Origin of the sequence: Gordonia phosphorivorans (genome assembly GCF_042432625.1) — a bacterium.
GTDB lineage: Bacteria > Actinomycetota > Actinomycetes > Mycobacteriales > Mycobacteriaceae > Gordonia > Gordonia phosphorivorans.
This window is the reverse complement of the sequence record NZ_JBHLWV010000002.1, coordinates 55,775-112,197: the sequence shown is the minus strand read 5'-3', so window position 1 is coordinate 112,197 and position 56,423 is coordinate 55,775. Positions and strand designations below refer to the sequence as shown.

Annotated in this window: 51 protein-coding genes, 4 tRNA genes and 1 other RNA gene (2 of these 56 running past the window's edge); 37 read left to right on the top strand and 19 right to left on the bottom strand. The window is 69.7% G+C overall.

Annotation, left to right across the window (positions count from 1 at the left end):
• Positions 1-909 carry the 5' portion of an acetaldehyde dehydrogenase ExaC gene (gene exaC / locus ACFFJD_RS01060; protein ID WP_382359599.1) on the bottom strand. Its footprint begins 615 nt before the window's first position, so 909 of the gene's 1,524 nt are visible here — the first part of the coding sequence; it begins with the start codon at positions 907-909; its stop codon lies off the left edge, out of view.
• Positions 910-1,050: 141 nt separating this feature from the next.
• Positions 1,051-2,352 carry a transcriptional regulator gene (locus ACFFJD_RS01055; protein WP_382359596.1) on the bottom strand — a complete coding sequence of 434 codons (1,302 nt, stop codon included), beginning with the start codon at positions 2,350-2,352 and terminating at the stop codon, positions 1,051-1,053.
• 212 nt (positions 2,353-2,564) lie between these two features.
• On the opposite strand from ACFFJD_RS01055, the gene ACFFJD_RS01050 reads away from it, so the two are divergent.
• From ACFFJD_RS01050 to ACFFJD_RS01040, 3 genes are all read left to right on the top strand, one after another.
• Positions 2,565-3,287, top strand: coding sequence for a LysR family transcriptional regulator substrate-binding protein (locus ACFFJD_RS01050; RefSeq protein ID WP_382359640.1), 723 nt, complete (start codon positions 2,565-2,567; stop codon positions 3,285-3,287).
• A 63-nt stretch (positions 3,288-3,350) separates the two neighbouring features.
• The gene (locus ACFFJD_RS01045; protein ID WP_382359593.1) at positions 3,351-4,580 is read left to right on the top strand and encodes an acyltransferase family protein; all 1,230 of its coding nucleotides are present in this window, start codon (positions 3,351-3,353) and stop codon (positions 4,578-4,580) included.
• Positions 4,581-4,589: 9 nt separating this feature from the next.
• Positions 4,590-5,810 carry a hypothetical protein gene (locus tag ACFFJD_RS01040; protein ID WP_382359590.1) on the top strand — a complete coding sequence of 407 codons (1,221 nt, stop codon included), beginning with the start codon at positions 4,590-4,592 and terminating at the stop codon, positions 5,808-5,810.
• A gap of 12 nt (positions 5,811-5,822) precedes the next feature.
• Here the strand turns inward: ACFFJD_RS01040 and ACFFJD_RS01035 are convergent, their stop codons facing one another.
• Entirely contained in the window at positions 5,823-6,263 is a 441-nt protein-coding gene (locus tag ACFFJD_RS01035; protein WP_382359587.1) for an acyl-CoA thioesterase, read from the bottom strand.
• Between the two features lie 149 nt (positions 6,264-6,412).
• Here ACFFJD_RS01035 and ACFFJD_RS01030 point away from each other — a divergent pair, with 149 nt between their 5' ends.
• Positions 6,413-7,348, top strand: a complete 936-nt coding sequence (locus tag ACFFJD_RS01030) for an alpha/beta hydrolase (RefSeq protein ID WP_382359637.1) — start codon at positions 6,413-6,415, stop codon at positions 7,346-7,348.
• A 3-nt stretch (positions 7,349-7,351) separates the two neighbouring features.
• Here the strand turns inward: ACFFJD_RS01030 and hisC are convergent, their stop codons facing one another.
• The gene (hisC, locus tag ACFFJD_RS01025) at positions 7,352-8,410 is read right to left on the bottom strand and encodes a histidinol-phosphate transaminase (RefSeq protein ID WP_382359584.1); all 1,059 of its coding nucleotides are present in this window, start codon (positions 8,408-8,410) and stop codon (positions 7,352-7,354) included.
• 120 nt (positions 8,411-8,530) lie between these two features.
• Between hisC and ACFFJD_RS01020 the strand changes: the two genes are divergently transcribed.
• The 4 genes from ACFFJD_RS01020 to ACFFJD_RS01005 all read left to right on the top strand — a co-directional run bounded on the left by ACFFJD_RS01020 (position 8,531) and on the right by ACFFJD_RS01005 (position 10,177).
• Positions 8,531-8,619 (top strand) — tRNA-Ser (locus tag ACFFJD_RS01020).
• A 70-nt stretch (positions 8,620-8,689) separates the two neighbouring features.
• Positions 8,690-8,762: transfer RNA gene (locus ACFFJD_RS01015), tRNA-Arg, on the top strand.
• Positions 8,763-8,832: 70 nt separating this feature from the next.
• A complete protein-coding gene (locus ACFFJD_RS01010) occupies positions 8,833-9,558 on the top strand; it encodes a hypothetical protein (RefSeq protein WP_382359581.1) in 726 nt (241 codons plus the stop codon).
• A 19-nt stretch (positions 9,559-9,577) separates the two neighbouring features.
• Positions 9,578-10,177 carry a putative glycolipid-binding domain-containing protein gene (locus tag ACFFJD_RS01005; RefSeq protein ID WP_382359578.1) on the top strand — a complete coding sequence of 200 codons (600 nt, stop codon included), beginning with the start codon at positions 9,578-9,580 and terminating at the stop codon, positions 10,175-10,177.
• 12 nt (positions 10,178-10,189) lie between these two features.
• Here the strand turns inward: ACFFJD_RS01005 and ACFFJD_RS01000 are convergent, their stop codons facing one another.
• Entirely contained in the window at positions 10,190-11,140 is a 951-nt protein-coding gene (locus ACFFJD_RS01000; RefSeq protein WP_382359575.1) for a prephenate dehydrogenase, read from the bottom strand.
• Positions 11,141-11,209: 69 nt separating this feature from the next.
• On the opposite strand from ACFFJD_RS01000, the gene ACFFJD_RS00995 reads away from it, so the two are divergent.
• From ACFFJD_RS00995 to ACFFJD_RS00980, 4 genes are all read left to right on the top strand, one after another.
• Positions 11,210-11,731: a tRNA adenosine deaminase-associated protein gene (locus tag ACFFJD_RS00995; RefSeq protein WP_382359572.1), complete on the top strand. Its 522-nt coding sequence runs from the start codon at positions 11,210-11,212 to the stop codon at positions 11,729-11,731.
• Between the two features lie 7 nt (positions 11,732-11,738).
• On the top strand, positions 11,739-12,206 hold the full coding sequence (locus ACFFJD_RS00990) for a nucleoside deaminase (RefSeq protein ID WP_382359569.1): 468 nt from the start codon (positions 11,739-11,741) through the stop codon (positions 12,204-12,206).
• A gap of 59 nt (positions 12,207-12,265) precedes the next feature.
• On the top strand, positions 12,266-12,544 hold the full coding sequence (locus ACFFJD_RS00985) for a hypothetical protein (protein WP_382359566.1): 279 nt from the start codon (positions 12,266-12,268) through the stop codon (positions 12,542-12,544).
• A gap of 58 nt (positions 12,545-12,602) precedes the next feature.
• Positions 12,603-12,693: transfer RNA gene (locus ACFFJD_RS00980), tRNA-Ser, on the top strand.
• Between the two features lie 194 nt (positions 12,694-12,887).
• On the opposite strand, the gene ACFFJD_RS00975 is transcribed toward ACFFJD_RS00980, so the two are convergent.
• Positions 12,888-13,961, bottom strand: coding sequence for a D-alanine--D-alanine ligase family protein (locus ACFFJD_RS00975; protein WP_382359563.1), 1,074 nt, complete (start codon positions 13,959-13,961; stop codon positions 12,888-12,890).
• 38 nt (positions 13,962-13,999) lie between these two features.
• On the opposite strand from ACFFJD_RS00975, the gene ACFFJD_RS00970 reads away from it, so the two are divergent.
• The gene (locus tag ACFFJD_RS00970; protein ID WP_382359560.1) at positions 14,000-15,316 is read left to right on the top strand and encodes a UDP-N-acetylmuramoyl-tripeptide--D-alanyl-D-alanine ligase; all 1,317 of its coding nucleotides are present in this window, start codon (positions 14,000-14,002) and stop codon (positions 15,314-15,316) included.
• Positions 15,317-15,332: 16 nt separating this feature from the next.
• Here the strand turns inward: ACFFJD_RS00970 and ACFFJD_RS00965 are convergent, their stop codons facing one another.
• Positions 15,333-15,782 carry a hypothetical protein gene (locus ACFFJD_RS00965; RefSeq protein WP_382359557.1) on the bottom strand — a complete coding sequence of 150 codons (450 nt, stop codon included), beginning with the start codon at positions 15,780-15,782 and terminating at the stop codon, positions 15,333-15,335.
• Between the two features lie 29 nt (positions 15,783-15,811).
• Here ACFFJD_RS00965 and tgt point away from each other — a divergent pair, with 29 nt between their 5' ends.
• On the top strand, positions 15,812-17,053 hold the full coding sequence (gene tgt, locus ACFFJD_RS00960) for a tRNA guanosine(34) transglycosylase Tgt (RefSeq protein ID WP_382359554.1): 1,242 nt from the start codon (positions 15,812-15,814) through the stop codon (positions 17,051-17,053).
• Positions 17,054-17,062: 9 nt separating this feature from the next.
• On the opposite strand, the gene gluQRS is transcribed toward tgt, so the two are convergent.
• Entirely contained in the window at positions 17,063-17,959 is an 897-nt protein-coding gene (gluQRS, locus tag ACFFJD_RS00955) for a tRNA glutamyl-Q(34) synthetase GluQRS (RefSeq protein ID WP_382359551.1), read from the bottom strand.
• Between the two features lie 135 nt (positions 17,960-18,094).
• Here gluQRS and gnd point away from each other — a divergent pair, with 135 nt between their 5' ends.
• From gnd to ACFFJD_RS00940, 3 genes are read left to right on the top strand one after another with little or no spacing between them, the layout of a single operon-like run.
• The gene (gene gnd, locus ACFFJD_RS00950; RefSeq protein ID WP_382359548.1) at positions 18,095-19,549 is read left to right on the top strand and encodes an NADP-dependent phosphogluconate dehydrogenase; all 1,455 of its coding nucleotides are present in this window, start codon (positions 18,095-18,097) and stop codon (positions 19,547-19,549) included.
• Between the two features lie 56 nt (positions 19,550-19,605).
• Entirely contained in the window at positions 19,606-20,658 is a 1,053-nt protein-coding gene (locus ACFFJD_RS00945) for an ATP-dependent DNA ligase (RefSeq protein ID WP_382359545.1), read from the top strand.
• Positions 20,659-20,660: 2 nt separating this feature from the next.
• The gene (locus ACFFJD_RS00940; protein ID WP_382359542.1) at positions 20,661-21,719 is read left to right on the top strand and encodes a DNA polymerase domain-containing protein; all 1,059 of its coding nucleotides are present in this window, start codon (positions 20,661-20,663) and stop codon (positions 21,717-21,719) included.
• Positions 21,720-21,723: 4 nt separating this feature from the next.
• On the opposite strand, the gene ACFFJD_RS00935 is transcribed toward ACFFJD_RS00940, so the two are convergent.
• Positions 21,724-22,110 (bottom strand): VOC family protein, encoded by a 387-nt coding sequence (locus ACFFJD_RS00935; protein WP_382359539.1) that lies wholly within the window; start codon positions 22,108-22,110, stop codon positions 21,724-21,726.
• Positions 22,111-22,260: 150 nt separating this feature from the next.
• On the opposite strand from ACFFJD_RS00935, the gene ACFFJD_RS00930 reads away from it, so the two are divergent.
• The 4 genes from ACFFJD_RS00930 to poxB all read left to right on the top strand — a co-directional run bounded on the left by ACFFJD_RS00930 (position 22,261) and on the right by poxB (position 26,944).
• Positions 22,261-23,349, top strand: coding sequence for an HtaA domain-containing protein (locus ACFFJD_RS00930; protein ID WP_382359536.1), 1,089 nt, complete (start codon positions 22,261-22,263; stop codon positions 23,347-23,349).
• Between the two features lie 96 nt (positions 23,350-23,445).
• Positions 23,446-24,612: an AI-2E family transporter gene (locus ACFFJD_RS00925; RefSeq protein ID WP_382359533.1), complete on the top strand. Its 1,167-nt coding sequence runs from the start codon at positions 23,446-23,448 to the stop codon at positions 24,610-24,612.
• A 41-nt stretch (positions 24,613-24,653) separates the two neighbouring features.
• A complete protein-coding gene (locus ACFFJD_RS00920) occupies positions 24,654-25,097 on the top strand; it encodes a hypothetical protein (RefSeq protein ID WP_382359530.1) in 444 nt (147 codons plus the stop codon).
• Between the two features lie 113 nt (positions 25,098-25,210).
• Positions 25,211-26,944 (top strand): ubiquinone-dependent pyruvate dehydrogenase, encoded by a 1,734-nt coding sequence (gene poxB, locus ACFFJD_RS00915; protein WP_382359527.1) that lies wholly within the window; start codon positions 25,211-25,213, stop codon positions 26,942-26,944.
• A gap of 261 nt (positions 26,945-27,205) precedes the next feature.
• Here the strand turns inward: poxB and ACFFJD_RS00910 are convergent.
• Positions 27,206-27,294: transfer RNA gene (locus ACFFJD_RS00910), tRNA-Ser, on the bottom strand.
• Between the two features lie 61 nt (positions 27,295-27,355).
• Between ACFFJD_RS00910 and ffs the strand changes: the two genes are divergently transcribed.
• The 4 genes from ffs (at position 27,356) to ACFFJD_RS00890 (ending at position 32,692) form a co-directional block, all read left to right on the top strand.
• Positions 27,356-27,452, top strand: an RNA gene (gene ffs, locus ACFFJD_RS00905) — signal recognition particle sRNA small type.
• A gap of 43 nt (positions 27,453-27,495) precedes the next feature.
• The gene (locus ACFFJD_RS00900; RefSeq protein WP_382359524.1) at positions 27,496-28,779 is read left to right on the top strand and encodes an aspartate aminotransferase type Ic; all 1,284 of its coding nucleotides are present in this window, start codon (positions 27,496-27,498) and stop codon (positions 28,777-28,779) included.
• A 12-nt stretch (positions 28,780-28,791) separates the two neighbouring features.
• The gene (locus ACFFJD_RS00895; protein WP_382359521.1) at positions 28,792-30,069 is read left to right on the top strand and encodes a glycosyltransferase 87 family protein; all 1,278 of its coding nucleotides are present in this window, start codon (positions 28,792-28,794) and stop codon (positions 30,067-30,069) included.
• A gap of 10 nt (positions 30,070-30,079) precedes the next feature.
• Positions 30,080-32,692 carry a DNA polymerase III subunit gamma and tau gene (locus tag ACFFJD_RS00890; RefSeq protein WP_382359518.1) on the top strand — a complete coding sequence of 871 codons (2,613 nt, stop codon included), beginning with the start codon at positions 30,080-30,082 and terminating at the stop codon, positions 32,690-32,692.
• A 13-nt stretch (positions 32,693-32,705) separates the two neighbouring features.
• Here ACFFJD_RS00890 and ACFFJD_RS00885 read toward each other — a convergent pair whose 3' ends face one another.
• Entirely contained in the window at positions 32,706-33,974 is a 1,269-nt protein-coding gene (locus tag ACFFJD_RS00885; RefSeq protein WP_382359515.1) for a class I SAM-dependent methyltransferase, read from the bottom strand.
• A complete protein-coding gene (locus ACFFJD_RS00880; protein ID WP_382359512.1) occupies positions 33,971-35,404 on the bottom strand; it encodes an FAD-binding oxidoreductase in 1,434 nt (477 codons plus the stop codon). The genes ACFFJD_RS00885 and ACFFJD_RS00880 overlap by 4 nt, the downstream gene beginning before the upstream one ends.
• Before the next feature lie 105 nt (positions 35,405-35,509).
• Between ACFFJD_RS00880 and ACFFJD_RS00875 the strand changes: the two genes are divergently transcribed.
• The 10 genes from ACFFJD_RS00875 to ACFFJD_RS00830 all read left to right on the top strand — a co-directional run bounded on the left by ACFFJD_RS00875 (position 35,510) and on the right by ACFFJD_RS00830 (position 44,763).
• Entirely contained in the window at positions 35,510-35,947 is a 438-nt protein-coding gene (locus ACFFJD_RS00875; RefSeq protein ID WP_382359509.1) for an SRPBCC family protein, read from the top strand.
• Positions 35,948-35,984: 37 nt separating this feature from the next.
• Positions 35,985-36,890 (top strand): pseudouridine synthase, encoded by a 906-nt coding sequence (locus ACFFJD_RS00870; protein ID WP_382359506.1) that lies wholly within the window; start codon positions 35,985-35,987, stop codon positions 36,888-36,890.
• A gap of 139 nt (positions 36,891-37,029) precedes the next feature.
• A complete protein-coding gene (locus tag ACFFJD_RS00865; RefSeq protein WP_382359503.1) occupies positions 37,030-37,359 on the top strand; it encodes a hypothetical protein in 330 nt (109 codons plus the stop codon).
• Positions 37,360-37,381: 22 nt separating this feature from the next.
• Positions 37,382-37,732: a YbaB/EbfC family nucleoid-associated protein gene (locus ACFFJD_RS00860; RefSeq protein WP_382359500.1), complete on the top strand. Its 351-nt coding sequence runs from the start codon at positions 37,382-37,384 to the stop codon at positions 37,730-37,732.
• 59 nt (positions 37,733-37,791) lie between these two features.
• Positions 37,792-38,142, top strand: coding sequence for a YbaB/EbfC family nucleoid-associated protein (locus tag ACFFJD_RS00855; RefSeq protein ID WP_382359497.1), 351 nt, complete (start codon positions 37,792-37,794; stop codon positions 38,140-38,142).
• 23 nt (positions 38,143-38,165) lie between these two features.
• A complete protein-coding gene (gene recR / locus ACFFJD_RS00850) occupies positions 38,166-38,777 on the top strand; it encodes a recombination mediator RecR (RefSeq protein ID WP_382359494.1) in 612 nt (203 codons plus the stop codon).
• Between the two features lie 41 nt (positions 38,778-38,818).
• Positions 38,819-39,397, top strand: a complete 579-nt coding sequence (locus ACFFJD_RS00845) for a hypothetical protein (RefSeq protein ID WP_382359491.1) — start codon at positions 38,819-38,821, stop codon at positions 39,395-39,397.
• Positions 39,398-39,681: 284 nt separating this feature from the next.
• Positions 39,682-40,785, top strand: coding sequence for an LppP/LprE family lipoprotein (locus tag ACFFJD_RS00840; RefSeq protein ID WP_382359488.1), 1,104 nt, complete (start codon positions 39,682-39,684; stop codon positions 40,783-40,785).
• Between the two features lie 11 nt (positions 40,786-40,796).
• Positions 40,797-41,258 (top strand): hypothetical protein, encoded by a 462-nt coding sequence (locus ACFFJD_RS00835; RefSeq protein ID WP_382359485.1) that lies wholly within the window; start codon positions 40,797-40,799, stop codon positions 41,256-41,258.
• 91 nt (positions 41,259-41,349) lie between these two features.
• The gene (locus tag ACFFJD_RS00830; RefSeq protein WP_382359483.1) at positions 41,350-44,763 is read left to right on the top strand and encodes a DEAD/DEAH box helicase; all 3,414 of its coding nucleotides are present in this window, start codon (positions 41,350-41,352) and stop codon (positions 44,761-44,763) included.
• Between the two features lie 30 nt (positions 44,764-44,793).
• On the opposite strand, the gene ACFFJD_RS00825 is transcribed toward ACFFJD_RS00830, so the two are convergent.
• Positions 44,794-45,507, bottom strand: a complete 714-nt coding sequence (locus ACFFJD_RS00825) for a type 1 glutamine amidotransferase (RefSeq protein ID WP_382359480.1) — start codon at positions 45,505-45,507, stop codon at positions 44,794-44,796.
• Positions 45,504-46,799, bottom strand: a complete 1,296-nt coding sequence (locus ACFFJD_RS00820) for a MurT ligase domain-containing protein (RefSeq protein ID WP_382359477.1) — start codon at positions 46,797-46,799, stop codon at positions 45,504-45,506. Before ACFFJD_RS00820 ends, ACFFJD_RS00825 begins: the two co-directional genes overlap by 4 nt.
• A 75-nt stretch (positions 46,800-46,874) precedes the next feature.
• Here ACFFJD_RS00820 and ACFFJD_RS00815 point away from each other — a divergent pair, with 75 nt between their 5' ends.
• The gene (locus tag ACFFJD_RS00815) at positions 46,875-47,936 is read left to right on the top strand and encodes an alpha/beta hydrolase (protein ID WP_382359474.1); all 1,062 of its coding nucleotides are present in this window, start codon (positions 46,875-46,877) and stop codon (positions 47,934-47,936) included.
• A gap of 103 nt (positions 47,937-48,039) precedes the next feature.
• The gene (locus tag ACFFJD_RS00810; protein WP_382359471.1) at positions 48,040-49,938 is read left to right on the top strand and encodes a BCCT family transporter; all 1,899 of its coding nucleotides are present in this window, start codon (positions 48,040-48,042) and stop codon (positions 49,936-49,938) included.
• An 82-nt stretch (positions 49,939-50,020) separates the two neighbouring features.
• On the opposite strand, the gene acmB is transcribed toward ACFFJD_RS00810, so the two are convergent.
• The 5 genes from acmB to ACFFJD_RS00785 all read right to left on the bottom strand — a co-directional run.
• Positions 50,021-51,208 carry a methyl acetate hydrolase AcmB gene (acmB, locus tag ACFFJD_RS00805; protein ID WP_382359468.1) on the bottom strand — a complete coding sequence of 396 codons (1,188 nt, stop codon included), beginning with the start codon at positions 51,206-51,208 and terminating at the stop codon, positions 50,021-50,023.
• Between the two features lie 51 nt (positions 51,209-51,259).
• Positions 51,260-52,333 (bottom strand): helix-turn-helix transcriptional regulator, encoded by a 1,074-nt coding sequence (locus tag ACFFJD_RS00800; RefSeq protein WP_382359456.1) that lies wholly within the window; start codon positions 52,331-52,333, stop codon positions 51,260-51,262.
• A gap of 72 nt (positions 52,334-52,405) precedes the next feature.
• On the bottom strand, positions 52,406-54,259 hold the full coding sequence (leuA, locus tag ACFFJD_RS00795; RefSeq protein ID WP_382359453.1) for a 2-isopropylmalate synthase: 1,854 nt from the start codon (positions 54,257-54,259) through the stop codon (positions 52,406-52,408).
• A gap of 191 nt (positions 54,260-54,450) precedes the next feature.
• A complete protein-coding gene (locus ACFFJD_RS00790) occupies positions 54,451-55,014 on the bottom strand; it encodes a nitroreductase family protein (RefSeq protein ID WP_382359634.1) in 564 nt (187 codons plus the stop codon).
• Positions 55,015-55,066: 52 nt separating this feature from the next.
• Positions 55,067-56,423 carry the 3' portion of an MFS transporter gene (locus ACFFJD_RS00785; RefSeq protein ID WP_382359450.1) on the bottom strand. It continues 101 nt past the right edge of the window, so only the last 1,357 of its 1,458 coding nucleotides appear in the window; its start codon lies beyond the right edge, outside the window; its stop codon occupies positions 55,067-55,069.

The window sequence follows — 56,423 nt, the reverse complement described above, 5'->3', positions numbered from 1 at the left end:
GGTGCAGACCTCGCCCTGGTTGAGGGCGAACATCGAGAAGCCTTCGAGGGCGCGCTCGAGGAAGCCGTCGTCGGCGCTCATCACGTCGTCGAAGAACATGTTGGGGCTCTTGCCGCCCAGCTCCAGGGTCACCGGGATCAGGTTCTCCGAGGCGTACTGGGAGATGAGGCGGCCGGTGGTGGTCTCACCGGTGAAGGCGATCTTGCGGATGCGGTTGCTGGAGGCCAGCGGCTTACCGGCCTCGACGCCGAAGCCGTTGACCACGTTGATCACGCCGGCCGGGAGGACGTCGGTCAGCAGGCTCATCAGGTACAGGATCGATGCGGGCGTCTGCTCGGCCGGCTTGAGGACCACGCAGTTGCCTGCGGCCAGTGCCGGGGCCAGCTTCCAGACGGCCATCAGGATCGGGAAGTTCCACGGGATGATCTGGCCGACGACGCCCAGCGGCTCCTGGAAGTGGTAGGCGACGGTGTCGTTGTCGATCTCGGAGATACCGCCCTCCTGCGCACGGATCACGCCGGCGAAGTAGCGGAAGTGGTCGATGGCCAGCGGGATGTCGGCGGCGAGGGTCTCGCGGACCGCCTTGCCGTTCTCCCACGACTCGGCGACGGCGATGGCCTCCAGGTTCGCCTCCATGGTGTCGGCGATCTTGTTCAGGACCTGCGAGCGGGCGGCGACGGTGGTCTTGCCCCACGCGGGAGCGGCGGCGTGCGCGGCGTCCAGGGCCAGGTCGATGTCCTCGGCGGTGGAGCGGGCCACCTCGCAGAACACCTTGCCGTCGATCGGCGACGGATTCTCGAAGTACTGGCCCTTGACCGGCGGCACCCACGCTCCGCCGATGAAGTTGTCGTAGCGGGACTGGTAGCTCATCAGCGAGCCGTCGGTACCGGGCTTGGCGAAAATCGTCATCGCAAACTCCTTAATGAAGCGTCGGGTGGCTTGGCGGTCAAGTCACCTGCGGTTGGTGATCTGGGACACACAGTAGATGCTACGTGGTTGCAGTCACGTTGCAACCGTGTGACCGCGCGACTGCCTGCGACGATGCCCGGCTCAGTCGAGGCCGAGGCGCCGATCCAGCAGCCGCAACCGGCCCGCCGCCACGGCGCGCTCGGCGCCGCCCGCGGGCAGGGCGCCGACCAGGGCCTGCCAGGCGGCCGCGTCGTCGCGGCCGTGCGGCGACGACGTCCACGCGGTGAGAGCGGCCGGGTCGCCGCCGCTGAGGATGCGCGAGCGCAGATCCTCCCGCAGATCCTCGAAGACCTCGACGACGCCGGGCGCCGTCGACTCGGCCAGGAGACCGCCGCGACCCAGCGCCGACAGCGCGTCGACCAGGGCGCCGCGCTCCAGCAGGCGCCGCACGGTGCCGACGTCCGAGTCCGACTCGACGGTGAGCCGATACGGGCGGGCGGCGATGACGTCCCCGAGGTCCCGACGCAGCCGGGAGATCTCGGCGCGCACCGTCACCGCACCGAGGTCCTCGTCGGACAGCAGCATCGCCAGCTGCTCGGTGCCTAGGCCTTCGGGATGGGTGCTCAACAGCAGCAGGATCTCGGCGTGCCGGGGGGACAGGGGGATCCGCCGCCCGCGGGTCGGTGTCCAGGACGGCGCCGCGAGCACGGTCAGGTGGTTGGCGGCCGAGAGCGACGGCAGCGTCGGGGATGCGGGCCGCGCCAGGTCGACGGCGCCGGCCGACAACGCGGCGGGGCCGGTGCCGCGACCGTCGAAGCGGAGTTCACGCTCCACGGCGGCCACCACCGAGCGCACGGCGGCCAGCGCGAAGGGGGCGGCGGCCGCGGAGCCGCCGGTCACGTCGATCGCGCCGAGGATCTCCCCGGTCAGCGGGTCGCGGACGGGGGCGGCGGCGCAGTTCCAGTTCTGGACGGAGCTGGCGAAGTGTTCGGGGCCGAGGATCTGCACGCCGCGCCCCAACGACAGCGCCAGGCCGGGAGCGTTGGTGCCGACGGTGTCCTCGCTCCAGACCGAGCCTTCGACGAAGTTGATGGCCGCGGCCTGGTCTCGCGCCGCGGTGTCGCCTTCCACCCAGAGCAGACGCCCGTCCCGGTCGGTCAGGGCGACGACCACGCCCGAGTCGGCGATGTCGTCGAGCATCAACGACTGCACCAGTTCGCGGATCGCGGTGAGCCGGTGCGTTCGGCGGTACTCCTCGAAGTCGCTCGTGGTGAGCGCGGACGCCTGCGGTTCGGCGTCGGCGCCCACCGGGTCGATGCCGCGTTGCATCGAGCGAAGCCACGAATCGGCCACCACGGCGCGCACAGCTTCGGCGGGCGGCTGGCCGGAGGCGAGGAGCTGTTCGTAGGCGCGACGGATATGCGACATCGCGGCTTCTGCCATGTCACCTCCGTGTAGGACCGCGCCGGTCGGCGCGGGGTTTCGTCAGGACTCAACGGTGAGCTATACCTCGATTCTGCATTCGTCAGTGTGACGTCGGCAATAATCGTGGGGCGACCAGGCCGAACAGGGCCGGGCAGAGCGGGGAGGGCGGTACGCCGGTGACGGTAGAGGAGAACACCCCGGTCTTCCGGTTGGCGTACGTTCCGGGCGTGATGCCGGCCAAATGGGTGCGGATCTTCGGCGAGCGACGCCCCGGCGTCGAGGTGCAGTTGGTGGACTGCCCGGCCGCCGAGGTCGCCGACCGTCTGCGCGCGGGAGCGGCCGATGCGGCGCTGGCCCGTCCCGGTGACGGCGACGAGGGTCTGTCGGTGATCCGGTTGTACGACGAGGTGCCGGTCGTGGTGGTGCCGAAGGATCACGTGTTCACCGCCGTGGACGAGGTGGCGGTCGCCGACCTGGCCGGCGAGCAGTATCTGTTGCCGGCCGATGACGTGCTGGGCTGGTCGGGTAACCCCGGCACGGTGATCGACCACCGTCCGGACACCACCGCCGCCGCCGTCGAGCTGGTGGCCGCCGGGCTGGGTGTGCTGGTGGTGCCGATGTCGTTGGCCCGGCTGCACCATCGGCGGGACCTCACCTACCGGCCGCTGACCGACGGCCCGTCGACGCCGGTCGGGCTGCTGTGGGTGGAGGCGACGAGCGACGACCCGACGCCCGAGCTGGTGGAGGAATTCATCGGCGTCGTTCGCGGCCGACGCCCGGGCTCGTCGCGCGGTCAGAGCGAGCCGACGCCGAAACGGTCGGCGAAGGAGAAGGCCGCCGCCCGTCGGGCCTCGTTGGAAGCCGCGGGCAAAGTGCCCCCGCGCCCGGCGAAGAGCGGCAAATCGTCCGGTCGCCCGCCGGCTGCGAGAGGTCGACGCCGCACCGGGCGTTGACTGCCTTCCCCGGTTGAGCTTGTCGAAACCAGTCGGCGCAACTGGACACGTCATGATGGTGCGGTGACTTCTTCGCGCTCGGCGCCGCTGACGGGGATCCGCGCGCTGGCAGCGCTGGCGGTGTGCCTGACCCACGCGGCGTTCTGGACCGGGCGCTACACCGACGACCTCGAGGGTCGCTTCTTCGCGCGCTTCGAGATCGGCGTCGCGATCTTCTTCGTTCTCTCGGGATTCCTGCTGTTTCAGCCGTGGGTGCGGGCGCTCCGGCAAGCACAGCTGACCGGCGGTCGACGCCAGGCCAGCGGAGCGCAGCCGGCGGCAGAGTTGCCGTCGGTGGGCCGCTACGCCTGGCATCGGTTCCGACGGGTGGTGCCCGCGTACTGGATCACCGTGATCGCGGTCTACCTGATCTTCCTGGTGCGCTCCGATCCCGGGCAGACCGGGCAGGGCTGGGGCAGCTTCCTCCGCAACATGACGTTCACGCAGGTCTACGGTTTCGGTCACCTGCGGACCGGGCTGAGTCAGATGTGGAGCATGGCCGCCGAGATGGCCTTCTACGTGGTGCTGCCGCTGCTGGCCTGGCCGATCGCGGTGCTGGTGTGCAAACGGCGCTGGCGACCGGACCTGCTTCTGCTGTCCCTCGGTGTCCTGGCGCTGGTCTCGCCGGTGTGGACCGTGGTGGTTCACGGCATGCCCACAGCCGATCCGACCGCCCGGCTGTGGCCGCCCGCGTTCGCGAGCTGGTTCGTCGGCGGCATGGTCTTGGCGGTTCTCGTCGAAGTGCTCCGCCGCTGGAACTGGCAGGTGTCCGTACCGGTCGCCGTCGCGGCGTTCCTGGTGTCGGCGGGCTCGTTCGCGGGTGGGCCGACGATCATTCCCGACGACGCAGGCCAGACCATCATCAAGCACCTGCTCTATCTGGTGGTGGCGCTCGGGCTGATCGGACCGCTGGCCGTGGGGATGAGGTCCGGCGCCGCACCCGATCCGTGGCAGCGATTTCTCGGTGCCCGGCCGGTGGTGTGGTTCGGGGAGATCTCCTACGAGTTCTTCCTGGTCCACGTGATCGTGCTGGAATTCGCGATGGGCTGGCTCGGCTATCCGATCTTCACCGGGTCCACGGCGCTCGCTTTCCTGACCACCGTCGCGGTCGCGACACCGATCGCGTGGCTGCTGCACCTGCTGGTGGCCACACCCGAAGCGCGCGAACGGGCACGCTTCTGGAGAGCCGCAACCGGGAAGTTGGCGACTGATGGCGGATTTGTCGTGCCGGTGCCACGCCGGACTCGTCGGTAGGATGACTCCATGAGCTCAGCAAGCGTGCCCGTAACCATGGCCGATCTGCGGCGATGGGCGCAGGAAGCGCGGTTGCCGGGTGATCCGCCACCCCTGTCCGACGACGCTGCTCTGCTGATCGCTTCGGGTCATCTCTCGCCCGGTGGGCGGGCGTTGGTGGTGCGTCGGATGTCGGTGGGCCTGCCACTGCCGCGGTTGACCGGGCCGTACGTCGATCTTCGCCGTCTGCATCACGCGATTCTGCACCTGGAGAAGCAGCTCGACACCGGGATGATTCCGAACGTGGTGGCCACCGTCCTGCGCACCCGGCTCTCGGGCATGACGCGTAGGCGCGACGACGCCCGTCGCGTCGTGGTGGTCGGCAAGGGTGTCTTCGCCACCAGCACGCGGGCCATTCGGCGGGAACGACGCGAGAACCTGTACTTGGAGATCGACGAGCGGGAGAAGCTCTTCACCGGGCTGCTCTACACGCCGGTCGCCAACCTTCCGGTGGGCGGCGGGGTGCGCCGCGCGGGCAGCGCGGCGGTCGATCGGATCGCAGGCTTCGTCGGATCCCTCGCCGGGCGCGGCGCCGCGCAGAACGTCGAGGCGTGGATCAACGAAGCGCTCGGCACCGACGGTCAGCCGGTTCCCGCCGGCCGTGGCGGCGCCGATTTCAGTGACGGCTACGAGGCCCTCCAGTTCGTCGCCGGTCACTTCTACGACCGCATCCAGCAGAGCCCGGCCTGGCGGTCGGACTTCTTCGAACTGCAGCGTTCGGCCGTGAACCTGCACGCGGAACTGGCCGAGATCGCCGCCGACGTGGTGGCGCTGCGGACCCTGCGCGTCGACCTGGATCGGGCCCGCGCCAGCGGCGGCTTCGACCAGGGTTTCGCCGACCACCTCGATCAGCGCGAGGCGGCGCTGCGTCCGGTGTGGACCGAACTGCTCACCCGCGTGCACGCCCTGATCGAGATCGCGCAGACCGTCGAATCTGCGGCGGTGGAATTGCGGATCCTCGACGAGTACGACCGGGCGACGACCCTCGACGCTCGCATCGATCACCTCGTCGCCCGCTCCGGTGATCGAGAACTGTCGGTCGACAACACCCGACGACTCTCCGAGCAGGTGCGGGCCGGCGAAGAACAGCTGCGCATCTACCGCGACGTGCTGCAGGGCAACATCGCGCGGATCGCGCCGTATGCGCCGCCGATGGAACTGCCCGAGCGCTACGAGCCCGACCAGCGGTAGCGCCGGCCCCGCTCAGGCCGGGCCCCGGCCCCAGCTCTTGAGGTAGGCCTTCTCCTCGTCGGTGAGGCGGCGCAGGGTGTGCGCCTCGATGTCGACCACGGCCATCTGCGTGCTGGCCACACACGCGGGCTTCGAGTCCAGCGCCGCCTCGGCGCCGCGGATCTCGTAGCCGATGGTGAAGTCGACCGAGCGGTGCCCCTTGATCCACATGCCGATCGTCAGCGGGCTGTCGTGGTGCCGGAGCTGTGCCTGGTAGCGGATCTCCACGTGCACGATCATCGCGCTCTTGATCAGCGGCGCGTACTCCTCACCGGCGCTCAGCAGCCACTGGATTCTGGCCTCCTCCATCAGGGTGACCATCCGCGCGTGATTGATGTGGCCGAAGGCGTCGGCGTCCGACCAGCGCACGGGAACCTGGGCGAGAAAAGCGAACCGCTGGTCGGTATCAGACATGGCGGCAGTCTATGCCTGCTCGGTGACGCGATTCTCAGCGAGAGATCAGTCCCGGTTAACCCTCGTGATACTTGCAGGAGGTACCTTTGGCGACCATGCGCCTGCCTTCGTTCCGACTCGCCCTCGCCGCTTTGTCCACGGCCGCCCTGATGGCCCCGTTGGCAGTGGTCGCGCCGACGGAGGCCGCGCCGCTGGGTGCGCACGTCGTGGAGAAGAAGCAGCGCGGTCTGCATCGCACCGACCTGGAGATCAAGAGCGCGGCGATGAACGGTACCGTCCCGGTGACGGTGCTGTCGCCGTCCGGGTCCGCCCCGCGCGGCACCCTGTACATGCTCGACGGCGCCGACGCCGGGGACGAGGTCAGCGACTGGATCACCAAGGGCGGCGCGGCGGAGTTCTTCGCCGGCCGCAACGTGAACGTCGTGCTCCCGGCCGGTGGCGCCGGGTCGTTTTACACCAACTGGACGCGCACGGACAGCGCGCTCGGGAAGCCGCAGTGGGAGACGTTCCTCACCGAGGAACTGCCCAAGGTGATCGGCGAGCAGTTCGGCTCCAACGGCCGCAACGCGGTGATGGGCTTGTCGATGGGCGGTCAGTCCGCCTTCGCGTTGGCCACGCGCCACCCGGAGCTCTACCGCGGCGTGGCGTCGCTGAGCGGCTGCCCGCCGGTGTCCGAGCCCGCCAACGAGGCGTACGTGCGCACCACCGTCGCCAAGGGCGGCGGCAACGCCGACAACATGTGGGGCCGCACCGGTAACAAGAAGTGGAAGGCGCACGACCCGTCGCTGCGCCTGGAGGCATTGCGTGGCAAGGCGATCTACCTCAGCGCCGGATCCGGTGCCGTGGGTCCGATGGACATCACCATGAAGCGGGACCCGAAGGACGGCCCGGCCGACGCGCAGATCGCCGCCGGTTCGGCCCTCGAGGTGGGCGCCTACCGCTGCTCGCTGCAGTTCGCGGCGCAGCTGTCGTCCGCGGGGATCAACTTCACGCCGGGCTTCCGACTGATCGGCACCCACAACTGGGCCTACTGGAAGCGTGACCTGCCGGAGGCCTGGGCCGTGCTCGGCCCGGCCATCGCCTGACCTCTACGACTTCCAGGCCCGCGCGAACGCCAGGAAGGCGTCGTTCTCGGCGGGCACGGTGATCGTGACTCGGACGCCTTCCCCGGCGAACGGCCGTAGCACCAGACCGGACTCGGTGGCCGCCGCCGCGAACGCCGCGGCGTCCTCGCCCAGTGGCAGCCAGACGAAGTTGGCCTGCGAATCGCTCACCGGGTAGCCCAGCTCGCGGAGTGCCGCGCTGACGCGTGCGCGCTCCTCGGCGACGGCGTCGGTGCGCGCCAGCAGCTGCTCCTGCGCGCCCAGCGCGGCGATCGCGGCCGCCTGCGCGAGGCTGTTCACCGAGAACGGCACGTGCACCTTGCTGAGGGCGGCCACCACCTCCGGATCGGCGACGGCGTAGCCCACACGCAGGCCGGCCAACCCGTACGCCTTGGAGAAGGTGCGCAGCACCACGAGATTGGGAAACTCGCGGCGCAGAGCCAGGGCGTCGACGGCATGGGCGGCGTCGGGCCGGACGTACTCGATGTAGGCCTCGTCGAGGGCGACGATCAGATCGCTCGGCAGACGGCGCAGGAAGGCCCGCAGGGCCTCCGTCGTCACGACCGTGCCGGTCGGGTTGTTCGGGTTGCACACGAACACCAGGCGGGTGCGATCGGTGACCGCCGCGGCCATGGCGTCCAAGTCGAAGACGGCGTCGTCGGTCAACGGCACCTGCACCGGCGTCGCGCCGGCCACCCGGGTCGCCAGCGGGTAGGTCTCGAAGCTGCGCCACCCGAACAGCACCTCGTCGCCGGGGCCGCTGGTGATGGTGATCAGGTTCTGGCACAGCGTCACCGAGCCGTCGCCGGTCTGGATCTCCGCCGTCGTGACGCCCAGCTTCTGCGCCAGCGCCTCGGTGAGCGCCACCGCGCCGTTGTCCGGGTACCGGTTCACGCCCGCGGCGGCGGCGGTGATCGCCTCCAGCACAGCGGGTAGCGGCGGCTCGGTCACCTCGTTGCTGGCGAGCTTGAGTGCACCGGGGAAGGCCTTGCCCGGCACGTAGGCGGGCAGCGAGTCGAGATCGGGGCGAATGCGCAGCGTCACGACTACCAAATGTAGGCCCTTGATCGGCCGGAATCACGTCCGGTCCAGCCGATTTGCCTCTGCGTCGGCGGCGTGTGTAATCTTCTCCACGGCGAGCGAGTCCGCAAGGGCTTGAGACCAGGAGACGTGCCAGAGCGGCCGAATGGGACTCACTGCTAATGAGTTGTCTCTTGAAAAAGGGACCGGAGGTTCAAATCCTCTCGTCTCCGCTGACCGGGTTCGCCCGGACAACCGAATAGCGTTTGAACAAGTGGTTCTGTACACTCGTTCTGCGTACCAGCGCCCGTAGCTCAACGGATAGAGCATCTGACTACGGATCAGAAGGTTTGGGGTTCGAATCCCTACGGGCGCACTCGACAAGCGCCCCCGCCGATTTCGGTGGGGGCGCTTTCGTGTTTCCGGGGGACCGGCACAATGGACGCATGACCCGGCCACCTCACGCTCCGCGGCCCGCGCCGCCGTATCGGCCGCCGGTCGCGAGGGGGCAGACTTACCCGGCGCTCGGCTTCGCCGACGACGGCACGCCGCAGTACCAGTACCAACCGCCCACACCGGCCGCCGCGCTGTCGGTGACCCCGCCGACACAACCGCCCGCGGGGCCGCCGACGAGTCCTCCGGAGCCGCCGCGGGATCCGCTGCGGCGCATGCTCGGCGGCCTCGCTGCGGTGCTGATCCTGGTGCTCCTGGTGGCCGCGGCGCTCACGTTCTTCTCCGGCGGGGACGACGCCGACACCCGCTTCGCCGAACGCTCGGCGCCGCCGGCGACGCAGCCGCTCGACGACCCCTATCTCGACGACCTCGAGAATCCCCGATCCTCCGCCGACCCGAACGCGCCGCAGTCCCCGCGGTCCTCGGCGCCGCGGCCGTCGGCACCGGGCACCCGAGGCACCCCGCTGCCCACCGTGTACGAGGTGACCACGGAGTCGCTCACCACGGTGGTGTTCCTGGGGCAGGGTCGGATGCGGGTGGCGGAGGCGCCCGGCGGCCGCTGGACCGAGGAGACCGTGACCTACGGAGATGCGCGCCTGACCCTGCTGGTTCCGGAGGGGGAGGCCGCGTCGTGCCGGATCACCGTCGACGGTGTGGAAGTGGCGAGCCAGGAGGTCGAGCCGTCGACCACCGTCCGGCTACTCACGTGTGAGGGCTGACAGGGGTTACCGTAGAGCCGTGTCCCCTCGTGATTCGTCGAACGACGTCAAGGCCATGCACACCTGGCGCGCGGTGTACGCCGACAGCCTGGAGCAGGTCCGCATGAACATCAGTGGTGGCCGGATCCGCGCCTACGGCCGGATCATCAGTGCCGCGACCGACGACCACGAGGCGTTCTCGGTGTCGTACGAGCTCGTCACCAACGACAGCGGGGTGACGCGCCGGCTGTCGGTGCGCATGCTCAAGGCCAGCGGCGAGAGCGCCCTCGACATCAGTCGCGACATGGACGGTCGTTGGATGGTGCAGACGCCCGACAGCATCGTGCGCAGCGACTTCGCCGGTGCCGACACCGTGGACCTGTGGCATTCGCCGTTCCTCAAGTCCGTGGTGATCCGACGGCACGGACTGCTGGGTGGTCAGGCCTCCGTCGACGTCCCGGTGGTGGAGCTGAGCCTGCCGGAGTTCGGCGTCGATCTGATCGAGAAGTCGTACACCTTCGACGGCATCGGGCCCGCCGGCGGTGCGGTCACCATGACCTCGCCGCGCGGATCGTGGGACCTGACCGTCGACGAATTCGGACTGGTCACCACGTTCTCCGGCATCGCCGACCGGATCTGACCGGAACGGCGTTCAGGGCAGCCAGACGCGGCCCAGGTGGGCCTGCCGACGGAGTTCGGCGGCCCAGCCGGGAGCGCCGACCTCGACGCCGGTGATCGGTGCCTGCTCGGCGGCGACCTCCTCGTAGCGCCGTCGGGCGCGATGGCCGTCGGCCACCAAGACCTCGACGCTGCCGTGATCGCGCAGGGCATCGCGGGCGGCGATGAGCCGGTCGATGGTCTCGCTCAGTGTGTTCAGCAGCGCGGTGGCATTGCCCTCGAGCATGGCGCGCTGCAGCTCCGGTGCGGTCCCGGCCACGCGGGTGCCGTCGCGGAAGCTGCCCGCGGCCAGGCGCAACGCCAGCCCGCTCTCCCCGGCGCCGACCGCGGCGGTGGCCGCCGCCGTCAGGTGCGGGTTGTGCGAGATGGCGGCGACCGCGCGGTCATGCGCGTCGTCGGCGGCAGGCACCACCACGGCGCCCGCCCGGTGGGCCAGCGCCGCCACCGAGCGCCAATCGGCGGCCTCCACGTCGTCGGGAGTGGAGACCATCCACATCGCGCCGCGGAACAGGTCCGGGTCGGTGGCGGCCCACCCCGAGTGGGCGGTGCCGGCCATCGGGTGGCCGCCGACGTACCGGGCGCGCGGATGCCCGGCGGCCACCAGCGCGGCCACCTCGGTCTTCACGCTCACCACATCGGTCAGCAGGCACGACGGCGCGTGCTCGGCGACGGCGGCGATCATGGCGGCCAGGGCGGGCACGGGGGTGGCCAGCACGATGATCGCGTCGTCGTCGGCCGCCCGCCGGAGCACCGCGGTCAGGTCGCCCGCGGCGTCGTAGCCCGCGGCGGTGGCCTCGGCGACCGTCGCCGTCGAGCGGTTGTAGCCGTAGGCCCGATGGCCGTCGTCGGCGAGCCGCCGGAGCAGGGAACCGCCGATCAGTCCGAGACCGAGGATGCAGACCGGGCGCGCAAGGTTCGAAGGCACCTCCTCAGCGTGGCACATGCGGGCCGAACGGACTTGGGAGAGTGTGCAAAAGCGGCTACCGTGACCAGCATGGCTGCCGCTGGAACCAACGCTTCCGAGACCGAGTTCGACGGCTATGCGGTGGCGGTGGTCCGCGAGGACGCCGGTTGGAAGGTGAGCACGCTCGATTCCAGTGCTCTGGACAGCCTGGACGACGCCGAACGTCAACTGCGTGAACTGCGCGCCGCGGGTGCGGTCTTCGGCCTCCTGAACGTCGATGACGAGTTCTTCGTCGTGGTGCGTCCCGCGCCCAACGGCGCCGGGCTGCTGCTCTCGGATGCGACGGCCGCGATCGATTACGACGTCGCCGAGGACGTCCTGGACCGACTGCACGTGGACGTCCCCGACCTCGATCCCGACGAGCTCGACGACGTGGACCCGTGGGAAGAGGGCGATCTGGCGGTGCTCGCCGATCTGGGCCTGCCCGACGGGGTCATGAGCATCATCGTCGGCGACAGCGACCTGTACGCAGACGAGCAACTGGGCATGATCGCCGCCCGGCTCGGTTTCGGCGACGAACTGGCGCGACTGCTCGACACCCTCGGGAACTGATTCGGTGGTGCCCGAGTCGGCGCTGGCGCAGATCCGGACGGCCCTGGCGGCCGCCGCCGAGACACCCGTCGACGACGTGCCGATCGGTGCGGTGGTGTTCGGTCCGGACGGCCGCGAACTGGCCCGGGCGACGAACCGTCGGGAGGCAGACGGCGACCCCACCGCGCACGCCGAGGTCCTGGCCCTGCGTGCCGCCGCCCGGGTGCACGGCGACGGCTGGCGTCTGGAAGGCTGCACGATCGCGGTGACGGTGGAGCCCTGCGCGATGTGCGCGGGCGCGATCGGCCTGTCCCGGGTCTCGGCGGTGGTCTTCGGTGCCTGGGAACCCAAGACGGGCGCGGTGGGATCGCTCTGGGACCTGCTGCGGGACCAACGACTGCTGCACCGACCCCAGGTGCGCGGCGGGGTGCTGGCCGACGAGTGCGCGGCTCTGGTGACCGATTTCTTCGCGGCCCGGCGCGGCATCGCCGACTGAGGGATAAAATCGCTGCCGAGCAGCGCATTGTCGCGCCGGCCACCGACGAAGGGAATGCCATGTCCGATCCGATGGACAAGATCAACGAGATCATCGACGTCGCCCGCGAGAAGGTCACCGGGCTGGCCGACTCCGAGCAGGTCCACTCGATCATCGAGACCGCGAAGACCAAGCTGAACGAGTTGGCCTCCAACGAGCAGGTGCAGGGTGCGGTCAACACCGCCCAGGACAAGCTCAGCGAACTGCTCGCCAACGAGCAGGTACAGGGAGCGATCAACACCGCGACGGAGAAGGCGACCGAGCTCAAGGACCGGATCACCGGCTCCGATACGCCCTAAAACCGCCTCCTAGCAGGCGATTTCACCTCTTCGGCAGGGCTCAGGTACAGTTTTCCGCGGTGGCGTGTCCGAGCGGCCGAAGGTGCAGCACTCGAAATGCTGTGTACGGTGACCCCGTACCGTGGGTTCAAATCCCACCGCCACCGCCAAGGCCCCCATCTGCAGCGCAGATGGGGGCCTTCCCCATTCCCGGGTGTCTCGGGTACGCGCGGCGCCCGACGAAAAACCGCGTGTCGCGACCCGTGCCCAAGGTCGCCCGCGCTGCAGCGGGCCGACACGAAGGATGGGTCGCGACACGCGGTCGTCGACGCGGAGGCGGAGGTTCGGGCGGCGTCGGGCGGGCTCAGTGCTCGGTGGAGAACCGGGCCCGACGACGGTGCAGGGCGCGCGCGGACTCGACGAGACGGTCGATGAGGTCGGGGTAGGCCACCCCGGTGGCCTCCCACATCTTCGGGAACATCGACGCGGGCGTGAAACCGGGGATCGTGTTCACCTCGTTGAGCAGCCAGCCGCGGCCGGGCTCCTCGTAGAAGAAGTCCACCCGGGCCATGCCGGTGCAGCGCAGCGCCGTGAACGCGCGCGCAGCCAGCTCCCGGACCTGGGCGGCGGCCTCGTCGGACACCGCCGCCGGGATCACCAGCTCCGCGCTGCCGGTGACGTACTTGTCCTCGTAGTCGTAGAAGTCGCTGCCCGGGACCACCTCGCCGGGCACGGTGGTCTCCGGAACACCGTTGCCGAGTACCCCCACCTCGATCTCGCGACCGGCCACGGCCTCCTCGATCACCACGACGTCGTCGTAGCGCAGGGCTTCGGCGATGGCGGCGTCGAGCTCTGCGGCCGACGCGGCGCGCGAGACACCCACCGACGAGCCCATGTTGGCGGGCTTGACGAACAGCGGCAGGCCGAGTTCCTCGACGGCGCGTGCGGCGACGACGGCGGGATCGTCCACCCCGTCGCGGAGCGTGAGCCAGCGGCACTGCGGAATGTCCGCGTGCGCGGCGACCTCCTTGGCCATGCCCTTGTCCATGCACAGCGCCGACGACAGCACGCCGCAGCCGACGTAGGGCACCTTGAACAGCTCGAGCATGCCCTGGATGGTGCCGTCCTCGCCGTGCGGGCCGTGCAGCAACGGCAGCACGACGGTCTCCTGGTCGGCGGGACCGGTGAGCACCGCGACCGGGTCGACGAGGGGACCTTCGATCGGGAGGCTGTCGCCCAGATCGTCGCCGGCCTCCAGGGCCGCCGCGGCGAAATCGTTGCGGTGCCAAGTGCCGTCCTTGGCGATGCCGACCGGCACCAGCGAGTACTTGCTGCGATCTGCGGCGGCGAGGACGTGTGCCGCGGTGACCCGCGAGACGTCGTGTTCGGCGGAGACTCCGCCGTAGAGGACAACCAGCCGCAAGAGGGGAGTAGGCATGGGTGCCAGGATACGTGGCGGCGAGTAGCGTTTCCCGCGTGCACCTTCTCGCTAGTCAGATCGCCGCCGCCACCGGCGGCACCCTCCATGGACCCGATGTTCGCGTCGATTCGGCCAGCATCGATTCGCGCGCCGCGGCCCCCGGGCAGTTGTTCGTGCCCATCGTCGCCGCGCGCGACGGGCACGACTTCATCGCCGCCGCCGTGGCCGCGGGGGCGCCGGTCTACCTGACCGACCGCGCACCCGATCCCGCGATCGCTGCGACCGCCGTGCAGGTGGCCGACACCGCGGTGGCTCTCGCCGATCTCGGGCGGGAAGCACGACGGAATGTGCCCGACCGCGTCGTCGGCGTCACCGGCTCGGTGGGCAAGACCTCCACCAAGGACCTGCTCGCCGGTGTCCTGGAGACCACCTTCACCACCGCCGCGAGCGAGAAGTCGTTCAACAACGAGCTCGGTCTGCCGCTGACCCTGCTGGGCGCCCCCGACGACACCGAGGCCGTGGTCTTGGAGATGGGCGCGCGCGGGGTGGGCCACATTCAGCTGCTGTGCGAGATCGCCTCGCCGACCGTCGGGGTGTTGACCCGGGTGGAGGCCGTGCACCTGGAGATGTTCGGCTCCCTCGACGATGTGGCGCGGGCCAAGGGCGAGCTGGTGGAGTCGCTCGGATCCGACGGCCTGGCGGTCCTCAACGCCGACCACGAGGTGGTGGCGGCCATGGCCGCGCGCACGCAGGCGCGGGTGCTCACCTACGGTCTAGCGGCTGGCGCCGACGTCCGCGCGGAGAACGTGGTGCTCGACGATCAGCTGCGCGCCGGTTTCGATCTGTTGACCCCGTGGGGCACCGCCCGCGTCGAGCTGGGCGCGCGCGGCGAACACCAGGTGCCCAACGCACTGGCCGCGGCGGCCGCGGGAGGCGGGATGGGCGTGCCGGTGGAGGCCATCGCCGCCGGGCTGAGCACGGCCCGACTGTCCGGGTTGCGCATGGAACTGACCACCACGGCGGACGGTGTGGTGGTGATCAACGACGCCTACAACGCCAACCCGACGTCGATGACGGCCGCGCTGTCCTCGCTCGCGCTGCTGGACGCGCGCCGCCGCTTCGCCGTCTTGGGCACGATGGCCGAACTCGGCGACGGCGGACCGGCCGCGCATCGGGAGATCGCCGAGCAGGCGCGGGCACTGGGCATCACGGTAATCGCCGTCGACGAGCCGCACTACGGACAGGCGGCCACGCATGTGGCCGACGTCGCGGGCGCCGTGGCCGCGCTCGGGGACCTCGTCGAAGGCGATGCGGTGCTGGTCAAGGGCAGTCGTGTGGCCGCGCTGGAGCGCGTCGCGCAGGCCCTGATCTGACGCCGAGCCGGGCCGGCTACTGCACGGTGAAGGCGACGGCCTGATCGTCGCGACTGCAACGGGCCAGTTCGCCCGCGGCGGTCGACGGTCCGCAGTCCCACCCCGACACCGTCTGCGACTTGCCGGTGGCGATCAGCGGGCTGTACTCCTTGGCGATCGACATGGCGGTCTCGCAGGAGACGTCGCCACCGGCGATGCGGACGTGCAGCGCGCCGTCGGGTCCGCCGACGCGGCCGCACTCGGAGGCGTCGGCGGCGGTGCTGCTGGTGCTGCGCGAGGAAGCGGGAGCCTTGCTCGGGCCGCCGACCACGGGAACGCTGCGGTCGGCGGGTGGCGTGGCCACCCCGGATCCGGCCGTCGGCGCCTGCTGCTGTTCGCCGCACGCGGTCAGGGTGAAGCCGAGGACGCCGGCGATCAGCGCGGTCGCGGCCAGCGTCGTCGTGCGAGACAGGTTCGTCGCGTTCATGCCTGTCACGCTATGGGAGAATCGGCCGAGTGACCACCAGTGAATTCGTCCGGCGTGCCACTCTCGACGGAACCGCCGGGCGCACCGGCACCCTGATCACCCCGCACGGAGAGATCGCGACCCCGGCCTTCATCCCGGTGGGAACCAAGGCGACGGTCAAGACGGTGTTGCCGGAATCGGTGGCGGCGCTCGGGGCGCAGGCGGTGCTGGCCAACGCCTACCACCTGTATCTGCAGCCGGGGCCGGAGATCGTCGATCAGGCCGGTGGGCTGGGCGCCTTCATGAATTGGCCGGGCCCCACCTACACCGACAGCGGCGGCTTCCAGGTGATGAGCCTGGGGGTGGGTTTCAAGAAGGTCATCTCGATGGACGTCGAGGGGAAGCAGGACGACACCGCGATCGCCGAGGGCAAGGAACGCCTCGCGAACGTCGACGACGACGGCGTCACCTTCAAATCGCATCTGGACGGGTCCCGGCATCGGTTCACGCCGGAGGTGTCGATGCGGATTCAGCATCAGCTGGGCGCCGACATCATCTTCGCCTTCGACGAGCTCACCACCCTGATGAACACCCGGGGCTACCAGGAGGAGTCGCTGGAGCGGACCCGCCAGTGGGCCATCCGATGCTTGGCCGAGCACAACCGGCTGTCGACCGAACGCTCTCACCGTCCGCAGCAGTCGCTGTGGGGTGTGGTGCAGGGCGCGCAGTACGAGGACCTGCGGCGCAAGGCCACCCGCGATCTCGTCGAGCTGAGCCGGATCGACCGGGACAACGGCGGCAAGGGCTTCGGCGGCTACGGCATCGGCGGCGCGCTGGAGAAGGCCAACCTCGGCACCATCGTCGGCTGGGTGACCGACGAACTGCCCGAGGAGGCGCCCCGGCACCTACTGGGGATCAGCGAACCCGACGACATCTTCACCGCCATCGAGAACGGCGCGGACACCTTCGACTGCGTCTCGCCGACCCGGGTGGCCCGCAACGGCGCCATCTACTCGTTCGACGGCCGGTACAACGTCACCAATGCGCGCTACCGCAACGACTTCTCGCCGCTCGACGCCGAACTGGACAACTACTCCACCCAGTACACCCGCGCCTACCTGCACCACCTGTTCAAGGCGAAGGAGGGCCTCGGCCCCACCCTGGCGACCCTGCACAATCTGTCGTTCACCGTCACCCTCGTCGACCGGGCGCGCAAGGCGATCGAAGAAGGAAACTACTTCGAGTACCGCGACGCCTTCCTCGCCCGCTATTACGCGGGCAGCACGCGCTGAGCGACGGCCTCAGCGCGGGCCGACGAAGGTCCACGGGGTCCGCGGCAGCGCGGCGGGATCGAAGCGCCGCAGCAGTTCCGACGCGGTCACCGGCTCGTCCGGCTCGGCCAGCCCGAGCGAGACGGCCATCATGCCCAGCACCTGCGGCGCGGTGTAGCCGTGCTCGGCGAGCTGGGCGAGCGTGATCGCACCGTCGCGCTTGGAGAGGCGAATTCCCTTGTCGTTCAACACCATCGGCACGTGGGCGTACTCGGGCACCGGGTGGCCGAGCCGCTGAGCCAGGTACGCCTGGCGGGGCGCGGAGGAGAGCAGGTCGTCGCCGCGGACCACCTGGTCGATGTCGAAGGCCGCGTCGTCGACCACCACGGCCAGGTTGTAGGCGGGTGTCCCGTCGCCGCGCAGCAGCACGAAGTCGTCGACGTCTCCGCGGTACTCGCCGTGCAGCACGTCGTGCACGGTGAAGGTGCGAGTGCGGGCGCGCAGACGAATCGCGGCGGGACGGTGGCGGCGCCGCTCCGCGCGTTCGGCGTGGGTGAGGTCCCGGCAGGTCCCCGGATAGGCGCCGGGTGGGGCGTGCGGGGCCGACGGCGCGTCCTGGATCTCCCGTCGCGTGCAGAAGCACTCGAAGGTCTCGCCCGCGGCGGCCAGTTCCTCGACCACCGCCGCATACACCGACAGCCGCTCCGACTGGGTCACCACCGGCGGTGACCAATCCAGGCCGAGGGCGGCGAGGTCGGCCAACTGTCGTTGCGCCGCACCGGCTTTGACGCGGTCCAGGTCTTCCATCCGGATCAGGAAGTCGCGGCCGCCGGCGCGGGCGAAGAGCCACGCCAGCAGTGCGGTGCGCAGGTTGCCGACGTGCAGATCTCCCGAGGGGGACGGCGCGAAACGGCCTGCGACGGTCATGGCGATCGAGCCTACCGGCCCCGCGCGCGCCGACGAACGCGGTTGCCCGCGCGGCCGGTCCCCTAGGATCGAGACATCGATGTCCGAGGGCCCGGGGGATTTCCGCAGGCCCGGCGATACCTCTCAGGAGATGGCATGACGACGTCCACCACCGGACAATCCCAGCAAGCACGCGGCGCCGCCGCCCCGATCGGTGTGGTCGGCACCGGCGTGATGGGCGCCAGCCTGGCGCGGAACCTGGCGCGCAACGTCGACGGTTCGGTGGCGATGTTCGACCTGGACCAGGCGAAGATCGACGCCGTCATCGCGGCGCACCCGGGGGAGGACCTGGTCGGCTACTCCGATCTGCCCGACTTCGTCGCCGGATTGACCTCGCCCCGAGTGATTCTGCTGATGGTGCCCGCGGGCGCCCCCGTCGACGCGGTGGTGGCCTCGCTGACGCCGCTGCTCGACGACGGCGACATCATCATCGACGGCGGCAACTCGCACTACCCGGACACCGAACGACGCGTCGCCGGCTGCGCGGCCGACGGCATCCGGTTCATCGGCATGGGTGTGTCCGGCGGGGAACAGGGCGCGCTGCTCGGACCGGCGATGATGGCCGGCGGCGACCCGAGCGTCTGGGCCGACATCAGCGGACTCCTCGAGCCGATCGCGGCTCGCGCCGACGACGGTCAGCCCTGCGTGGCGCTGGTCGGTTCCGGCGCATCCGGGCACTTCACCAAGATGGTGCACAACGGCATCGAGTACGCCGACCTGCAGTTGATCGCCGAAGCCTTCGCGGTGCTGCGCGCCGGCGGCCGCTCCGGGCGCGAGGTGGGCGAGATCTTCGCGGCGTGGAACGCCGGCGAGGGCCGCTCGTACCTGCTGGAGAGCGCGGCCACCGTGCTGGCGCAGGACGATCCGCAGACCGGCGGTGAACTGATCGAGCGGGTGTCCGACCACGCCAAGGGCAAGGGCACCGGTGCGTGGACGGTGATCGCCGCCGCCGAGCAGGGGGTGTCGGTCAGCGTGATCGCCGAGGCGCTGTTCGCGCGGTCGACGTCGTCGGCCACCGCCGAACGCGCCGTGTGGCAGGGCGACGCACCGCTGGTCGGCACCGTCGACCTGCCGGTGGACGTAGTGGAACACGGCTACCTCGCGGCGCGTTCGATCGCGTACCAGCAGGGCCTGGCGCTGCTGGCGGTGGCCTCCGAAGAGTTCGGGTGGAACGTGGAGCTCTCGCAGGTGGTGCGGATCTGGCGCGCCGGCTGCATCATCCGCGCCCGCTTCCTCGACGCGCTCTCGAAGGCCTACGCCGACAACCCGGAAGCCACGTCGTTCCTGGCGCTGGAGCCCTTCCGCACCGAACTGCTGGAGCGTCTGCCCAGCCTGCGCGCCGTGGCGACCGCAGCGATGGGCGCCTGCGTGCCGGTGCCCGCGCTGTCCGCGGCCCTCAACCACCAGGCGATGCTGATGACCGGTTCGCTGCCGACCGCGCTGGTGCAGTTGCTGCGCGACTTCTTCGGTTCGCACACCTACGAGCGCACCGACGCGCCCGGGCACTTCCACATCGTGTGGGAGGGCGACCGCAGCGAGCTTCGCAGCTGACGGCGGCCTCGCCGACAACGGTGCGCGCGGCCCGTCGGCGGCGGTAGCGTGACATCGTGGACCTTCCGGTGAACCCGCCCGTCGCCCCCATGCTGGCCAAGGCGGTCGCCGCGGTGCCCGCCCAGCCGGCCGACGGACCCGAGTGGTCGTACGAACCGAAGTGGGACGGCTTCCGCGGCTTGATCTTTCGCGACGGCGACGAGGTGGTGATCGCCTCGCGCGGTGGCAAGGACCTGGCGCGCTACTTCCCGGAGGTGGTCGAGGCGGCCCGCGCCGGGCTGCCCGACCGGGTCGTGGTCGACGGTGAGGTCTGCGTCCCCCGACGAGTCGACGGGGTGGTCCGGCTGGACTGGGATTCGCTCAGCCAGCGGATCCATCCGGCGGCCTCGCGGGTGGCGAAACTGGCCGAGGAGACTCCGGCGATCTTCATCGGTTTCGATGCCCTCGCCCTCGGCGACCGGGACCTGACCGGCGAGCCGTTCCGGACCCGTCGCGACGGCCTGCTCGACGCGATCTCCCGGGGCGGGCCGGGATCGTCGTTGCAGGTCAGTCGGGTCACCGACGATCCGCAGCAGGCGCAGGACTGGTTCACCGCCTTCGAGGGCGCCGGACTCGACGGCGTCGTCGCCAAACGCCTGTCCGGGCACTACCTGCCGGGCAAGCGCGACATGCTGAAGATCAAACACAAGCGCACCGCCGACTGCGTGGTCCTCGGGTATCGGGTGCACAAGAGCGGTACGGGGCTGGGTTCCATGCTGCTGGGCCTCTACGACGACGACGGCGACGTCCGCATGGTCGGCGGATCGAGTGCCTTCTCCGACGCCAAACGCCTTGAGCTGCAACAGCAATTCGAGCCCATGCGCCTGGACCCGGACGCGGTGGCGCCGGGCGAGGTGAACCGGTGGCGCTCGTCGGAGTCGGGGGAGTGGATTCCGATTCGGCCGGAGCTGGTGGTGGAGGTGGCCTACGACCAGATGGAGAAGGAGCGCTTCCGGCACACGGTCAAGTTCCTGCGGTGGCGCCCCGATCGGGACCCGGCCTCGTGCACCTACGACCAGCTCGAGGTGCCGCTCACCTACGACCTGTACGACGTTCTCGAAGGAGCGTGACCATGGCCAAGCCGCACCCGGAGATGCTCGACGTCGACGGCGTCGAGGTGAAGCTCACCAACCCCGACAAGATCTACTTCCCGCAGCTGGGCGCGGACGGCGGCCGCAAACGCGACCTCGTCGAGTACTACCGCACCGTGGCCACCGGCGGGCCGCTGATGACGGCGCTGCGGGACCGGCCCACCTACCTGCAGCGCTTCCCCGACGGGGTGGAGGGCGACCAGATCTATCAGAAGCACCTGACGAAATATCACCCCGATCACGTGCAGTCCACGCGCGTGGTCTTCCCGTCGCGCCGGACCGGTCAGGCGTTCTGCCCGCACCTCCCGGCAGACGCCGTGTGGGCGGCCAACCTGGGCACGGTCACCTTTCACACCTGGCCCACCGTCGCACCCGACAACGACCACCCCGATCAGCTGCGCCTGGATCTGGATCCGTTCGGGGACACCACCTTCGACGATGCGCGCCGCGTCGCCTTGGAACTGCTGCGACCGCTGCTGGACGAGTTGGGGATGACCGGCTATCCGAAGACCTCGGGCAGCCGCGGCGTGCACGTGTACGTGCCGATTCAGCCGCACTGGGACTTCATCGCGACCCGTCGGGCGGTGATCGCGCTCGCGCGGGAGCTGGAGCGTCGTGCCCCGGACCGCGTGACCAGCTCCTGGTGGAAGGAGGAGCGCGGTGACCGGATCTTCATCGACTTCAACCAGAATGCACGCGACCGCAGCATGGCCGCGCCCTATTCGGTGCGTCAGAGCCCCAATGCGCGCGTGTCCACGCCGCTGACCTGGGACGAACTGGTCGACGCCGAACCCGACCACTTCACCATCGCCACCGTGCCCGAGTTGCTGGCGCGGCGCGGCGATCCGTGGGCCGACCTGACCGCCGACCGCGTCGGGATCCAGACGCTGCTGGAGATGGTGGCGCGCGACGACGCCGACGGCCTCGGCGACATGCCGTACCCGCCGAGCTACCCGAAAATGCCGGGCGAACCCCCGCGGGTGCAGCCCAGCAAGAAGGTCGCCGAGCACTGGGACGACGAGGGCAATCGGATCGAGTGAATCCTCAGCCGGCGTAGGTGCCGAAACTCCACACGTTGCCCTCGGGATCGACGACGGAGAATCCTCGTGATCCGTAGTCCTCGTCCTTGAGCTCGCGGACCAGGCGCGCGCCGAGGGCGACGGCGGCGGCGTACACCGCATCCGGGTCGGACACCACCACGTAGGTGTTGCCGCTGCCCGGCACCGACGGAAAGTCGGGGGCGGCGGAGTGGACCATCACGCGGCCGCCGTCGGGCCAGCGCATCTCCGAATGCCGAATCCGGCGGTCGCCGTCTCCCTCCACCACGATGCCCGGTTCGAAGCCGAGCCGAGCGAGCCATGCGCGGGCGGCGAGCGGGTCGTCGTAGGTGAGGCCGGGCCAGATGTTGTGGTCGGTAACCGAGGTGTTCATGTCTCCAGTCTGCTCCGGCGAGAGTGCCCGGTATTGAAGAATCGGCATGAACTCCGGCCGGTCCCGGTCGGTGCGGGTGATCGACGTCCCAGGCATCTTCGGGACTTAGGTCCTTGTCGATCGGCGGAGAAGGTCGGTTAGGCTCAGCTAATGAAGTTCGTTCGTTCTGCGCTCATCATTCTGCTCGCGATGTGCACCGCGCTCGCGACGCTCGTGTGGGCTTCGCCCGCTCAGGCCGCACCGAAGGGCGCGTCCATCAGCGTCTATCTCGCCGACGGCGTCACCCCGGTGGGGCAGACGCAGTTGCACCCCGGCGACACCGTGGTGGTCAAGGGCCGCGGCTACGATCCGAACGCCAACGCCCAGGGCGGACTCCCGGTTCCGGTGCCCCCGGGCGTGCCGCACGGCACCTTCGTCACCTTCGGGGCTTTCGACCAGAACTGGCGTCCGTCCAAGGGCGCGCCGGAGTCCGCGCGGACCACCGATCGGACGCAGACCAAGTGGGCCATCTCCGAGGACGCGCTCAACCGCGTCCCCAACGTGCCGTTCGACATGCGACGCACGGTGCGGGTGGGTTCGGTGCCGCTGCACCGGGACGGCACCTTCACCGCCGAGGTCACGCTCACCACCCCCAAGGATGCGCCGGCCGACGGCCGCTGGGGTATCTACACCTTCGGCGCCGCCGACGCGGTGAACGCCGGGCAGGAGCGTTTCGTTCCGATCAACTACTCCACCGAACCGGGCCCCAACACGCCCAAGCCCGCGGTGAAGAACCTGGTGTGGGGCTACTCGCCGAGCTTCTACTCCACCGTCGTGAAGTCGACGCAGGGCGCTGTCGGCGGGAGCAACGGTGCGGCCGCGGGCAAGGACGGCAAGCTGTCGTACGAGCTGGTGTCGAACACGGTGCGCGACGGCAAGGGTGAGCTGCGGTACCGCGGTACCGTCGTGGCGCACACCAAGTTCCACCTGTACGAGGTCGCCCTCGTCGACCCGATCATCCGGGTCGACGGCACCAAGGCCGTGCTCAGCATGAAGACCTCGACCACCGACCAGAACGGTGTCGACGTGCTGCGTCGCGTCGACCTCGCCGACCTGACCCTGACTCGGGCCCAGCTCGCTCGCCTCGCGCAGAGCCAGGACGTCGTCGGTGTTCCGGCCGCTTTCCGCAGCGGGATCACCCCGATTTCGCTGGCGCTGCTGTCGCAGGGCGCCGCGTCGCCGGTCAGCATCCTGTTCTGACCCCGCGTCGCGTCGATCCGTGCCGCCCCGACACCCGCCCGTGGTGTCGGGGCGGACTCGTCAGTGCAGGTAGATAAGCTCGGCAGGGTGACCAACATGTCCGATTCCCCGAAGTCGCCGCTGGGTATCCGCGAGGCCGACGATGCCAAGGTGACGCCGGGGGTGCGGGTCGCTGCCGCCTGGACGTGGCGCCTGTTGCTCATCGGTGCCGGCATCGTGGTGCTCGGCTGGCTGTTCAAGCGCTACGAGGACGTCACGTTTCCGATCGCGCTGGCCCTGCTGTTCGCGGCGATGCTGCGGCCGCTGGTCGAGTGGTCGGTGCGCAAGGGCGTGAACCGGGTGGTGGCCGTGGTGGGCTGGGTGATCGTGGCGGTGCTGGCGGTCCTCGCGCTGCTGGGGTTCGTGGTGCAGCAGGGCATCTCGGGCGGGCCCGCGCTGGTTTCCGAGTTCACCAGCACGGTCGACGACGTGCGCAACTGGCTGCTCGACAGTCCGCTGCACTTCGATGATGCGCGGCTCAGCCAGCTCGCCAGCGAACTGGTGCACTGGGCGCAGTCGCACGAGAGCAGCCTGGCCAACAGTGCGGTGAGCACGCTCGAGTTCATGGCGCGCATCGGCACCGGCGTGCTGTTGACGATCTTCCTGCTCATCTTCTTCCTGTACGACGGCCCGCGGCTGTGGGGTTATGTCACGCGCCTGGTCCCGAAGGCCAATCGCGAGCATGTGCGCGGCGCGGGTGCGGCCGGTTTCGGCACGCTGGAGTCGTACGTCCGCGCCACCGTGATCGTGGCCGCCGTCGACGCTGCGATCATCGGCATCGGTCTGGCGATCCTGCGGGTACCGCTGGTGTTGCCGCTGGTCGCGGTCATCTTCCTGGGCGCGTTCATCCCGATCGTCGGTTCGTTCGTCGCCGGATTCCTGGCGGTCTTCGTCGCGCTCACCACGCAGGGCTGGGTCAACGCCCTCATCGTGCTGGGCATCTTGATCTTCGTGATGGCCTTCGAGGGGCACATCCTGCAGCCGTTCGTGCTCGGGCATTCGGTCCGCCTGCATCCGGTCGCGGTGATCCTGGCGATCGCCCTGGGCCTGATGTTGGCCGGGATCGTCGGCGGTCTGCTCGCCGTGCCGTTCGTGGCCTTCCTCGACACGGCACTGCAGTGGCGGCCGGGCCGGTCGCTCGACGACGAGCCGCGCCCCGACAGCCGCTTCACCGCCTGGGTGCGCCTTCTGGTGAGCCGCCGCCCGGGGCAGTCCCCGGCGTAGTGCGGGGGACTGGAATGTCGCGGAACGAGTCACGTACGAGCGTGTTGTTGGGGGCCGTAGCCGGGCTGCTCGTCATCGGAGTCGGCGCATTCGTGGTCTTGATCTCGGCATCTCACGACCAACAGGAGTCGGCCGTTCCCGCGGTGACGGAGATCGTGATCGACTCGGCGGCCCCGGCACCGCCACCGGTCGTCGTCGCGCCCGCCGAGGCTCCGCCGCCGGTGCCCGCTGGTTCCGTGGTGGTGCAGGGCGGCCAGTGTCTCCCGTCGGAAGTGCGCAGTTTCGGTACCGACGTCAACGGCCAGAGTCTCGTCTGCACATCGATGGGAGCGGTCGGCGGCTACGTCTGGGTGGGACACGCCCCGAACTCGGGTGAGGTCCACAACATCGGGGAACCCTGCGATCCCGCCGTCGACGGCGTCGCCCAGGACCCGGCCGGCTACGCGATCATGTGCGGCGGCGAAACCTGGACGGACGGTCCCTAGTCCCGAACGGCCGGCCACACCCGAGCGGGCTGCCGGATACACCCGTGCCAGGCGTCGGTCGCCCACTACCGTGGCAGAGGGAGTTGACCCGCGGCTCCTCGGAAAGGAAGGTCATGAGTTATACGGTTGCTGACCTGATCGTCGAGACCATCGCCGCCGCCGGGGTCGAGCGGATCTACGGTATTCCCGGCGACTCGCTCAACGGCTTCACCGATTCGCTGCGAAAGTCCGGCTCCCTGGCCTGGACCCATGTGCGGCACGAGGAAGCCGCGGCATTCGCGGCTTCCGGCGAGGCGGCCATCACCGGCCGGCTGGCGGTGTGCGCGGGCAGTTGCGGCCCCGGAAATCTGCACCTCATCAACGGGCTGTACGACGCCCACCGCTCGCGCGTTCCGGTCCTGGCGATCGCTGCGCAGATCCCCGCGGGCAACGTCGGCACCACGTACTTCCAGGAGACGCATCCGGAGCAGATCTTCGGGGAGTGCAGCGCCTACTGCGAGACCGTCACCACCGTCGAGCAGCTGCCGCACCTCATCGACATCGCCATCCGCACCGCGGTGGAGCAGCGCGACGTCTCGGCGCTGGTGATCCCCGGCGAGCTGTTCCTGCAGCAGATCGACCGTCCTGAGCGGGTGTCCCGGATTCACGCCGTCGAGACCGTCACCTACCCCGGCGTGGAGCCGCTGCGACTGGCCGGCATCCGCCTCAACGAGTCCCAGCGGGTCACGATCCTGGCCGGTGCGGGCGTCGAGGGCGCCCACGATGAGCTGATCGCGCTGGCCGCCGCGCTCAAGGCGCCGATCGTGCACGCGCTCCGCGGCAAGGAGCACGTCGAATACGACAACCCGTACGACGTCGGCATGACCGGGCTCCTCGGCTTCTCGTCGGGCTACCGGGCCATCGAACACTGCGACACCCTGCTGATGATCGGCACGGACTTCCCGTACTCGCAGTTCCTGCCGTCCAAGGCGTTCGTCATCCAGCTCGACATCCGCGGCAGCCAGATCGGTCGCCGGTGCCGCGTCGACCTGCCGATGGTCGGCTCGGCGATCGACACCCTCCCGCGCCTGACCGCACTGATCGCCGACGGTCGCGACGACAAGCACCTGCAGACCGCGCGTGAGCACTACGCCAAGACCCGCAAGGGGCTCGACGAGCTGGCGACCCCCGCCGGGTCCGGTCAGCCGATCCATCCGGAGTATCTGGCCGCGCTGCTGTCGGAGAAGGCCGACGACGATGCCGTCTTCGTGCCCGATGTGGGCTCGCCGGTGGTGTGGGCGGCCCGCTACCTGAAGATGAACGGTCGCCGCAGGCTGATCGGCTCCTTCAACCACGGGTCCATGGCCAACGCGCTCACCCAGAGCATCGGCATCGCCGCCGCGGCACCGCAGCGGCAGGTCGTCGCGCTGGCCGGTGACGGCGGCTTGGCGATGATGCTCGGCGAGCTGCTGACGCTGGTGCAGAACCGTCTGCCGGTGAAGGTGGTGGTCTTCGACAACAGTTCCCTGAACTTCGTCGAACTCGAGATGAAGGCCGCCGGCATCGTCAACTTCGGCACCGACCTCACCAACCCGGACTTCGCGGCGCTGGCCGAGTCCGTCGGGATCTGGGGTCGGCGTGTCACCGAGTCCGCCGACCTGCCGTCGGCGATCGACGACTTCCTGGCCCACGAGGGACCGGCGCTGCTCGACGTGACCACCGCGCGCCAGGAGCTGTCGATCCCGCCCACCATCTCGGCGGCGCAGGCCAAGGGGTTCGCGCTGTACGCCCTGCGGACCGTGCTGTCCGGCCGCGGCGACGAGCTCGTCGACCTCGCCGAGACCAACCTGCGTAAGCGCCTGATCTAACCCCCCGCATCCCCGCCCCCCATACCCGCCCAACCCCCCCTACCTGGGATTTCGCGTGTCGCGACCCATCCTTCGTGTCGACGGGCTGCAGCCTCGGCGACACGAGGTACGAGTCGCGACACGGCGGGCAGGGTCGGGAGGGCGGGAAGGGGTCGGGCGAGGATAGGGGAGCCGTCGCTTCGCTTCTCCCGAATCCGCTCTGTTTTCGGCCAGATATGGCTGTGGCCCCACCTTCGTTCCTCAGGTGGGGGCCACAGCCAATGGCGGAGGATAGGGGATTCGAACCCCTGAGGGCTATTAACCCAACCCGCGTTCCAGGCGAGCGCCATAGGCCACTAGGCGAATCCTCCAGCGGTGATGATCGTAACGGGTGGCCGGGTGTTAACTCAAAACAGGGCCCGCTACACTGGTCCACGGATCCCGCGCGGCGTGCATCCTGTGAACTCCCCCAGGGCCGGAAGGCAGCAAGGGTCAACGGGCTCTCTCGGGTGCGCGGGGTCCGCTTATCTTTGGACACATACTCTGCCTGGGTTTTTTGAAGGGTTCCGGCGTTGAATTTCCACTCGATGACGGCTGACCAGCTTCGCGATACCCAGGCCGACCTGCGCAAGCGCTACGACGCACTGTGCGACGCCGGCCTGTCGCTGAACCTGACGCGCGGCAAGCCCGCGCCGGATCAGCTGGACCTCTCCGAAGGGCTCCTCGCTCTGCCGGGTGTCGGCAATCACACCAGCCCCGACGGCACCGACTGCCGCAACTACGGTGGCGTCGCCGGACTGCCCGACCTGCGTGCGATCTTCGGCGAACTGCTCGGCACCGGACCCGACCGCATCGTCGCGCAGAACAACGCGAGCCTGCAGATCATGCACGACCTCACCGTCTTCGCCCTGCTGCGCGGCACCCCGGACTCGGAGCGGCCCTGGTCGCAGCACGACGGCCCGATCAAGTTCCTCTGCCCGGTGCCCGGCTACGACCGTCACTTCGCGATCACCGAGCAGTACGGCATCGAGATGATCAACGTCCCGATGAACCCGGACGGACCCGACGCGGCCGCTTGCGCCGAACTCGTCGCCGCCGACCCGTCGATCAAGGGCATGTGGGTGGTCCCCACCTACTCCAACCCGACCGGGTACTCGGTGAGCGAAGACGTGGCCCGCGGCCTGGTCGCGCTGCCGGCCGCCGCCCCCGACTTCCGGATCTACTGGGACAACGCCTACGCGGTGCACACCCTCCTCGACGAGGCGCCGACGCCGCTGCCGATCCTCGACCTGGCCGCCGAGGCAGGCAACCGCAATCGCGTGTACGTCTTCGGCTCCACCAGCAAGATCACCTTCGCCGGCGGCGGCGTGGCCTTCTTCGGTTCGTCCAAGGAGAACCTGGACTGGTACACCGGCCACGCGAACATCGCCACGATCGGTCCGGACAAGCTCAACCAGCTGCGTCACCTGCAGTTCTTCGGCGACGCCGACGGTGTCCGCGCCCAGATGGCCCGCCATCGCGCGCTGATCGCGCCCAAGTTCGAGCTGGTCCTGCAGATCCTGGAAGATCGTCTGGCCGAGTCCAAGATCGCCCACTGGACCGATCCCGAGGGCGGCTACTTCATCAGCCTGGACGTCATCGACGGCACCGCGGCGCGCACCGTCGCGCTCGCCAAGCAGGCCGGGATCGCGCTGACCGCGGCCGGTGCCACGTTCCCGTACAAGAACGACCCCGACGACCGGAACATTCGGCTCGCCCCGACCTTCCCGCCGATCGACGAATTGGCCACTGCGATGGACGGTGTGGCGACCTGCGCGCTGCTGGCGGCAACCGAGAAGCTGCTCGATCGTTTCTGATCGGGTGGCGGAGTGAAACTGGAACGCTCGACGCCGCTGCTCGTCGTCTTCGGTGTGCTCGCCGCGCTGGCGATGTGGGCGCAGCACGCGATCATCCCGCTCACTCAGCCGCACTGGGGCCTGTTCGACTACCAATTCGACCTCGACGTCTATCGGGCCGGGGCCCAGGCCGTCCTCGACGGCGACGACCTCTACCGGGTCAAACTGCTCGGCCAGATGGACTTCACCTACGCGCCCATCTCCATCCCCTTCTTCATCCCGATGGCGCTGCTGTCGACGGGCCTGGCACACGTGCTGTGGAGCGCCGGCGTGCTCGTGGCCCTCTACGGCGTCATCGTCCTCGGCTTTAGGAGCCTCGGTCATCGGGCGACGTGGCGACTGCACCTGATCGCGGTGTTCCTCGTCGTGATCTCCCTGCTGCTGGAACCGATCCGCACCACCATCTGGTTCGGGCAGATCAACGTCTTCCTGATGTTGGCGATCCTGTGGGATCTGTTGCGCGGGGAGGACTCCAGGCTGCGCGGGGCCGCGACCGGTCTGGCGGCGGGGATCAAACTCACGCCCCTGCTGTTCGCGGTGTACCTGTTGGCGATCCGGCAGTGGCGGGCCTCGGCCACGCTCGTCGGCGCGTTCGCGGCCACCATCGCCGTCGGTTTCGCGATCATGCCGCGGGCGTCGTGGGACTACTGGACCGACACGCTGTTCGACTCCGATCGGGTGGCCTCCCCGCAGACCGCAGGGAATCAGTCCATTCGCGGTGCCCTGGCCAATCTGGGGCACACCGACCATCCGAGCACACTCGCCTGGCTGGCGTTGTCGGCGGTGGTGGCGCTGCTCGGGCTCGGCGCGGCCGTGCTGGCCCACCGTCACGGCTCCGAGCTGCTGGCCCTGTCCCTGGTCGGCATGACCTCGTGCGCGGTCTCGCCCGTCTCGTGGGGACACCATTGGGTCTGGCTGCTGCCCCTGCTGATCGTGGCGATCCACCTGGTGTTGACCCTGCCGAGCGTGCTGGGGCGCGGCCTGGTGGGAGCGGCCATGATCGGCGGCTTCGCGATCTCGGTGGCCTGGCGGCACCATCTCGCGCACCCGATCTGGTACGTCAACCGCGCGGTCGACGAGGCCTACCTGACCGGCATGTTCTTCAAGGGCGTCGGGCACTGGTATCGGTTCTTCACCGTCCAGCCGTACAACGTGATCCTGGTGGTCACGGCGGTCGCCGTGATCGTGGTCTACGGCTTCGGGGTGGGCCGATCGACGCCGCCCGCAGACGCTGTCACCGGTCGCCGGTAGGGTTGCTCGCGTGGCTCTCTATCGCACCTACCGACCCGCGACATTCGCCGAGGTCGTCGGCCAGGAGCACGTCACCGACCCGTTGAGTCGTGCACTCGACAGCGGCCGGATCAACCACGCGTACCTGTTCTCCGGGCCCCGCGGCTGCGGCAAGACGTCGTCCGCGCGAATCCTGGCGCGCAGCCTCAACTGCGAGCAGGGCCCCACCTCCACGCCGTGCGGGACGTGCGGCTCCTGTGTGGCGCTCGGCCCGGGCGGTCCCGGCAATCTCGACGTCGTCGAGCTCGACGCGGCCAGTCACGGCGGCGTCGACGACACCCGCGAACTGCGCGACCGCGCCTTCTACGCGCCGGCGGAGTCGCGCTACCGCGTCTTCATCATCGACGAGGCCCACATGGTCTCGCCGGCCGGTTTCAACGCGCTGCTGAAGATCGTCGAAGAGCCGCCCGAGCACCTCATCTTCATCTTCGCGACCACCGAGCCGGAGAAGGTGCTCACCACCATCCGCTCGCGCACCCACCACTACCCGTTCCGGCTGCTCGCGCCGCCGGTGATGCGCGGCCTGCTGGAGAGCATCTGCTCGCGGGAGGGCGCGGTGGTGGCACCCGAGGTGTTCCCGCTGGTGATCCGGGCCGGCGGCGGCTCCCCGCGTGACTCGCTCTCGGTGCTGGATCAGCTGCTCGCCGGTGCGGGTCCGGAAGGCGTCACCTACGACCGGGCCCTCAGCCTGCTCGGCGTGACCGACGTGGCCCTGATCGACGGTGCCGTCGACGCGCTCGCCGCCGGCGACGGCTCGGCGTTGTTCGGGGTGGTCGAGCGCGTGGTGAACGCAGGCCACGACCCGCGACGGTTCGCCATCGACCTGCTCGACCGCTTCCGCGACCTGCTGTTGCTCCAGGCGGTGCCCGATGCGGCCGAACGCGGCCTGGTGGAGGCGCCCGCCGATCAGGTGACGCGAATGCGTTCGGTGATCGAGTTCCTCGGACTGGCGACCCTCACCCGGTACGCCGAGGTGGCGCACGCGGCGCTCGGCGAGATGCGCGGCACCACGTCGCCGCGGCTGCTGCTGGAAGTGATGTGCGCGCGCCTGCTGCTGCCCGCGGCCAGCGCCGACGAGGCGTCGCTGCTGCAGCGGTTGGAGACCCTGGAACGAAGGCCCGCGGCCGCCGGCACCCCGGCAGCCGCTCCCGCCGCGGTGAGCGGTGGCGCAGCCCCCGTCGCCCCGTCGGCGCCGCCGGTGGACGAGCCGCCGTCGCGCTTCGTCCGGCCGTCGCAGCGTCGTGCCCAGGACGACGCCGCGGCCACGCCTGTCGCCCCAGCGGAAGGGGCGCCCGTTGCGCCGAGCCACGAGGTTGTCTCACCGGTCCCGGCGGCTCCAGCGCCGACTGCTGCTCCGCATGATCCGGTGGCACCTGCTGCGCCGGCCGATCAGCCGGCACCTGCGGCACCGTCGCCGGAAGTGGCGAGCACTGCGCCGGTTGCTGAGGTGGCGCCTGACGCGCCGGTACCTGCGGTGGCTGAGCCCGCCCCCGCTGGGCCCCAGATCACCGAAGCGGAGATCGCCGAGCCGGTGACCCCCGCACCGGTGCTCGCCGAGCCGGTGGCCGCCCCGCCGGAGATCGTGGAAGCGGCGATCGTCGAGCCCGAGATCGTGGACGCGGCGAATGTCGAGCCCGAGATCGTCGAGCCGCAGATCGCTGAGCCCGAGATCACCGAGCCCCCGATCACCGAGCCAGAGGTCGCCGAGCAGCCGATCGTGGCGACGCCGCCACGCGAGGAACCGGTCCGGCCGCAGCCGCCCGCCATGGCCCCGGCGGCGGAGACGCCGCCGGCGCCCGCCCCGCCCGTCGAGCCGGAGCCGTACGCCTCGGCCGACCCGTACGACGACGTCCCGCCCCCGGAGGAACCGGACTACGACGCGCCGCCGGAGGGTGTGGTCCTGTCTCGACCTCCCGCGGCGCAGCGCGCGGTGGTGCCGCCGTCCGCGCCTGCTCCCGCACCCGAGCCGGAGCCCGCACCCGAGCCCGCCGCGGCACTGACGGTGGAGTCGGTGTCGGCGCGCTGGAACGACATCCGCGCGGCGATCCGCCAGCGGCCTGCCGGCAAGGTGCTCGAGCCGATGTTGTCGGCGGCGACGGTCCAGGCCGTGGGCGACGGCACCGTGGTGCTGGGCCACAACAACCCGCCGCTGGTGGGTCGACTGTCCGATCCGGCGCGCCTGCAGATGTTCGGGGAGATCTTCGCCGAACTCTTCGGCGGCACCTGGTCGGTGCAGGTGATCCATGCGACCGGCCCGGCCCCGATGAGCCCGGCCGCGTCGCGAACGGCGCAGCAGCCGGCCCCGAAGCGTCCCACCTTCACCCGCCCCAGCCAGCCCGACCAGGGCGGCGGTCGCGGCGGGTCCGGACACGACGGTCCGCCGCCGCCGGAGGCGCCGCCCGAGCCCGAGGAACCGCGACCGGCCCAGCCGGTACCCGACGAGGAACTCACCGATGCCGAACGCGACGAGATGGTCGCGCACGCCCGGCACAGCGCGCCCGACGAGCGGCTGGACCCCGATCAGGTGGCCCTGGAACTGCTGAAGTCAGAGCTGGGCGCACACCCGCTCGACGACGGTCGCTGACCAGCCGGAGCCGCTAGGGCGTCCACCAGGGGCGCAGCGGAGTGTTCGGCCGCTTGTCGGACTCGGTCTTGACCGCCAGCACATGGTGCAGTTCCACCAGGCTGCGCTCGAAGCCGATCCGGCAGCCGGCCATGTACAGGCCCCACTGGCGGGCGGTGGCCTCGCCAACCTCGGCGACCGCCGCATCCCAGTTCTCCACCAGGTTCGCGTTCCAGTCGCGCAGCGTCATGGCGTAGTGCTCGCGGAAGTTCTCCTCGTGCAGCACCTCGAGCCCGCCGATGTCCTGGGCCTTGCTGATGATGGTGCCCACACCGGTCAGTTCCCCGTCGGGGAACACGTAGCGGTCGATGAACGGCCCTGCCTTGTTGCGAGAACTGTTGTCCGGGCGCGTGATGCAGTGGTTCAGCAGCAGTCCGCCGGGCCGGAGCTTGTCCCGCATGAAACCGAAGTACGACGGGTAGTTGGCCACGCCGATGTGCTCGGTCAGGCCGATCGAGCTCACGGCGTCGAAGCCGGACTCGGCCACGTCGCGGTAGTCGCTGTGCCGCACCTCGGCGAACTCGCCGAGGCCCTGGTCGACGATGCTCTGCTGCGCCCAGGCGGCCTGCTCGGCCGACAGCGTGACACCGAGGGTATGCACGCCCCGTCGCGCGGCATACCGCACCATTCCGCCCCAGCCGCAGCCGATGTCGAGGAGGCGATCGCCGGGCTTGAGCGCCAGCTTCTCGAAGACCAGCCGGTACTTGTTCTCCTGCGCCTCCTCCAGGGTGGCGTCGCGGTCCGGGTAGACGGCGCAGGTGTACGTCATCGCCGGCCCGAGCACCATCTCGTAGAACTCGTTGGAGACGTCGTAGTGGTAGCCGATGGCCTCGGCGTCGCGCTCGCGACTGTGCCGCAAGCCTTCGGCGAAGCGGCGCCAGCGGGGCAGTGCCTCCTGCGGCGGCGGCGGGATCAGCTTGAAGTGCTCGAGCCCCAACGACTTGGCCACGCTGGCCAGCACGAGGGGACTGGGCTTGGTGAACTTCAGGTCGCCGGCCAGGGCCTGCAGCGCACCGTACGGGTCGCCGGGGTGGCCGCCGACCAACGCCAGATCGCCGGACACATAGGCCCGGGCCAGGCCGAGGTCGCCGGGGGCGGTCACCAGGTACGTGGTGCCCCGCGGGGTCAGCAGGTCGAGACCGAACTCGGCGTCTTCGGGACCTGCGCTGGAGCCGTCGTAGGCCGTGAACCGGATGGCCAGTTCCTTGCCCATCAGCGTGGAGAAGATCTCCGCCAGATTCATGCGCGCTTGACCGCCTTCTCGTAAAGGGTCAGCAGTCGTCCGCGCGGGTCATACTTGCCCTTGAGCGTCCGATAGCCGACCGATCCATACAGTGCATCGAATTCCTCCTCCGGATAGAACGATTCGGAGTAGAGGGACTTGTGGCCGCCGAGTTCGCTGACCTTGCGTTCGATCCGGCGGTTGGCGTGCCCGGGCTGCCCGGGGGTCACCGGCACGCCCGACCAGAACCCGACGTTGGTGTAGGCGTGGCCGCACTTGAGCGGGTACAGCGTCCACGGCTGACCGGGGTCGGGAACGGTCTCGCGCGCCGGGCCCTCGTCGTCGAACGACAATTTCAGCGGGCAGAGCCAGATCGGTTCGATCGGGATCTCGTCGAGGAACCAGTTGATGAAGTCGGCGGTGCGTTCGATGGGTACTTCGATGTCCTGCACCACGCGCTCGCTGGGCGGCTGGCCCTTGCGCGCGTTGAGCTTGTCGCCGATGTTCCATCGGTGGTCGTAGCCGATGAGCTTCCAGTAGAAGCTCGACCGCAAGTAGCGCTTCGGCCAGAACCGGCGGATACGCGGATTCTGGGCACCGAACGCCCGCGAGCACCAGAACCAGTCGGTGTCCCAGCGCCACAGGTAGTCGCCGATCGTGAGGCGATCGCGGGTCGGTTCGTCGACGTCGTCGTGCTGGATGGAGCGGTAGAAGATGTCGGCGTCGGTGTAGTCGCTCACCGGGCCGGGCTCGTCGGTCTGCCGGCCGAGCACCAGGTAGCACTCGTCGCGGGTGAAGACCACGCCGTCGAGGTAGTCGACGCGTTCGCCGCGGTACTCGTGGGAGTCGACGATGGCGATCATCTCGGCCTGCAGGTCTTCGATCGACCGGAACCGGACGTGCCGCAGTTCCACGAACGGCGGCACCGCCTCCAGCTCGATCTCCAGGCGCACGGAGTAGCCGAGCGTGCCGTACGAGTTGGGGAAGCCGTAGAAGAGATCGGCGTGTTCGTTGTCGGGCCGTGCGATCACCAGATCGCCTGTGGCGGTGAGGATTTCCATCTCCCGAACGGACTCGTGCGGGAGGCCGTTGCGGAACGACGTGCTCTCGATGCCCAGGCCGGTCACGGCGCCGCCGAGAGTGATGGTCTTCAGCTGCGGGACCACCTTCGGGGCCAGCCCGTACGGCAGGGTCGCGGCGACCAGATCCTCGTAGGTGGTCATCCCGGCGACCTGTGCGGTGCGGGCGACCGGGTCCACCGAGATCACGCTCGCCAGCTCCGAGACGTCCAGTCCGGGCGCCGGGTTGTCGGCGCGCTTGCGGAACAGATTCGACGTCTTCTTCGCCAGCCGGACGTCGGCACCCGGCGGAATCGCTCGATAGCTGGTCAGTAGGCGATCCACCCCCCGGCGGAATGCTGCGGTGCCGTACTCTCGTCGCGCAGTAGTCACCCCTCCACCGTAGCGCGAGGCTCGGTACGCTGGAGTCGGCCCGGTGTTTGCGGGCCGGTTCTAGCGATACCGCTATTTTCCAAGCGACACAAGGAGTCTGCTGCCGTGGGTCAGGTTTCTGCCACCTCTTCGATCGACATCGCCGCCACCTCGGAGCAGGTGCTCGCCGCGCTGTCCGACTACCAGACGGTGCGGCCGGAGGTCCTCCCCGCGAATTACCGCGACTACCGCGTGGAGTCGGGCGGGACCGGCGCCGGCACGGTGGTGCACTGGATTCTGCAGGCCACCGAGAATCGTTCGCGCGACGTGCTGGCCGACATCACCGTCGGTGCCGACTCGGTCATCGAGACCGACCGCAACTCGACGCTGGTCACCGTCTACCGTGTCCGTCCGGCGGGCAGCGGCACCCGGCTGGAGACCACCACCAGCTGGAAGGGCGCCGGCGGCATCGGGGGCTTCTTCGAGCGCACCTTCGCGCCCAAGGGTCTGGCTCGCATCCAGGACGAGCTGCTGGGCAACGTCAAGCGCCGCCTGGAAAGCTGATTCTCTGAGCAGGCGGGGCCGGCGTCGCACCAAACCGTTGCCGCCGCGGCACGGGGTGGACGCCACGCGGGTGGTGCTGCGGCCGGACCTGTGGGACGGCCGGGTGCCGACCGTCGCCGAGGCGCTGCTGGCCGCGCCCCCGCTGGCCGGCCTGACCGGTGACGCGTTGGCCGCGCAGCACGCCGCCGGTGAGGTCGTCGACCTCGACGGGGCGCCCGTGGACCTGGACGGCCCGGTGGTGCGGCCGACGCCGGTCTACCTCTATCGGGGGCTGCCCGACGAGTTCGACGTGCCTTTCGAACTGAGGATCCTGCACCGGGACGACTCCCTGGTGGTGGTGGACAAGCCGCACTTCCTGGCGACCATGCCGCGCGGGCAGCACGTGACACAGACGGCGCTGGTGCGTCTGCGTCGGCTGCTCGACGAGGACGCCCTGGCGCCCGCGCACCGACTCGACCGGCTGACCGCCGGCGTCCTGCTGTTCACGCGCAAGCCCAGCGAACGCGCGGCGTATCAGTCGCTGTTCGCGGATCGCTTGGTGCACAAGGAGTATCGCGCGATCGCCCCGGTCGCCGAGCGGCTCGCGGACCCGGTCCACATCGCCAACCGGATCGAGAAGACCTCCGGTGATCTGCGTGCCCTCGTCGTCGACGGCCCGGTCAACGCGATCAGCGACATCAGCCTGCTCGGGGTCCGAGACGACGGGCTGGGGGAGTACCGGCTGATCCCGCACACCGGCCGCACCCACCAGCTGCGGCTGCACATGGCGGGCCTGGGCGTGCCGATCCTCGGGGATCCGCTGTACCCGACCGTCGACCCGGAACTGGCGTCGGCGCCCGAGCGCGGCGACTTCTCCCGGCCGCTGCACCTGATCGCGTCGTCGCTGCGCTTCGTCGACCCGATCACCGGGGTCGAGCGCCACTTCGTCTCCGACCGACGCTGACCGGCACCATCGCTTTCGGTTCCCGCCCCGGGTTTCGGTTCGCCCCGTCGATCTAGACGGCGGGCGTGAACCCGGACCGACGGTGGGACCGGAAACCGATGTTGCGGCGGCGGACGCGTGCGCCGCTACGCTTGCGGGCATGGCGATCATCGCGTCCTACGAGCACCATCCGGACCTGGGGTGTGAGGCGGTGGTCTTCCTCGACCCCGAATCCGATGCCTGCTTCCAGATTCAGCGGGACCTGCCCGGGGGGCCGCGGGCCGACGAACACTGTGTCACCACCGGGGCCAGCGCGCCGGTCTACGGGGGCGTGCTGCAGTGGCGGCGCGTGGCCGACCGCTTCGAGTTCGCCCTCAACCGCCGTGCCACCGCGCTGTTCGCCGACGAGGTGCTGTCTTTCGAGGTGGCGCCGGCCGGCGGGCAGACCGTGGACGAGATCGCCGAGCAGGTCGCCCGACTGCTGGCGTGAGCGGCCTGGCTAGCCTGGGCGCATGACCGAATCCTTCGACCCGCAGCAGCTGCAGCACCGCCTCCTCGCCATGCAGGAGGAGATCATGGCCGCCGAGCTGTCGGGCAGCAGCCCGGGCGGGGAGGTCGCGGTGACCGGCGACGGGGTGGGGCGCGTGTCGGCGGTGCGCATCGATCCCGCGCTGGACCGCGACGACCTGGGCCGACTGCAGGACCTGATCGTCGCCGCGCTGGACGACCTGGCCGATCGTCGGGAAGCACTGGCGGCGGCGAAGACGAGCGCCCTGTCCGGCGGTTTCGCCGCGCCGACCTTCGATTTCGGGGACGACGCAGCCGTCCCGCGGACCAGCGACGGCCTCATCGACCTCGGGTGAGACGCACCCGGCCGGGTGGCGGGCCGCTGCCGTCGGTGGCAGCGACTACGCTGGAGGTCGTGACTGACGCATTCGATCCCAGCGCCCTCCTCGGTGGCGGCGGCGACAACCCGATGGCCGGCCTGCTGGCTCAGGCCCAGGAGATGCAGGCCAAGCTGTTGGCCGCGCAGCAGGAGATCGCGGCCGCGGAGCTCACCGGACAGGCGGGCAACGGCCTGGTCACCGTGACCGGTAACGGCACCGGCGACGTGACCGGCGTGACCATCTCGCCCGAGGTGGTCGACCCGGAGGACATCGAGACCCTGCAAGACCTGCTGCTCGGCGCGCTCGCCGAACTCGTGACCAAGCGCGAAGCGTTGTCCGCGCAGAAGCTCGGCCCGTTGGCCGGGGGCATGCCCGGACTGGGCTGAACCACCACTGCTGAAGGGGCCTGATGTACGAGGGGCCGATCCAGGTACTGATCGACCAGCTGGCCAAGCTGCCCGGGCTGGGTCCGAAGGGTGCCCAGCGCATCGCCTTCGCCCTGCTGGCCGGGGACAAGAGCGAGATCGACCGGCTGGTCGCCGCCCTCGGCGAGGTGCGCGACAATGTCGCGTTCTGCGAGGAGTGCGGCAACATCGCCGCCGCGCGCCTCTGCCGTATCTGCAGCGATGCGCGACGTGACGCGACCAAGATCTGCGTGGTCGAGGAACCGAAGGACATCTACGCGATCGAGCGCACCAAGGAGTTCGACGGTCGCTACCACGTGCTGGGCGGTGCGTTGGACCCGTTGTCGGGCATCGGTCCCGACCAGCTGCGGATCCGGGAGCTGCTGCAGCGCCTGGCCAATCAGCCCGACGGCGTGGACGTCAGCGAGATCATCATCGCCACCGACCCGAACACCGAGGGGGAGGCGACCGCGACCTACCTGCTGCGCATGCTCAAGGACTTCCCGGGTCTCTCGATGACCCGCCTGGCCTCCGGTCTGCCGATGGGCAGCGACCTCGAGTTCGCCGACGAACTCACTCTCGGCCGGGCACTGTCGGGTCGTCGCATCCTGGCGTGAGGATTCGGCTAGCGTGATCGGTGTGTCGAAGAGTCGCACCGATGTCTGACAGCACGCTGTCGTGCTCGGTGGAACCGGATCTGCTCGCGACCGCGCAGCGGATCGCGGACAGCGGCGAGCTGGGCAGTGGCATCGTCGCGATCGACGGGCCGTCCGGCGCGGGCAAGAGCACCTTCGCCGACGCGCTGGTCACCGGGCTCGCGCGGCGCGGCCGCTCGGCGGTCCTGATCCGCACCGACGACTACGCCACGTGGGACGACCCGGCGGCTTGGTGGCCGGAATTGGAGCGCGACGTGCTGGCTCCGTTTCACCGCGGCCACGACCTCGCTTACCGTCCGCGGGTCTGGATCGACGGTGTACCCCGCCTCGGACCCGTGGAACTGCTCCGCTGGGCGCCGCTGCTGATCCTGGAGGGCGTCACCTCCGCGCGCTCGGCGATCGCCGAGCGGCTCGCTCGCGGGTTCTGGCTCGACGGACCCGACAGTGCCGCACGGCTGACCCGCGCGGTGGCGCGCGACGGCGAGGATCAGCGTCCGCTGCTCGCCGCGTGGCAGCGATTCGAAGAGGGCTGGTTCGCCGTCGACGGCACCCGCAACCGCTGCGAACTCCTGACGAGCTGACCGCGAAATCCTGACGTCGGCGACGATGTGTGAGCCATCTCATAGTCCGATTTTTCCGGGTGTGATAACAATTATCGCGGCTGAACATTCGCGGCGATGCGCGTCGCGCTCGCGCCGGCCGCTCTTCCCGGTTTTCTCCCGCAACGACTTGCGGATATTCGGGATCTTCGTAGGTTTAGCGCCATGACCGACTGGCTCTCTCACCGGTTCTGCCGAAGCGGACACCCGCACGCAGGCCCTCTCCGCGGATCCGTCCGCCTCGATCTCGTAAGCGGTGATGCACGGTGAAGTGGGCAGCGCTCCTGAGCGCCAAGGGGCTGGCGGCGATCGCCGGCGTACTGGCCGTCATCGTCGCGCTGGTCACCGTGGTGGTGGTCAGCGACGCGCGGGACGGTGACGCGACCACCGCCGCGCCGACGTCCGCGGTGTCCGCCGACCCGGCTGCGGGCTCGTCGCCGGCGGCATCCCCCGAGAACAAGAGCGAGGCCCCCGCCGCCGGGCCGGTGCCCGGTGCGCCGGCCTATGCGGGCGGGCCGATACCGGCGGATGCCTCCCCGATCAGCACGGTGAAGAAGCCTCCGTACGGCTCGCCGATCGCCGTGTTCAAGGTGCCCTCGGGAAACATCGGATGCGGGATCGACGCGCAGGGGCTGCAGTGCCGGGTGGCCAGCTACAACACCGACAAGCCGTATGGGGTCGACCGCAACGGCGGCGCCATCGACACCCTCACGATCAAGGGCGGCGTGGCGGACATGTCCTACCACGGCAGCGACGTGCCGCCCTGGGCCGACCGGGCCTTCGGCGGCAGCGATCGGCTGAAGCCGCAGGTGGTGGGGTACGGGCAGACCGTGTACTACGGCCCCTACGTCTGTCACTCGGCCGAGGTGGGCCTGACCTGCTGGGACAGTGAATCCGGCGCGGGGGCCTTCATGGCGCGCGAGCGCACCGAACTGTTCACGGCCAAGCCCGGCAAGCCCGCAGGCCAGAAGACGTGCGCGTCGATGACCGGCGCGCAGGCGGTGGCCGCGAACGTCGGCAAGGTGCCGGAGTTCCGGGGTTGGGCGTGGAGCACCGAGTACGCGAGTGTCGAGGACTACGACCCGTGCGCGGCACTGTCATGGATCGTGCTGCCCATCGAAGGGGGAACGGCGTCGTCGCCGTACCAGATCATGCTCTTCCACCAGGGCCAGTACATCGGCACCGCCACCGCCCGCGCCCACGGATTCGCGCCGACGGTCACTCGGATCGACGATTCGACGATCCGGGTCACCTGGCGCTGGCGGCGGCCGGGCGAAAGCACCGCCGGGGCCACGGGTCAGACCACGGCCGAGTTCCGATGGGATCAGGCCGCGGGCAAGGTGGTGATGACCGGTGAGGAACCGGCCTGAACCGACGACCGATGACCGATGACGATATGACCCACCTAGCAGCAGGAGAGACCATGGATGTGACCTACGTCAGTTGGGGGAGTTTCACCCCCGGATGGCACGACCACCACACCGGCGATTACGACGAGACCGAGGACACCTACCACGGTGAGCTCTACGCCGATGGTCGGATGGTGGCGCACGTGGGCGGCGACGACGATGAGGGCTTCGAGAACTTCGTCGAGTTCCTGTCGCAGCACTATCCGGTGGAGTTCCACTTCGGGGAGAACTCCCGATACCCGTATCGCGAGGACATCGTCAGCGTCTGCGACGGCGATCCGCAAGTGCAGGTGTACCTGTTCGAGGGTTGCGGGGTCTACGACCAGGGAATCCTGGCGTATGCCGATGATCGTGCCAACCATGAGGAGTACATCCGGGTCGCCTTGGAATGCCTGAAGATTCCGCACGGCGGTCCCGAATCCCGCCCAGCCTGAGGGGATCGGCTCGGGACGGCCGTGTGCGGTTCGCCGTCCCGAGTCGGCCCGGCAGCGTAGTCTGCCGGGAGTTGTGAATGGGGGAGAAGCAATGGCTACGGAGCAGGGCTCGGCGACCGCGGTGAAGGCTGCGGCGACGAAGGCCGCGGGGGTGGATCCGACGGTGCGTGCGCTCACCGACTACCTTTCCGACATTCAGGAACGGTCGAATCTGCAGGATTACGGATTCAGTTCGGCGGCACGATTCGTCGAGGTGCCGCTGGAGGAAGTCCGATCCGGCGCTCTCTCGGCGGAAGCCGTCGCCACGCTCTTCGCCCAGAAGGTCGAGGCGAAACCCGGCGGGCGGTCTCGGCGGCAGGGCGATGCGAAGTCGCCCGCTGCTCCCGGCCCCCGGGCGTCGCCGATCGATCTGGTGATCTCCCTGGTCACGCTGGCGGGCCAGCGGCAGAAGTCGGGCCTGCTTCTGCTGCCCGCGGTGCTGCAGCCCGACGGGACGCTCAGCGCCGATCTGGCGTCGGCCGCGCCGTGGATTCCGGCGAGTCGCTTGTCCACGCCCTCGATCGACGCGCCCGATCTCACGGTCGGTGCACTCGCCGACTTCTGGAAGTACCGCAGAAAGAAGTGGCCGGAAGCCGTCTCCCAGATCGAGTCGTGGACCGACGCCGTCGACGCCGTGCTGAAGATGTTCGCGGCGGTCAGCGACCGGGAGCTGGATACGGCGGCGGCCCAGCGCGACGGGGAAGTGATCCGGCACGCCTGCTTCATCTCCACCGAGAAGGTGATCACCGCCAACGGCGCGATCCTGGACCTCTACGCGTTTGTGGCGGACCGACCCGCGGAGGTGCCCGCGTACGAGCAACTGCTCTCGCTCGCGCCCCGCGGGCGACGGGACTCGGACATCATCGACGACGACCTGGAACGGCTGGCGACCCATGCGCTGGCGTCGTGCGGAAGCATGAGCGACGGTTTCGCGCTCACCCCCTCGCAGCGTCGCGCGGTGCACGCGTTCCTCGCCGATCGGCAGTCGCCGGACTCTGCGGTCACCGCGGTCAGCGGGCCGCCGGGGACCGGGAAGACCACCATGCTGCAGTCGATCGTGGCGAGCACCATCGTCACGCATGCGCTCGAGGGGCGGCCCGCACCGCTCATCGTCGGCACCTCGACCAACAACCAGGCCGTCACCAACATCATCGACTCGTTCGGTTCGGTGACCAAGGACGAACCGGGTCCCCTCGATCACCGGTGGCTGCCCACCGTCGACGAGGAGCAGAAGTTCGACACCCCGCTCTCCGGACTGGCCGCCTACTGCCCCTCGCAGGGCAAGGCGCAACAGGCGCGCGCAGCGGGCTATCTCGTCGAAGACACTCGGAAAGGCGGCGTGTACACGGCCTATTCCGACCCCGACTACGTGGCCGCAGCCACCGGCTTCTTTCTGAAGAGCCTCGGCGCCTATGCGGTCGCTACCGGAGGCGTGGTGGCCGGAGCCGACAGCGTGGATGCGGCGATCGCCGGTCTGACCAAGGCTCTGGCCAAGGTCGACGAGTGCCGTCGGATCCTGATCACCGAAAAGGCCGCGGCCGAGCGCGCCCTCGGCCGCCGCCACAGCGACGACATCGAACAGCAGATCCGCTCCTGCGCGCGTGAGCGGGAGCGGTGTCAGGCCCGCCTGGACTTCTGGGCGGCGCGGGAGCAGGAGGCGGCCGCGCGGCCGGGCCGGACACCCGCGGATGACCTGTTCGTGATCGAGGCGCATCACGACCCGGCCGAGCCCTCCCGGCGGCAGCCGACCCTGCGCGGCTACGTCGATTTCTATCGGTTTCACGTGCAACGGTGGACGACCGAGATCGACCGCCTGGCCGACCAGCAGACCCAGGCTCGCCACCGGGAGGCCGCCGCCATGGCGCCGTCGGCGGCGACCGTCCACGCGCTCGACTGGCTCCGGCGGTTCGGGAGCGTCGACGACGACTCCGCCGCGACGATCGCCGCGTCGACCAGCCTGCTCGACCTCGACGCCCTGCTCGACACCAGTGTGCGGTACACCCAGTTCTGGATGGCGGTGCACCTGTACGAGGCGCAGTGGCTCAAGATCGCCGCCGGTGACGAGCTGATCCCGGCCGACCACCGTCGCCGAACCACCGCGTCTGTGATGGAGACGTACTGGCGGCAGGCGCCGGCGTTGACGCCGTGCTTCGTGATGACGGCCTACCAGTTGCCCAAGTACTTCAGACTCTTCACCCGCGCCGCCAAGCCGGAGTTCGATCTCGGCCGCGCCGACCTGTTGATCGTCGACGAAGCCGGTCAGGTGGATGCCTCGGTGGGGGCGGCCGCCTTCGCCACGGCCAAGCGTGCCGTCGTGGTCGGCGACGTGAACCAGTTGGCTCCGGTGTGGAGCATCGATCCCGAATCCGATCGGGAGATCGCGGGTCTGCACGGACTCGGCGACCACTGGCCCGCGATGGAAGCCGCCGGGCTGACGTCCTCGGAGCCGTCCTCGGTGATGGCGGCTGCCGCCAATGCCACCGGATGGTCATACGGCGGTGGACAGTTCCCGGGGCTGTTCCTCTCCGAGCACTTCCGCTGCCACCCCGCAATCATCAACTACTGCAACGACCTGTTGTACAAGGGCATGTTGGAGCCCCGACGGCCGATCGAGGGCTACAAGCTGGCGGGCAAGACGGCCAGCCCCTTTCTGTTCTGCGAGGTGCCCGGTTCGCAGGACAGCCGATCGGGCTCGAGCCGCGTCAACGAACCCGAAGCCGAGGCGATCGCCCAGTGGGTGGTGGACAACGGGGACTACTTCGAGGCGGTCTACAACGCCGACGCGAACGCGGCGGTCCCGGTCATCGGCGTGGTCACCCCGTTCGCCGCGCAGGCGCGGCTGATCACACGCAAACTCGGCGAACTCGGGGGTGCGGACCTGCAGAAGAAGATCACCGTCGGCACCGCGCACCGACTCCAGGGCGCCGAACGTCCGGTGGTGTTGTTCTCGTCCGTGTACGGCAACCAGTCGCAGCAGGCCTCCTTCATCGACGGCACCCTGCCCCTGATGAATGTGGCGGTCTCCCGTGCGAAAGACCTGTTCATCGTCTTCGGCGGGGAGGCGCGCTGGAAGGATCGAGGACCGGTGTTCTCGCTGGTGCACAAGTATGCGACCCGTGCCGACTGCCGGTTCGCGGCCGACACCGTCGCCTACCGCACGGTGGCCCGTGACGAACCCGGTCACGTCATCGGGAAGGACCTGGTGGCGCAGTGGAACGAGGCGGGTCTGCTGCTCGACGGCGCGCAGGTCACCGTCCGTGCCGTCAATGCGGCGCTGGAGCGCAGCGGGCTCATCGAGCGCACCGACGCCGGGCCCGTCCCCACGGCCGCCGGGGCCGCGGCGGGTCTCGCAGCCTACGGCGGCACGGGCAGCGACGGTCCGTACGTGAACCTGATCTACTCGGGCGCCGCGCAGGACGAACTCACGACGATGATCAGGTCGGGTGCGCTCGACAAGGAGAGCTGACGACGGGCCGTCGGCCGGAGACCGGCGCGGTCAGCGTGCGGCGGACAGGCGTTCGCGGCGGAGCCGATCGACCTCGGGCAGTTCCAGCGGGGCCAGGTCGGCGCCGGTGGCCTGCGCGAGCAGGTAATCGGCGAGCTCCGGATTGCGGGCCAACACCGGGCCGTGCATGTACGTGCCGAGGACGCTGCCCTGGGCGACGCCCTCGACGCGGCCGTCGCGGGCGTTGCCGGTGCCCTGCCGCACGGTGCCGAGGGGACGCGCATCGGCACCCAGCACGGTGGCGCCCCGGTGGTTCTCGAAACCGGTCAGCGGTTGGGTCAGGCCGTCGATCAGCGGCGCGGTGACCAGCTCGCCGATGGCGCGTTCGGCCATCGGCGCCGTCGTCGCATCGAAGAGCCCGACGCCGTCGACGCGTTCGCCCGCGGCGGTCTCGTACCAGTGGCCCAGCACCTGGATCGCGGCGCAGATGGCCAGCACCGGTCGCCCGGCGGCCGCGGCCCGCTGCATGCCCGGGTGCGCGGTGAGGTGGCGGGTGGCCAGGCGCTGTGCGAAGTCCTCGGCGCCGCCGAGGGTGTAGACGTCCAGCGAGTCGGGGACGTCGTCGTCGAGCGTGATTTCGACGATCTCCGCGTCCATGCCCCGCATGCGGGCGCGCTGCCGGAGCACCAGGGCGTTGCCGCCGTCGCCGTAAGTGCCCATCACATCGGGGAGCACCAGGCCGATTCGCAGGGTGGATTCACTCATCGGGCGTCCTCTTCCGTGCGGGCCGCCGCGCCGGGGTCGGCCGGGGCGAGCGGGGTGGCACCGGCGCGCTCCAGGGCCAGACCGAGGTCGCGGAAGGCGGTGTAGTTGGCGAGCACCTCGACCCGGCCGGGCGGGCAGGAGGCGATGGCCTTCATCGGTTCGTCGATCGTCACGTGCTCGGCACCGGCGTAGAGCAGTCGGACGCTCAGGTCGGCGGCGCGCTCGCCGGCGGCGATCACCTTCATGGTCTCGAAGGCCTCGAACCGCACGTCCCACAGCCAGGACAGGTCCTCGCCGTCGGGCACCTGCCCGTTCACGGCGATGACCAGCGAATCGGCCTCGGTGTCGATCATCGACAGCGCTTCCTGCCAGCCGGCCGGGTTCTTTGCCAGGAGGGTGCGGACCCGGTGCTCGCCCAACTGCACCGAGCCGTAGCGGCCGGCCACTTCGCCGACGGTGCCGACGGCCGCGGTGGCGGCGGTCGGGTCGGCGCCCATCGCGACCGCCGCCGCCACCGCCTGGGTGGCGTTGCCACGATTGGCCCGGCCCGGTACCGCGAGCGTCATCGGGGCCTGAAATCCGTCGGGGCCGTAGATGTTCTTCTCGTCGAACCACCATTGCGGGACCGGTCGACGGAAGTCGGGATCACCGGTGGAGTACCAGTCGTCGCCGCGCCGCACCACGGGTTCGCCGGTGCGCGGGCAACTCACCGAGTCGCCGACCCAGCCTGCGCCCGCAGCCACCCAGATGACCGACGGCGAGTCGAAGGCCGCCGACGTCACCAGCACGTCGTCGCAGTTGGCGACGACGAGGGTGTCGGGGTGGCGCTCCATGCCGGTGCGCAGGCGACGTTCGATGGCGTTGATCTCGCCGACGCGGTCGAGCTGATCGCGCGAGAGGTTCAGCAGCACCAGGACCTGCGGATCGGTGGCGTCGCTGACATGCGGCACGTGCAACTCGTCCACTTCCAGCGCCGCGATCGGGGCCGGGCGGGCCAGGGACAGGGTGGCGATGATGCCGGCATCCATGTTGGCGCCGTCGGGCTGGGTGGCCACCTCGCCGAGCTCGGCCAAGGCGGCCGCGGCCATACGGGTGGTGGTCGACTTGCCGTTGGTGCCGGTGATCAGCATGGTGCGTTTCCCGGCGGCCAGGCGAGCCATGATCTGCGGGTCGATCTTGGCGGCGACCAAACCGCCGATCATCGAGCCCTTGCCGCGGCCGGCGGCGCGCGAGGCCCAACGCGCGGAGGCTGCGGCCGCGAGGGCGACCCGGGTGCGAAATGGCAGGCGCATACCGGAAGTCTAGGGCCCGCCGGTCGGGTGCGCTGGCGGCGGTCGCTCCAGGCGACGGTGATACGGTCGAAAATTGTGAGCCGTGCAACAGTAGTCAATCTGTCCGCTTTCGACCGTGTGCAGCGCGGCCTGTTCCGCGTCGCCGGTCGGATCCCGGCGTCGGTGCTGGGCCTCGCGGAGCGGTGGACGCCCGTCAACAGCGCCGGCGAGCGACTCGCGCCGGAGATGGCCCTGGTGGCCGCCGCGACCGCCAACGTCCCGGGCATGGCGATGACCGGTCCGCCGCCGCCGGAAGCGCGCAAGCACATGGATGCGACCGCCGCGGCGTTGGCCGAGTCGTTCCCGCCGTTCGCCGTCGTCGAGGACCTGGTCTTCGACGGACCCGCAGGCCCGATGGAGGCCACCCGCTACCGCGCCGAGGCCGGGACGCCGCGCGGCCTGATCGTCTACTTCCACGGCGGCGGTTTCGCGCTGGGCAGCCGACGCAGTCACGACAGCGCGGTGCGCGCACTCGCGGTGGCCTCCGGCGTCGACGTGCTGTCGGTGGACTACCGGCTGGCGCCCGAGGATCCGTTCCCGGCCGCGATCGACGATGCGCTGGCCGCCTGGCACTACGCCGTGGAGCAGGCGCCGACGTGGGGTATCGATCCGACGCAGCTGGTGGTCGCCGGCGACTCGGCCGGTGGCGCGATGGCGGCGGTGCTCGCGCAGCTGACCCGCGGCGACGCCGTGGTCCCCAAGCTGCAGTTGCTGATCTACCCGGTCACCGACATGGGGGCCGAGACCGATTCGCGTCGCGAGTTCGACGAGGGCTTCTTCCTCACCGGCGCCGACATGGACTACTACACCGAGCGCTACCTGCCCGACCCCGCCCTGGTGGCGGATCCGCGCGTGTCACCGCTGCGCGCCGAGGACCTCACCGGACTGTCGCCGGCCTACGTGGTCGTCGCCGGGTTCGATCCGCTGCGCGACGAGGGCATCGCCTACGCCGAAGCCATGCGGGCGGCCGGTGTGCCGGTGACGCTGGAGCGCGCCGGATCGATGATCCACGGCTTTGTGAACATGACCTTGATCTCTCCGAACGCCCGCGAGTACATGGCGCGCATGGGTGCGGCGGTGATCGACGCCCTGGACTAGTCGAGCAGCGAAATCGCCGTCGCGGCACGACTCGTCGTTTGCACTCCGATGTGACTGTGGCCGCGGGAAGCAGTTACCACCCTGACGAGGATGCAACGAGATCATGAGTTCAGATACAGACGGTACGTCGGAAGAACCCTCGGGCCCGAACGTCGACGAGGTGTCGGAGGCGGACGCCGACCATCAACGCAGCACCGCGGCGCACGAGGCGCTGACGACCGACGACAGGATCGAACGGGTCAGGGCGGGCGACCACATCGAGGAGCAGGACAGCGACGAGGAGATCACGGCGAAACTGGCCCGCCAGGGGGTCCGGCTGGTGCGGGGGCGGATCTTTCCGCCCGTCTTCTGGCCGTCGCTGATCCTGGTGCTCGCGGTCGTGATCGTGGCGGTGATCGCCCCGGACGGGACCGACCGCGTCTTCGGCGAGGTGCAGAACTGGATCGTCGAGGAACTCGGCTGGTACTACGTGCTGCTGGTCGCGGGCTTCGTGGTCTTCGCGATCGCGCTGGGCGCCTCGCGGCTGGGCACCATCACCCTGGGACGCGACGGGGAGAAGCCCGAATATTCGACGCTCTCCTGGTTCAGCATGCTGTTCGCCGCGGGCATGGGCATCGGCTTGGTCTTCTACGGTGTCGCCGAACCCCTGAGTTACGCGACCGTCGACCCGAAGCCGGGCTGGGGACAGGATCCCACCGAGAACGCCGGGCTGTCGATGGCGCAGACCTTCGTCCACTGGGGCCTGCACCCGTGGGCCATCTACGCGGTGATCGGCCTGGCCCTGGCCTATGCGGTCCACCGCCGCGGCCGTCCGGTGTCCATTCGCTGGGCGCTGGAACCGCTGTTCGGCGACCGGGTCAAGGGCCGGGTGGGCGACATCATCGACATCCTCGCCATCCTGGGCACCGTCTTCGGCGTGGCCACCTCGCTCGGACTGGGTGTGCAGCAGATCGCCGCCGGTCTGGATGCGATCGGACTGGTCGGTGACCCGACGTCGACGACGCTGCTGATCGTCCTGATCACCGTGATCACCTTCATCGCGACGATGTCGGTGATCAGCGGTATCGGCGCCGGCATCAAGTGGCTGTCCAACATCAACCTGTCGCTGTCCGGGATCCTGCTCGTGACGGTGCTCGTGCTGGGACCGACGCTGTTCATCTGCCGCAACCTGGTGGAGTCGCTCGGCTTCTACCTGGGCAACGTGCTGCAGATGAGCTTCGACGTCGGCGCCTACAACACCGAGGAGGGCCAGGTCTGGTTCAAGTCGTGGACCATCTTCTACTGGGGCTGGTGGATCTCCTGGGCGCCGTTCGTCGGCGTGTTCATCGCGCGGATCTCGCGCGGGCGCACGGTGCGACAGTTCATCACCGGTGTGCTGCTGGCCCCGACCGTGGTCGGTTTCGTCTGGTTCGCGGTGATGGGCGGCGCCGGACTGTTCCGTCAGCTCTTCGGCCCGGGCGATCTCGTGGAGGACGGGGCGGCCAGTATCGACGCCCCGGCCACCCTGTTCGAGGTCCTCTCCGATCTGCCGCTCGGCCAGGTCTTCTCGGTGCTGGCGATTATCGTCATCGCCCTGTTCTTCATCACCTCGTCGGACTCGGGTTCGCTGGTGGTGGACATGCTGGCCTCCGGCGGCCACCCGAATCCGCCGACCTGGTCGCGCGTGCTGTGGTCGGTGATCGAGGGTGCGGTGGCGATCTCGCTGCTGGTGGCCGGTGGCCTGGGGGCGCTGCAGTCGGCAGCCATCGCCACGGCCCTGCCGTTCTCCGTCGTGCTGTTGCTGATGTGTTTCGCGATCGTCCGCGGCTTGCGGTACGACTACCGCAAACGCGAGCTCGACGCCCGTCTCAGTCGACTGGATAGGGCCGCCGGATACATCACCGACGAAGTGATCGAGAGCCTGCCCGACGATCCGCGGGTGCGCACCTACGTCGACGATCGGATCGACTACCGACTGGCCCGCACCAAGGGCGGAGTGTTCCGACGCCCGCCACGGGAGTAGTCGGGTCCGACCGGATTCGACGGCGACGGGCCGGCACCGCAGAAAGTTGCGGTGCCGGCCCGTCGTCGTTTCCGGGTGCGAGTCAGTCGAGGTCGTCGTAGACCGCGGTCTCGAAGTCCAGGTAGCCGCCCACCGAGCCCGGGTCGGCGAAGGGCAGGATCTGGGTGCCCCAGATACCGGCGACGTCGGCCTCGCGGTCGATCCAGTAGTACAGGTTGCCGAGCCCGGCCCACGCCAGGGAGCCCGCGCTGCGGCCGGTGGGGGCCTGTTCGTCGTTGACCATGAACGAGTAGGCCCACGACTTGCTGAGGCCGGGGAAGAACTCGGCGTCGTGCGACAGCGACGGGGCCGAGGTCTTGAGCATGCCGACCTTGAGGTCGCCCAGCCCGTTGACCGCCGCCGCGGCGACGGTCTCCGGGTTCAGCACCCGGCCGTGCTCGCCCTCGCCGTCGCGCAGCCACATGCGCAGGAACTTGGTGTAGTCCGGCATCGTCGAGTACAGGCCGTGCCCGCCCATCTGGATGTCCGGGTTCTGCGGGAGCACCATTCCGGTCGGGGTCAGCGAGCCGTCGTCGGCCGACCGCTGGTGCACGTCGGTGAGCTGTGCGGTCATCGACGGGGTCATCGTGAAGGCGGTGTCGGTCATTCCGAGGGGCGCGAAGATACGTTCGGCCATCACGTCACCGAGTCGCTGCCCGCGGATCGACTCCACCACCAGACCGGCCCAGTCCATGTTGGTGCCGTAGTTCCACTGGGTGCCCGGATCGAACAGCAGCGGAGTCATCAGGGAAGCCTTGGTCGCGCCGATGATGTCGGGCTGGCCGGTGTCGGCGAGGATCCGCGAGTAGACATCGGAGAAGAACATGTAGCCCAGGCCGGCCGTGTGCAGCATCAGCATCCGCGTGGTGATGGGCGAGGCGGGTGCGCGCAGGATCTGGCTGCCGTCGTCGGCCCAACCCTCGATCACCTGCAGCTCGGCGATCTCCGGCACGTACTCGGAGGCCGGTGCGTCCAGGTCCAGCAGGCCCTCCTGGACGCACTGCAGCACCGCGGTGCCGGTGACCGCCTTGGTGGTGGAGAACATGCAGAACACCGAGTCGGTGGTCATCGGGGCGTCGGACGCCTCCGACCGGACACCCGCGGCGCCCTCGTACACGGTGCCGTCGGCGCGCGTCACGGTCGCGACCACGCCGGGCACGCGGGCGGCCGGATCGGGGTCGGTGACGACGCGCTGCAGGATCTCGTCGAGCCGGTTGTTCATCGGGGACATGGAAGACCTCCATCATCGGTGCCACCGAAGTGGCTGATCGGTGCCCGTGGGTCATCGGGCGTGGGACGAATTCTCACCCGACTCGGTCGGATCGGGTGTCCGCGATCGGCACTCGACGTCGGTGATCGGCATCCGATTCTGTGCATTGCGCCGCAGCGTCTGCGACGGGTTCTCGCCGAACCGACTGCGGTAGGCGGCGGCGAACGCGCCCATGTTCACATATCCCCAGGCCCCGGCGACGGCCGCGACCGAGACGGCGCCGGTGGACAGTTCGCGGTACACCCCCTGCAGCCGCCGTTCGATCAGGTAACCGCGCGGCGTGGCCCCGAGATACTTGCGGAAGGCCCCGCTGAGGGAGCGGGCGCTGACTCCCGCGACGGCGGCGATCTCGGTGACGGTCGGCAGGTCGCGGGCGTGCTGGTCGATGTATTGCGCCGCCGTTCGGACGTAGCCGGGCGCCGCGACCGGGGTGTCCGCGCCGAGTTCGATGCCGGCCCGTTCCGCCCAGTCGGCAAGCAGTTGCGCGGCCAGCATCTCCTGCAGGTGCAGGCCGATCCGACCGGTGGCGACCTCGTCCGGCGCCACCGACGCGGTGCGCGCGGCGTAAGCGAGCAACGACAGCCACGGGCTGTTCGGCCCGCCGACGGGATTGGCCTGGGTCCACAGGCGGGCGTCGGGAACGTGCCCGTACCAGCGCAGGGCCAGGTCGGCCAGGAGCCGATGCGGCACGGTCAGGTTCAGCTGCAGATGGTCGGGTCCGGCGCCGAGTCGGTACCGGCTGTGGTCGCAGTCGACCACGAAGGTCTCGCCGACGGTCAGTTCCGCCTCGCGCAGCCGGTTGGCGCTGTGCCGGGTCCAGCCGTTGAGGGTGGTGAGGACCAGGACGTTGCCCGAGTCGGTGTCGAAGCCGTCGAGGTCGACATGGATCCCGTAGTTGAAGTGCGTCATCGTGATGTCGCCGATGGGCACGGAGAACATCGACGAGTCGGGCGTCAGTCGTCGTCCGACGGGCCGCACATCGAACTGCATGTACTTGTCGTCGGTCCACGACCGGATCGCGTCCCAATCGTTCTCCCGGGAAGGGATGCGGGCGCTGCGGGGCCGGGGGTCCAACTCCGTCGACATGGCTTCAGCCTAGGCGCGGCAATCGTCCGGCACACCGAAAACGGGGCCGGACGATTGCTGCGGGAAGTACTCCTACGGGGCCCAGGTGCGGGCGCCTTCGGCGGCCGTCTCGACCAACTCTTCACCGGCGACGCGGTGGGCGCGGTTCACGGCCGAGACCACGGCCCGCAGGCTCGCGGTGGTGATCGACGCGGCGACGCCGACGCCCCACACGGTTTCGCCGTTGATCTCGCTCTCGACGTAGCAGGCGGCGTTGGCGTCGCCGCCCGCGGTCATCGCGTGCTCGTAGTAGTCCAGGATCCGGACGTCGAAGCCGACGGTGCCGACGGCGTCGACGAATGCGGCCAGCGGGCCGTTGCCGGAGCCGGAGATCTCCCGCTCGGTGCCGTTGACCTTGACCACCGCGGTGATCGCATCCTTGCCGCCGTCTTCCTCGGCGGCGTCGACGCGCTGGCGCATGCGCTCGAGCGGGGTCACCGGCTCCAGGTACTCCTGCGCGAAGACGTCCCACATCTCCTTGGGATTGACTTCGCCGCCCTCGCCGTCGGTGATCTTCTGGATCTCGCGGCTGAACTCGATCTGCAGGCGACGCGGCAGGTCCATGCCGTGGTCGGCCTTCATGATGTAGGCGATGCCGCCCTTGCCGGACTGGCTGTTGACGCGGATCACGGCCTCGTAGTTGCGGCCGACGTCCTTCGGGTCGATCGGCAGGTACGGAACCTGCCAGACGATGTCTTCGACGTCGGAGTCCTGCGCGTCGGCGTCGATCTTCATCTGGTCCAGGCCCTTGTTGATGGCGTCCTGGTGGCTGCCGGAGAAGGCGGTGAAGACCAGGTCGCCGCCGTACGGGTGGCGTTCGGGAACGTTCAGCTGGTTGCAGTACTCCACGGTGCGACGGATCTCGTCGATGTCGGAGAAGTTGACCTGCGGATCGACGCCGCGGGAGAACATGTTCATGCCCAGCGTCACCAGGCACACGTTGCCGGTGCGTTCACCGTTGCCGAACAGGCAGCCCTCGATGCGGTCGGCGCCGGCCATGTAGCCCAGCTCGGCGGCCGCCACGCCCTCGCCGCGGTCGTTGTGCGGGTGCAGGCTCAGGATGATCGAATCGCGTCGCGCCAGGCTCCGGCTCATCCACTCGATGGAGTCGGCGTAGACGTTCGGGGTGGTCATCTCCACCGTCGCCGGCAGGTTGATGATCAGCGGCTTGTCCGGGGTGGGAGCGATGACCTCGGAGACCGCATCGCAGACGTCGCGGGCGTAGCTCAGCTCGGTGCCGGTGTAGCTCTCCGGCGAGTACTCGTAGCGCCAGTTGGTGTCCGGGTACTTGGCCTCGGTCTGCAGGCACAGCTTGGCCGCATCGGTGGCGATCTTGGTGATCGCCTCCTGATCGGCCCGGAACACCACGCGCCGCTGCAGGATCGACGTCGAGTTGTAGAAGTGCACGATCACGTTCGGGGCGCCGTTGCAGGCCTCGTAGGTGCGCTCGATCAGTTCGGGCCGCGCCTGGGTCAGCACCTGAATGGTGACATCGGACGGGATGGCCCCGTCCTCGATGATCTCGCGAACGAAGTCGAAGTCGGTCTGGCTCGCCGACGGGAAGCCGACCTCGATCTCCTTGTAGCCCATGCGGACCAGCAGATCGAACATGCGGCGCTTACGGGCCGGGCTCATCGGATCGATCAGGGCCTGGTTGCCGTCGCGCAGATCCACGGCGCACCACAGGGGAGCGCGATCGATCACCTTGTCCGGCCAGGTGCGGTCGGGCAGCGAGATCTGCTCCACCTCATCGGCGAAGCTGCGGTACCGATGCACGGGCATCGTCGAGTTGCGCTGCGGGTTGTACGACGCCTGGCCCGCGGGGATCGGACCGTTGGGGGTCACGATGCGGCTGGGGCCGGAAGAGAAAACGTCTGCTGCTGCCATGACTGGTCAAGCTCCTAATAAGAGTAAGGAAGGGGTTTGACCGGCGCGTCGCTATGGCCCGCGACGGAGGGCCGGTCGAATCAGACCCCGCCGCGGCATTCGAGAAGGAGAACGCGCTGCATGCGGTCAGTCTACGACAGCGGTTTGAGCGCTGCCAAGCGAACGTGGCGCATCCCGCACCGCCGCGGAGGTCACTGGAAGGGGTCGCCCCATCGTCCGGCGAAGGCCACCCGGTCCAGGGGCTGACGGGTGCGCGGCTGCTGGTCGCGCTCCCGGATCTCGGCGGGCACCGCGTCGGCGTCGGTGGCGATCCGGCCGACGGCGAGCACCGCGAGCGGGCGGAACTGCGCGGGAATCGTGAAGGCCTCGGCCGCGGCGGCCTTGTCGAAACCGGCCATGGGATGCCCGTTGAACCCCAGGGCCTCGGCCTGCAGGATCATCTGGCTCAACGCCAGGCCCGCGTCGACCGCGCCGTAGTCGTGCTTCATCGCATCGTCGGGTTCGTTCGTGGTGCACACCAGAACGAGGGCGGCGGCGGCCGGAGCCCAGGAGCGGTTGCCGCGCCGCATGGTGCCCACCAGTGCCTCGAAGGTGGCGTCGCCGCGGCGACCGACGATCATCCGCACCGGCGCGATCGCGCCCCAGGTGGGGGCCCAGCGGCCCGCCTCGAGAATCGCGGCGAGTTCGTCGTCGGCGATGGTGGCGGTGGCGTCGTATCCGCGAGCGCTCCAGCGCTCGGCGATCAGCGGGTGCACGTCGACGGTGGTGCTCAGTTCGGGCATGCCCCCAAGGTAGGGGAATCGATGCTCAGGTGCGATCGCGCATGACCAGGGCCACGACGACGCTCAGGATCGCCAGCGCCAGACCGCCGGCGAGAGCCGCGGCGTGCATGCCGTCGACGAAGGCCTCCTTGGCGGCCGCGGCCAGCGCCGATCCGGCGCCGCCGTCGGCGAGGTCGAGGGTGGCGCCGAGCGAGTCGGCGAAGCGGCCGTCGCCCCGAGAGAGGAAGACCGCCGTGGCCAACGAGCCGAACAGCGCCAGACCGAGCGCGGTGCCCAGCTCGAAGCTGGTCTCGGAGATGCCCGAGGCGGCGCCGGCGTGCTGCGGCGGCACCGAACCCACCACCGCATCGGTGACCAGGGCGAACTGGAGGCCGTAGCCGATGCCGGTGACCGCGGTCAGCACCAGGAAGACCCACAGCGGGCTGGTCACGTTCAGGGCCAGCAGCCCGAGGTTGCCGGCCGCGGCCAGTGCGACACCCAGGCTCAGCGCGCGCCGCACGCCGATCCACGCGGCCACCCGGGACGCGCCGATGGAGAAGGCCGCGACGGTGACCGCCATCGGCAGGCCGGCCAGGGCGGCGTTGAGCACGTCGAAGTCCTGGACCGACTGCAGGTAGACGTTGATCAGATAGGACATGCCGCCCTGCGCCATCATGCCGACGAGGGCGACGGCGATACAGACGCTGAAGGTGGCGTTGGCGAACAGGCTCAGGTTCACCAGCGGGGCCGGGGCCCGTTTCTGGTGTGCGAAGAAGACGACCAGCAGGGCGATCCCGGCCGCGCCGAGGAGCACGTTGCCCACCGAGAGTCCGTGGGAGGCCGCCGATTTCACGGCGTAGACCAGCGGCAGGATGCCGAGCAGCGACAGCACCACGCCCAGGACGTCGAAGGGGTGCGTGGCGGGCATCCGGTATTCGGGCAGGACGAAGGGCGCCAGCAGGAACAGAGCGGCGAGCACCGGAATGTTGATGAGGAAGACGACTCCCCACCAGTAGTGATGCAGCAGGGCGCCGCCCACCACCGGGCCGATCGCGGCGCCCCCGGCGAAGGCTGCCGACCAGACGCCGATGGCGCGGGCGCGGACGTCGCTGCGCGGGAACATGTTCGCGATCAGCGCGAGGCTGGCCGGCAGCAGGGTGGCGCCGCCGACACCCATCAGGGCGCGGGCGGCGATCAGCGCTGCGGCCGACGGGGCGAACGCCGCGGCCACCGAGGCGGCGCCGAAGACGGCGGCACCGGTCAGCAGGATCTTCCGCCGCCCGATGCGATCGCCCAGGTTGCCCATCGTGATCAGGAGACCGGCGATCAGGAAGCCGTAGACGTCGAGGATCCACAGTTCCTGGGTGGCGCTGGGATGCAGGGAGCGCGAGATGGTCGGCATG

What these genes read in the sequence shown, in the direction of transcription:
- ACFFJD_RS01055 (WP_382359596.1), bottom strand. Translation starts at nt 2,352, where the DNA reads ATGGCAGAAGCCGCGATGTCGCATATCCGTCGCGCCTACGAACAGCTC.
- ACFFJD_RS01050 (WP_382359640.1), top strand. Translation starts at nt 2,565, where the DNA reads ATGCCGGCCAAATGGGTGCGGATCTTCGGCGAGCGACGCCCCGGCGTC.
- ACFFJD_RS01040 (WP_382359590.1), top strand. Translation starts at nt 4,590, where the DNA reads ATGAGCTCAGCAAGCGTGCCCGTAACCATGGCCGATCTGCGGCGATGG.
- ACFFJD_RS01035 (WP_382359587.1), bottom strand. Translation starts at nt 6,263, where the DNA reads ATGTCTGATACCGACCAGCGGTTCGCTTTTCTCGCCCAGGTTCCCGTG.
- ACFFJD_RS01030 (WP_382359637.1), top strand. Translation starts at nt 6,413, where the DNA reads ATGGCCCCGTTGGCAGTGGTCGCGCCGACGGAGGCCGCGCCGCTGGGT.
- ACFFJD_RS01010 (WP_382359581.1), top strand. Translation starts at nt 8,833, where the DNA reads ATGACCCGGCCACCTCACGCTCCGCGGCCCGCGCCGCCGTATCGGCCG.
- ACFFJD_RS00995 (WP_382359572.1), top strand. Translation starts at nt 11,210, where the DNA reads ATGGCTGCCGCTGGAACCAACGCTTCCGAGACCGAGTTCGACGGCTAT.
- ACFFJD_RS00985 (WP_382359566.1), top strand. Translation starts at nt 12,266, where the DNA reads ATGTCCGATCCGATGGACAAGATCAACGAGATCATCGACGTCGCCCGC.
- ACFFJD_RS00975 (WP_382359563.1), bottom strand. Translation starts at nt 13,961, where the DNA reads ATGCCTACTCCCCTCTTGCGGCTGGTTGTCCTCTACGGCGGAGTCTCC.
- ACFFJD_RS00965 (WP_382359557.1), bottom strand. Translation starts at nt 15,782, where the DNA reads ATGAACGCGACGAACCTGTCTCGCACGACGACGCTGGCCGCGACCGCG.
- gluQRS (WP_382359551.1), bottom strand. Translation starts at nt 17,959, where the DNA reads ATGACCGTCGCAGGCCGTTTCGCGCCGTCCCCCTCGGGAGATCTGCAC.
- gnd (WP_382359548.1), top strand. Translation starts at nt 18,095, where the DNA reads ATGACGACGTCCACCACCGGACAATCCCAGCAAGCACGCGGCGCCGCC.
- ACFFJD_RS00940 (WP_382359542.1), top strand. Translation starts at nt 20,661, where the DNA reads ATGGCCAAGCCGCACCCGGAGATGCTCGACGTCGACGGCGTCGAGGTG.
- ACFFJD_RS00935 (WP_382359539.1), bottom strand. Translation starts at nt 22,110, where the DNA reads ATGAACACCTCGGTTACCGACCACAACATCTGGCCCGGCCTCACCTAC.
- ACFFJD_RS00930 (WP_382359536.1), top strand. Translation starts at nt 22,261, where the DNA reads ATGAAGTTCGTTCGTTCTGCGCTCATCATTCTGCTCGCGATGTGCACC.
- ACFFJD_RS00925 (WP_382359533.1), top strand. Translation starts at nt 23,446, where the DNA reads ATGTCCGATTCCCCGAAGTCGCCGCTGGGTATCCGCGAGGCCGACGAT.
- poxB (WP_382359527.1), top strand. Translation starts at nt 25,211, where the DNA reads ATGAGTTATACGGTTGCTGACCTGATCGTCGAGACCATCGCCGCCGCC.
- ACFFJD_RS00885 (WP_382359515.1), bottom strand. Translation starts at nt 33,974, where the DNA reads ATGAATCTGGCGGAGATCTTCTCCACGCTGATGGGCAAGGAACTGGCC.
- ACFFJD_RS00865 (WP_382359503.1), top strand. Translation starts at nt 37,030, where the DNA reads ATGGCGATCATCGCGTCCTACGAGCACCATCCGGACCTGGGGTGTGAG.
- ACFFJD_RS00860 (WP_382359500.1), top strand. Translation starts at nt 37,382, where the DNA reads ATGACCGAATCCTTCGACCCGCAGCAGCTGCAGCACCGCCTCCTCGCC.
- recR (WP_382359494.1), top strand. Translation starts at nt 38,166, where the DNA reads ATGTACGAGGGGCCGATCCAGGTACTGATCGACCAGCTGGCCAAGCTG.
- ACFFJD_RS00845 (WP_382359491.1), top strand. Translation starts at nt 38,819, where the DNA reads ATGTCTGACAGCACGCTGTCGTGCTCGGTGGAACCGGATCTGCTCGCG.
- ACFFJD_RS00835 (WP_382359485.1), top strand. Translation starts at nt 40,797, where the DNA reads ATGACCGATGACGATATGACCCACCTAGCAGCAGGAGAGACCATGGAT.
- ACFFJD_RS00830 (WP_382359483.1), top strand. Translation starts at nt 41,350, where the DNA reads ATGGCTACGGAGCAGGGCTCGGCGACCGCGGTGAAGGCTGCGGCGACG.
- ACFFJD_RS00825 (WP_382359480.1), bottom strand. Translation starts at nt 45,507, where the DNA reads ATGAGTGAATCCACCCTGCGAATCGGCCTGGTGCTCCCCGATGTGATG.
- ACFFJD_RS00820 (WP_382359477.1), bottom strand. Translation starts at nt 46,799, where the DNA reads ATGCGCCTGCCATTTCGCACCCGGGTCGCCCTCGCGGCCGCAGCCTCC.
- ACFFJD_RS00810 (WP_382359471.1), top strand. Translation starts at nt 48,040, where the DNA reads ATGAGTTCAGATACAGACGGTACGTCGGAAGAACCCTCGGGCCCGAAC.
- acmB (WP_382359468.1), bottom strand. Translation starts at nt 51,208, where the DNA reads ATGTCCCCGATGAACAACCGGCTCGACGAGATCCTGCAGCGCGTCGTC.
- ACFFJD_RS00800 (WP_382359456.1), bottom strand. Translation starts at nt 52,333, where the DNA reads ATGTCGACGGAGTTGGACCCCCGGCCCCGCAGCGCCCGCATCCCTTCC.
- leuA (WP_382359453.1), bottom strand. Translation starts at nt 54,259, where the DNA reads ATGGCAGCAGCAGACGTTTTCTCTTCCGGCCCCAGCCGCATCGTGACC.